Annotated in this window: 54 protein-coding genes (2 of these 54 only partly in view); 27 read left to right on the top strand and 27 right to left on the bottom strand. The window is 68.0% G+C overall.

Going from position 1 to position 56,616, the window contains the following annotated elements:
• The 5 genes from NGM06_RS17455 to NGM06_RS17440 all read left to right on the top strand — a co-directional run.
• On the top strand, positions 1–121 hold the 3' end of the coding sequence (locus tag NGM06_RS17455; protein ID WP_254268185.1) for an ABC transporter permease. It extends 914 nt beyond the left edge of the window; the window shows 121 of its 1,035 coding nt (coding positions 915–1,035); its start codon lies off the left edge, out of view; it ends in the stop codon at positions 119–121.
• A gap of 58 nt (positions 122–179) precedes the next feature.
• Complete coding sequence (locus tag NGM06_RS24235; protein WP_303658719.1) at positions 180–1,160, top strand: ABC transporter ATP-binding protein; 981 nt, start codon at positions 180–182, stop codon at positions 1,158–1,160.
• Between the two features lie 159 nt (positions 1,161–1,319).
• Entirely contained in the window at positions 1,320–3,131 is a 1,812-nt protein-coding gene (locus NGM06_RS17445) for an LEA/WHy family protein (protein WP_254268184.1), read from the top strand.
• 205 nt (positions 3,132–3,336) lie between these two features.
• Complete coding sequence (locus tag NGM06_RS24180) at positions 3,337–3,465, top strand: hypothetical protein (protein ID WP_256567945.1); 129 nt, start codon at positions 3,337–3,339, stop codon at positions 3,463–3,465.
• The gene (locus NGM06_RS17440; protein ID WP_254268183.1) at positions 3,458–3,937 is read left to right on the top strand and encodes a DUF7384 family protein; all 480 of its coding nucleotides are present in this window, start codon (positions 3,458–3,460) and stop codon (positions 3,935–3,937) included. The genes NGM06_RS24180 and NGM06_RS17440 overlap by 8 nt, the downstream gene beginning before the upstream one ends.
• Here NGM06_RS17440 and NGM06_RS17435 read toward each other — a convergent pair.
• The gene (locus NGM06_RS17435) at positions 3,934–4,179 is read right to left on the bottom strand and encodes a hypothetical protein (RefSeq protein ID WP_254268182.1); all 246 of its coding nucleotides are present in this window, start codon (positions 4,177–4,179) and stop codon (positions 3,934–3,936) included. The two genes, NGM06_RS17440 and NGM06_RS17435, sit on opposite strands and share 4 nt — an antisense overlap.
• 264 nt (positions 4,180–4,443) lie before the next feature.
• Here NGM06_RS17435 and NGM06_RS17430 point away from each other — a divergent pair, with 264 nt between their 5' ends.
• The 3 genes from NGM06_RS17430 (at position 4,444) to NGM06_RS17420 (ending at position 6,295) form a co-directional block, all read left to right on the top strand.
• Positions 4,444–4,725, top strand: coding sequence for a hypothetical protein (locus NGM06_RS17430; RefSeq protein ID WP_254268181.1), 282 nt, complete (start codon positions 4,444–4,446; stop codon positions 4,723–4,725).
• A 125-nt stretch (positions 4,726–4,850) separates the two neighbouring features.
• On the top strand, positions 4,851–5,195 hold the full coding sequence (locus NGM06_RS17425; RefSeq protein WP_254268180.1) for a hypothetical protein: 345 nt from the start codon (positions 4,851–4,853) through the stop codon (positions 5,193–5,195).
• A gap of 137 nt (positions 5,196–5,332) precedes the next feature.
• Positions 5,333–6,295 carry a DUF5787 family protein gene (locus tag NGM06_RS17420; protein ID WP_254268179.1) on the top strand — a complete coding sequence of 321 codons (963 nt, stop codon included), beginning with the start codon at positions 5,333–5,335 and terminating at the stop codon, positions 6,293–6,295.
• An 18-nt stretch (positions 6,296–6,313) separates the two neighbouring features.
• Here the strand turns inward: NGM06_RS17420 and NGM06_RS17415 are convergent, their stop codons facing one another.
• Complete coding sequence (locus NGM06_RS17415; RefSeq protein ID WP_254268178.1) at positions 6,314–8,242, bottom strand: aldehyde ferredoxin oxidoreductase family protein; 1,929 nt, start codon at positions 8,240–8,242, stop codon at positions 6,314–6,316.
• Between the two features lie 86 nt (positions 8,243–8,328).
• On the opposite strand from NGM06_RS17415, the gene NGM06_RS17410 reads away from it, so the two are divergent.
• Together NGM06_RS17410 and NGM06_RS17405 are read left to right on the top strand one after the other, a co-directional pair.
• A complete protein-coding gene (locus NGM06_RS17410) occupies positions 8,329–8,973 on the top strand; it encodes a universal stress protein (protein ID WP_254268177.1) in 645 nt (214 codons plus the stop codon).
• Positions 8,974–9,045: 72 nt separating this feature from the next.
• The gene (locus tag NGM06_RS17405; protein WP_254268176.1) at positions 9,046–9,708 is read left to right on the top strand and encodes a molybdenum cofactor guanylyltransferase; all 663 of its coding nucleotides are present in this window, start codon (positions 9,046–9,048) and stop codon (positions 9,706–9,708) included.
• Positions 9,709–10,061: 353 nt separating this feature from the next.
• Here the strand turns inward: NGM06_RS17405 and yqeC are convergent, their stop codons facing one another.
• A complete protein-coding gene (gene yqeC, locus NGM06_RS17400) occupies positions 10,062–10,802 on the bottom strand; it encodes a selenium cofactor biosynthesis protein YqeC (protein WP_254268175.1) in 741 nt (246 codons plus the stop codon).
• Positions 10,799–11,269: a DUF6653 family protein gene (locus tag NGM06_RS17395; RefSeq protein WP_254268174.1), complete on the bottom strand. Its 471-nt coding sequence runs from the start codon at positions 11,267–11,269 to the stop codon at positions 10,799–10,801. Before NGM06_RS17395 ends, yqeC begins: the two co-directional genes overlap by 4 nt.
• A 116-nt stretch (positions 11,270–11,385) precedes the next feature.
• On the opposite strand from NGM06_RS17395, the gene NGM06_RS17390 reads away from it, so the two are divergent.
• Positions 11,386–12,846, top strand: a complete 1,461-nt coding sequence (locus NGM06_RS17390) for an arylsulfotransferase family protein (RefSeq protein WP_254268173.1) — start codon at positions 11,386–11,388, stop codon at positions 12,844–12,846.
• Positions 12,847–12,864: 18 nt separating this feature from the next.
• Here NGM06_RS17390 and NGM06_RS17385 read toward each other — a convergent pair whose 3' ends face one another.
• From NGM06_RS17385 to NGM06_RS17375, 3 genes are all read right to left on the bottom strand, one after another.
• The gene (locus NGM06_RS17385; protein WP_254268172.1) at positions 12,865–13,740 is read right to left on the bottom strand and encodes an MBL fold metallo-hydrolase; all 876 of its coding nucleotides are present in this window, start codon (positions 13,738–13,740) and stop codon (positions 12,865–12,867) included.
• 263 nt (positions 13,741–14,003) lie between these two features.
• A complete protein-coding gene (locus tag NGM06_RS17380) occupies positions 14,004–15,398 on the bottom strand; it encodes an ATP-binding protein (protein WP_254268171.1) in 1,395 nt (464 codons plus the stop codon).
• A gap of 160 nt (positions 15,399–15,558) precedes the next feature.
• Positions 15,559–17,343 carry a flippase activity-associated protein Agl23 gene (locus tag NGM06_RS17375; RefSeq protein ID WP_254268170.1) on the bottom strand — a complete coding sequence of 595 codons (1,785 nt, stop codon included), beginning with the start codon at positions 17,341–17,343 and terminating at the stop codon, positions 15,559–15,561.
• 227 nt (positions 17,344–17,570) lie between these two features.
• Here NGM06_RS17375 and NGM06_RS17370 point away from each other — a divergent pair, with 227 nt between their 5' ends.
• From NGM06_RS17370 to NGM06_RS17360, 3 genes are all read left to right on the top strand, one after another.
• Complete coding sequence (locus NGM06_RS17370) at positions 17,571–18,713, top strand: thiolase family protein (protein WP_254268169.1); 1,143 nt, start codon at positions 17,571–17,573, stop codon at positions 18,711–18,713.
• Between the two features lie 185 nt (positions 18,714–18,898).
• Positions 18,899–19,747 (top strand): sugar phosphate isomerase/epimerase family protein, encoded by an 849-nt coding sequence (locus NGM06_RS17365; protein ID WP_254268168.1) that lies wholly within the window; start codon positions 18,899–18,901, stop codon positions 19,745–19,747.
• Between the two features lie 49 nt (positions 19,748–19,796).
• Positions 19,797–19,937 (top strand): YHS domain-containing protein, encoded by a 141-nt coding sequence (locus NGM06_RS17360; protein WP_254268167.1) that lies wholly within the window; start codon positions 19,797–19,799, stop codon positions 19,935–19,937.
• A 22-nt stretch (positions 19,938–19,959) separates the two neighbouring features.
• On the opposite strand, the gene NGM06_RS17355 is transcribed toward NGM06_RS17360, so the two are convergent.
• Positions 19,960–21,339 carry an alkaline phosphatase family protein gene (locus tag NGM06_RS17355; RefSeq protein WP_254268166.1) on the bottom strand — a complete coding sequence of 460 codons (1,380 nt, stop codon included), beginning with the start codon at positions 21,337–21,339 and terminating at the stop codon, positions 19,960–19,962.
• Positions 21,326–22,540 (bottom strand): inositol-3-phosphate synthase, encoded by a 1,215-nt coding sequence (locus tag NGM06_RS17350; protein WP_254268165.1) that lies wholly within the window; start codon positions 22,538–22,540, stop codon positions 21,326–21,328. Before NGM06_RS17350 ends, NGM06_RS17355 begins: the two co-directional genes overlap by 14 nt.
• Positions 22,541–22,940: 400 nt before the next feature.
• Here NGM06_RS17350 and NGM06_RS17345 point away from each other — a divergent pair, with 400 nt between their 5' ends.
• From NGM06_RS17345 to NGM06_RS17330, 4 genes are all read left to right on the top strand, one after another.
• A complete protein-coding gene (locus tag NGM06_RS17345) occupies positions 22,941–23,741 on the top strand; it encodes a TatD family hydrolase (RefSeq protein ID WP_254268164.1) in 801 nt (266 codons plus the stop codon).
• A 1-nt stretch (position 23,742) separates the two neighbouring features.
• Entirely contained in the window at positions 23,743–24,573 is an 831-nt protein-coding gene (locus NGM06_RS17340; RefSeq protein ID WP_254268163.1) for a sugar phosphate isomerase/epimerase family protein, read from the top strand.
• A gap of 1 nt (position 24,574) precedes the next feature.
• Positions 24,575–25,492, top strand: coding sequence for a UbiA family prenyltransferase (locus NGM06_RS17335; RefSeq protein WP_254268162.1), 918 nt, complete (start codon positions 24,575–24,577; stop codon positions 25,490–25,492).
• A gap of 254 nt (positions 25,493–25,746) precedes the next feature.
• Positions 25,747–27,657: a PQQ-dependent sugar dehydrogenase gene (locus tag NGM06_RS17330; protein ID WP_254268161.1), complete on the top strand. Its 1,911-nt coding sequence runs from the start codon at positions 25,747–25,749 to the stop codon at positions 27,655–27,657.
• A gap of 39 nt (positions 27,658–27,696) precedes the next feature.
• On the opposite strand, the gene NGM06_RS17325 is transcribed toward NGM06_RS17330, so the two are convergent.
• Together NGM06_RS17325 and NGM06_RS17320 are read right to left on the bottom strand one after the other, a co-directional pair.
• Positions 27,697–29,388, bottom strand: coding sequence for an aldehyde ferredoxin oxidoreductase family protein (locus NGM06_RS17325; protein ID WP_254268160.1), 1,692 nt, complete (start codon positions 29,386–29,388; stop codon positions 27,697–27,699).
• Between the two features lie 55 nt (positions 29,389–29,443).
• Complete coding sequence (locus NGM06_RS17320; protein WP_254268159.1) at positions 29,444–31,312, bottom strand: cation:proton antiporter domain-containing protein; 1,869 nt, start codon at positions 31,310–31,312, stop codon at positions 29,444–29,446.
• Between the two features lie 280 nt (positions 31,313–31,592).
• On the opposite strand from NGM06_RS17320, the gene NGM06_RS17315 reads away from it, so the two are divergent.
• A complete protein-coding gene (locus tag NGM06_RS17315; RefSeq protein ID WP_254268158.1) occupies positions 31,593–33,818 on the top strand; it encodes an N-6 DNA methylase in 2,226 nt (741 codons plus the stop codon).
• Between the two features lie 61 nt (positions 33,819–33,879).
• On the opposite strand, the gene NGM06_RS17310 is transcribed toward NGM06_RS17315, so the two are convergent.
• Together NGM06_RS17310 and NGM06_RS17305 are read right to left on the bottom strand one after the other, a co-directional pair.
• On the bottom strand, positions 33,880–35,865 hold the full coding sequence (locus NGM06_RS17310; RefSeq protein WP_254268157.1) for an AMP-dependent synthetase/ligase: 1,986 nt from the start codon (positions 35,863–35,865) through the stop codon (positions 33,880–33,882).
• A gap of 86 nt (positions 35,866–35,951) precedes the next feature.
• On the bottom strand, positions 35,952–37,172 hold the full coding sequence (locus tag NGM06_RS17305; RefSeq protein ID WP_254268156.1) for a Gfo/Idh/MocA family protein: 1,221 nt from the start codon (positions 37,170–37,172) through the stop codon (positions 35,952–35,954).
• A gap of 134 nt (positions 37,173–37,306) precedes the next feature.
• On the opposite strand from NGM06_RS17305, the gene NGM06_RS17300 reads away from it, so the two are divergent.
• Positions 37,307–37,561, top strand: a complete 255-nt coding sequence (locus tag NGM06_RS17300; protein WP_254268155.1) for a hypothetical protein — start codon at positions 37,307–37,309, stop codon at positions 37,559–37,561.
• Between the two features lie 29 nt (positions 37,562–37,590).
• On the opposite strand, the gene NGM06_RS17295 is transcribed toward NGM06_RS17300, so the two are convergent.
• Entirely contained in the window at positions 37,591–38,505 is a 915-nt protein-coding gene (locus NGM06_RS17295) for an MBL fold metallo-hydrolase (RefSeq protein WP_254268154.1), read from the bottom strand.
• A 170-nt stretch (positions 38,506–38,675) separates the two neighbouring features.
• On the opposite strand from NGM06_RS17295, the gene NGM06_RS17290 reads away from it, so the two are divergent.
• The 3 genes from NGM06_RS17290 (at position 38,676) to serS (ending at position 40,818) form a co-directional block, all read left to right on the top strand.
• Entirely contained in the window at positions 38,676–38,936 is a 261-nt protein-coding gene (locus tag NGM06_RS17290) for an AbrB/MazE/SpoVT family DNA-binding domain-containing protein (protein ID WP_254268153.1), read from the top strand.
• A gap of 1 nt (position 38,937) precedes the next feature.
• Positions 38,938–39,345 (top strand): hypothetical protein, encoded by a 408-nt coding sequence (locus tag NGM06_RS17285; RefSeq protein ID WP_254268152.1) that lies wholly within the window; start codon positions 38,938–38,940, stop codon positions 39,343–39,345.
• A 117-nt stretch (positions 39,346–39,462) separates the two neighbouring features.
• Positions 39,463–40,818: a serine--tRNA ligase gene (serS, locus tag NGM06_RS17280; RefSeq protein WP_254268151.1), complete on the top strand. Its 1,356-nt coding sequence runs from the start codon at positions 39,463–39,465 to the stop codon at positions 40,816–40,818.
• On the opposite strand, the gene NGM06_RS17275 is transcribed toward serS, so the two are convergent.
• The 3 genes from NGM06_RS17275 to NGM06_RS17265 all read right to left on the bottom strand — a co-directional run bounded on the left by NGM06_RS17275 (position 40,815) and on the right by NGM06_RS17265 (position 41,952).
• Positions 40,815–41,228: an EamA family transporter gene (locus NGM06_RS17275; protein WP_254268150.1), complete on the bottom strand. Its 414-nt coding sequence runs from the start codon at positions 41,226–41,228 to the stop codon at positions 40,815–40,817. The two genes, serS and NGM06_RS17275, sit on opposite strands and share 4 nt — an antisense overlap.
• A gap of 100 nt (positions 41,229–41,328) precedes the next feature.
• Positions 41,329–41,502 carry a hypothetical protein gene (locus NGM06_RS17270; RefSeq protein WP_254268149.1) on the bottom strand — a complete coding sequence of 58 codons (174 nt, stop codon included), beginning with the start codon at positions 41,500–41,502 and terminating at the stop codon, positions 41,329–41,331.
• 96 nt (positions 41,503–41,598) lie between these two features.
• Positions 41,599–41,952 (bottom strand): nuclear transport factor 2 family protein, encoded by a 354-nt coding sequence (locus NGM06_RS17265; RefSeq protein WP_254268148.1) that lies wholly within the window; start codon positions 41,950–41,952, stop codon positions 41,599–41,601.
• 79 nt (positions 41,953–42,031) lie between these two features.
• Between NGM06_RS17265 and NGM06_RS17260 the strand changes: the two genes are divergently transcribed.
• Complete coding sequence (locus NGM06_RS17260; RefSeq protein WP_254268147.1) at positions 42,032–43,114, top strand: DNA primase large subunit PriL; 1,083 nt, start codon at positions 42,032–42,034, stop codon at positions 43,112–43,114.
• Between the two features lie 210 nt (positions 43,115–43,324).
• Here NGM06_RS17260 and NGM06_RS17255 read toward each other — a convergent pair whose 3' ends face one another.
• Positions 43,325–43,528, bottom strand: a complete 204-nt coding sequence (locus NGM06_RS17255) for a DUF7472 family protein (RefSeq protein ID WP_163519774.1) — start codon at positions 43,526–43,528, stop codon at positions 43,325–43,327.
• Between the two features lie 444 nt (positions 43,529–43,972).
• On the opposite strand from NGM06_RS17255, the gene NGM06_RS17250 reads away from it, so the two are divergent.
• Positions 43,973–44,599 (top strand): SWIM zinc finger family protein, encoded by a 627-nt coding sequence (locus NGM06_RS17250; RefSeq protein ID WP_254268146.1) that lies wholly within the window; start codon positions 43,973–43,975, stop codon positions 44,597–44,599.
• 368 nt (positions 44,600–44,967) lie between these two features.
• On the opposite strand, the gene hjc is transcribed toward NGM06_RS17250, so the two are convergent.
• Positions 44,968–45,462: a Holliday junction resolvase Hjc gene (gene hjc, locus NGM06_RS17245; RefSeq protein ID WP_254268145.1), complete on the bottom strand. Its 495-nt coding sequence runs from the start codon at positions 45,460–45,462 to the stop codon at positions 44,968–44,970.
• Between the two features lie 129 nt (positions 45,463–45,591).
• Here hjc and NGM06_RS17240 point away from each other — a divergent pair, with 129 nt between their 5' ends.
• Positions 45,592–46,761 (top strand): FAD-dependent monooxygenase, encoded by a 1,170-nt coding sequence (locus tag NGM06_RS17240; protein WP_254268144.1) that lies wholly within the window; start codon positions 45,592–45,594, stop codon positions 46,759–46,761.
• Positions 46,762–46,768: 7 nt separating this feature from the next.
• On the opposite strand, the gene NGM06_RS17235 is transcribed toward NGM06_RS17240, so the two are convergent.
• From NGM06_RS17235 to NGM06_RS17200, 8 genes are all read right to left on the bottom strand, one after another.
• Entirely contained in the window at positions 46,769–47,155 is a 387-nt protein-coding gene (locus NGM06_RS17235) for a RidA family protein (RefSeq protein WP_254268143.1), read from the bottom strand.
• 25 nt (positions 47,156–47,180) lie between these two features.
• Positions 47,181–48,143 carry an alpha/beta fold hydrolase gene (locus NGM06_RS17230; RefSeq protein WP_254268142.1) on the bottom strand — a complete coding sequence of 321 codons (963 nt, stop codon included), beginning with the start codon at positions 48,141–48,143 and terminating at the stop codon, positions 47,181–47,183.
• Between the two features lie 41 nt (positions 48,144–48,184).
• Entirely contained in the window at positions 48,185–49,468 is a 1,284-nt protein-coding gene (locus tag NGM06_RS17225; protein ID WP_254268141.1) for an adenosylhomocysteinase, read from the bottom strand.
• Between the two features lie 246 nt (positions 49,469–49,714).
• Positions 49,715–50,728 carry a hypothetical protein gene (locus NGM06_RS17220; RefSeq protein ID WP_254268140.1) on the bottom strand — a complete coding sequence of 338 codons (1,014 nt, stop codon included), beginning with the start codon at positions 50,726–50,728 and terminating at the stop codon, positions 49,715–49,717.
• A 258-nt stretch (positions 50,729–50,986) separates the two neighbouring features.
• Positions 50,987–52,285 carry an amidohydrolase gene (locus NGM06_RS17215; RefSeq protein WP_254268139.1) on the bottom strand — a complete coding sequence of 433 codons (1,299 nt, stop codon included), beginning with the start codon at positions 52,283–52,285 and terminating at the stop codon, positions 50,987–50,989.
• A gap of 60 nt (positions 52,286–52,345) precedes the next feature.
• Positions 52,346–53,488, bottom strand: a complete 1,143-nt coding sequence (locus NGM06_RS17210) for a M48 family metalloprotease (RefSeq protein ID WP_254268138.1) — start codon at positions 53,486–53,488, stop codon at positions 52,346–52,348.
• A gap of 60 nt (positions 53,489–53,548) precedes the next feature.
• Complete coding sequence (locus NGM06_RS17205; RefSeq protein WP_254268137.1) at positions 53,549–54,820, bottom strand: threonine synthase; 1,272 nt, start codon at positions 54,818–54,820, stop codon at positions 53,549–53,551.
• A gap of 57 nt (positions 54,821–54,877) precedes the next feature.
• Positions 54,878–55,942, bottom strand: a complete 1,065-nt coding sequence (locus NGM06_RS17200) for a phosphotransferase family protein (protein WP_254268136.1) — start codon at positions 55,940–55,942, stop codon at positions 54,878–54,880.
• Positions 55,943–56,101: 159 nt separating this feature from the next.
• Between NGM06_RS17200 and hisG the strand changes: the two genes are divergently transcribed.
• Positions 56,102–56,616, top strand: the 5' portion of a protein-coding gene (hisG, locus tag NGM06_RS17195) for an ATP phosphoribosyltransferase (protein ID WP_254268135.1). It continues 376 nt past the right edge of the window; 515 of the gene's 891 nt are visible here — the first part of the coding sequence; it begins with the start codon at positions 56,102–56,104; its stop codon lies off the right edge, out of view.

Raw genomic sequence — 56,616 nt, 5'->3', positions numbered from 1 at the left:
CACCTACCTCTCGGCCGGACTCGACCGGTCGGGCGCGGTCGCTACTCTCCTGCTGGCGCTCTCTGCGGTCGTCTTCCTGCTCGTGCGAACGGTCGCCTACGACGACGGAGGGTGGCCGTGAGCGGAACGACCGAACGCCGCACGGCCGGGAGACTGGCGGTCGTCGGAGGTGGTCGGCCGTGAGCCTCGACGTGGACGTTTCGGCCGCGTTCACTGCGGAGGGCGCGGACCGCTTCGAGGTAAGCGCCGACCTCTCGGTCGCCGACGGCGAGACGCTGGTCGTCCTCGGGCCGAGCGGGTCGGGCAAGAGCCTCCTGCTCGAAACCGTCGCCGGGTTCCACGACCACGAGGGCCGAGTCGCGCTCGCGGACCGGGACCTCACCGACGCGCCGCCGGAGGAGCGCGGTCTCGGGTTCGTCTTTCAGGACTACGCGCTGTTCCCCCACATGACGGTCCGGCAGAACGTCGCGTTCGGCGAGCGGTACCACGAGACCCGCGACCCCGACGACCTGCTCGCGGAGTTCGGCGTGGCTGACCTCGCCGACCGCTACCCGCCGACGCTCTCGGGCGGGGAGGCCCAGCGAGTCGCGCTGGCGCGGGCCTTGGCGGTGCGTCCGGACGCCTTCCTGCTGGACGAACCGCTCTCGGCGCTCGACGTGCCGACCCGCCAGACGCTCCGGGAGGTGCTGGCCGACGTGCTGGCGGACGAAACCGCGATGTACGTCACGCACAACCGGACCACGGCGCGGGCCATCGCCGACCGCGTGGCGGTCATCCGCGACGGGGAAATCGTCCAGACCGGCACGCCCGAGGCGGTCTTCGAGCGACCAGAGTCGTCGTTCGTGGCGCGGTTCACGGGCGCGAACTGCCTCGAACTCGACGCCGGGACGCTGGCGGTTCCCGGGGGTGGCGGCGGCCTGCGGTTCGGCGACGCCGACGGAGCGACCCACCTCGCGGTCCGTCCCGAACACGTCGAACTCGACCCCGCGAGTCCGGACTTCACCGCGCCAGTCGAACGCGTCCTCCGGGAGGACGGCCGGTGTCGCCTCGCGCTCGACGTCGCGGGCCAGCGACTCGACGCCTACGCCGCGGCCCCGCCCGAGAGCGGGGCGGTCGGGGTCGCGCTCCCCCGCGACCGAGTCGCCCTGCTGTCGGAGTAATCTCCCGCGTGCTGTCAGGTAGCCGCGTCGGAGGGGTTCGTTGCCGGAGGAACATCTCCGAGCGTTGGCAATTCTGTCGTCCTCTCGGCGAGAAAATTACTTAGGGGATGGTTGGAAACCACATCCCATGGCACGCGAACAGCGACGCGGGGTGGTACAGTGAGTCTGGTCGGGGGAACGCTCGGAAAGATTGCGGCCGTCTTCGCGGTCGGACTGGTCGTCTCCGCCGCCGGAGTCGGCGCGGCCGTCTCGACGGGCGTGGTGAGTCCCGAACCGCCGACCGTCGAGTCGGTCGAGAACGAGTGGGGCGAGGTCTCGCAGGAGCGAACTGGCATCCGGACCGACATCGTCGTCAACAATCCCAACGGGGTCGGCATCCCCGGCGTGGCGGGCGTCTCCTACGACGTGGCGATGAACGACGTGACGGTGGCGTCGGGGTCGAGCGGCGGTCTCTCGCTGTCGCCCGGCCGCAACGAGGTGACGCTCCGGACCCACATCGACAACGAGAAGATACCGGCGTGGTGGGCCAGTCACATCAACAACGGCGAAAAGACGACCGTCTCGGTCGAACCGTCGGTGAAAGCCGCCTTCCTCTCGAAGAGTCTGCCGTCGCGCGACCGGACGTTCGAGACCGACATGCTCTCGTCGTTCGACAGCGACGCGAACCAGTCGGTGACGGTCGGTAACCGGACGCTGCTGACCGTCGAGGGAACCGACGCCTCGTGGGGTCACGCCACCGCGAACCGGACGCCGCTCCGGTTCTCTGGGACGGTCCACAACCCCAACGGCGCACCCGTCACGTTCTCGAAACTCGGTTACGAGGTGTCGATGAACGACGTGACGGTCGCGGAGGGGACCACGAACGGGAGCGTCGAAATCGCCGCCGACTCGACGGGCACCATCGACATCAACTCGTCGCTCGACAACCGGAAGTTGGACGAGTGGTGGGTCAGCCACATCAGAAACGACGAGACGACGACCCTCGACGTGTCGGTGTTCGCGATAGAGCAGACCGACGACGGGACTCGACGCGTCCCGCTTCCGTTCCTCAGCCAACGCGTGATTTTCGAGACGGACATCCTCGCTGGCGGGGAGACGAACACGCGGACGGTCGAGACCGGGGAGGGCTTCGGCTTCGAACCGCCGGTCGTGGAGTCTGTCGAGCGCGACTGGTCGGCGACCGACTCGGGGACTCGGTTCTCCAACACCGTCGTCGTGAACAACCCCAACGACGCGAACTCGGCGCTGGCCGACGTGGCGCTCGACGCGAAGTACCGGGTGTCGCTCAACGACGTGACGCTGTTCGAGGACCGCACGCAATCGACGCTCGCGCCCGGCCGAAACGAACTCCAGTTCGGCGGTGACGTGAGCGACCGGACCATCCAGCAGTGGTGGGTGAGCCACGTCGAGAACGGCGAGCGCACCGCCCTGCGGACGGAGGGTCACGCGCTCGCGGACCTCGGCTTCGCCAAGTTGCCGGTCGGACTCCCCGCGCAGAACCGGACCTTCGAGACGGACATGCTCGGCGGGTTCTCGGGCGGCGACGAGGCGGTCACGGTCAGCGGTCGGCGGGTCGCCACGCTCCACGACATGAGTTCCAAGTGGGGCGACCCCACGATGGAGCGGACGCCGATGGTGGTCTCCGGCGAGATAACCAACGAGCGCTCCCGACCGCTGACCGTCGTGAAGTTCGGCTACGAGGTGAAGGCGAACGACGTGGTGCTGGCCGACAACGAGACCCACGTCGGCACGACGGTGCCGGGCCAGACGACGCGTAGCATCGACACGAACGCGTATCTCGACAACGACCAGATACCGAAGTGGTGGGTCGGCCACCTCGAAGGCGGCGAGCGGTCCGAACTGTCGGTGTCGTACTACGCCGTGGTCGAGTACGGCGGCCAGCAGTTCACGGTCGAACTCGACTCGATGAGCTACACCGACACCATCGAGACGAACGCGTTCGGCGAGTAGGCGGAGTCGCCGGACGACGACGTTTCTCGCCACTCCGCGAGACACCACCGATACCGCGTTTTACCGCGAACGGGGGCTTTCCAAACGGTCTTCCCGTGCCTGCGGTCGCCCTCGGTCCCACGCTACTCCGAACAGACAACGACTCCCGAGACCGCATCGGGACGAGTCGAGAGGACTTTTCACCGCTGACACCCCATCACCGACCATGAACTGGGCCGACCTCTTCGAGCGCGCCGAGGCGTACGAGACCGACCCGGAGACGATACGGGACCGCCTCGACGCGCATCGGGAGCGAGCGAGCGACGGCGCGAATCGGGAGGGCGTAGATGGCTGAGACGCCCGAGACGAACCCGGCGCGAATCGTCGCGGACGCCGACGTGCTGGTCGCCGACCTGCTCGTCGGCGGCGCGGCGCGCGAGGCGATGGACGAGATTCGAGACCACTCGTGGGTCGAACTGGTCGCCAGCGACGCCCTGCTCGACGACGCCGAGTCCGTGATTCGGGACCTCGCGGACGAGGACCTCGCGGCGGCGTGGCGCGAGCGAATCGAGGACCTGCGAGTCGCGGTCGAACACCCGGAGGGCGACCACCCGGCGCTGGCGAGCGCGTACCGCGGGCGGGCCGCGCACCTCCTGAGTTACGACGAGCGACTCCGCGGCGCGGAGGCCAGCGCGACGTTCGGGTCGCGCCTGAACGTGAGCGTCAAGACGCCCGAGGGGTTCGCGGCGCTGTTCGACGCCGAGTCGCTGTACGGAGCGGTGGAGGACGGCGAGTATCCGGGACCGGACCGGGACCCGCGGGCCTAATTCTCCAGTACGTACAGGAGAACCCCGACGAACGCGCCGAACGCGACGGAGACGCCGACGACGAACACGAGCGCGGGGACGAACGCGTCGGCGAACGCGAGGCGGTCGAATTCGACGGCGTTCTGGTAGACGTGGGCCGCGAACGCGGTCCCGCCGTAGAGCGCGAGGAGGCTTCCGATAGCGAACGCGAACGAACCGAAGAGCGGGTCGAGTCCCCGTTTCGAGACCACCGTGTCGTCCATGCCGAATCGTGTCCGAGCGACGATTGTCGTTCTTTCGCTCTCGTGACACTCTCGGAGTTGGTTTCGGGGGTGGCGTCCACCTACCGGCCGGAGCCACGTTCTCGAACGCCTTCTGCGGTGCCCAGTTACTTCGGAATCGAGGAATCGGACCTCGTTGAAGACAGATATCTTACAGAACCAGATTCCAGTAACGCCGACTACAGAAATATTATTCAGATTACACTTTTGGGGTCGGGGTGCTTATCTACACGTGAGGAAAGACCGATGAAACTGAACACCCGAATCCGACGGGCCGGACCCGCGTCCCGGACTCGACGCGGGCGCATCGCCTCGGGAGTCACTCGCTTCGCACTCCCCGTCGCCACCCTGCTGGCGCTGGTCGCGTCGGCGCTGCTGACCGGAGTGACGTTCGCCACCGTCGCGGACCTCCTGCCGATGCCGGTCCCGCTGCTGCTCGGCGGTTGGGTCGCCGCCATCGGCCTGACGTTCGCGCTCCCGCTGGTCGTCGTCCGCGCGGTGGTCGCCCTGCTCGAACGGTTCCAGTAGGAACGAGAGACCACGGCATCGAGCGGTAGACTCACCGTACTGCGTCTTCTTTCGCCACCGACGTATCGCCGCGCGTCGAAAATCGTTAACTCGCTCGCGACCGCGATTCCGTGTGGGGTAGTACCATGTGTCACAGGCGAGGCGACTGGTCACGAACGTCCAGTAGAGTCAGCGAACCCGAGGACGAGCGCGAACGCGACGGAACCGCGTGGACCGTGCGCGCCAAGGAACGACTCGCCGCGTTCCTCGCGAGCGACGAGGGCGACACCGCCGACCGACCGGAGCGTCCGGCGGTCGAAACCGAAGGGCCAACGGTCGAAACCGAACGCCCGGCCGCAGACACCGAACCGGAGACGCCGACTCCGGAAGCGCCCGAGAGCGACGCGTCCGACGACGCGGTGACCGACAGCGAGGAGGAGGAAGCCGAGGAGAGCGAGCGCGAGGGAGAGCCGATTCCCGCGGACGACTAGCGACGGTTCTTTTTCGTGTCCAGAGTCGGCCCCGCAGGTGTCTCGGAAGGAAACTTGGGGCTATCGCAGACGAGTTTTAGAGGTCGCACTGGGTCACGATGGGGAGGCTTTTCGTTCCGGCACACCGAGTGGGAGTCGTGCGAGAGTACCCCTTCGAGTTGGCGCTGTGTGCCCACCTCGAAGCCCGCGAGGAGACCGTCGTCGCCCGCCAACTCGGCGGCGGCGTCCGCGAGCCAGCCAACCGCGTCCTCGACGTGGTCTGCGTCGAACCCGGGCCGGGGTTCGAGGACCGGGCGAATCTGACGCCGGAGACCGTCCCCCACGCGGCCATCGAGAGCGACGTGGGCGTCGGACGGGCGCGTGACCCCGTGAAGGCCATCGACGCGCCGCCCGAGCGCGCCCGCCGCATCGCGGAGCGAGCAGTCGAAATCGGGTTCTTCGAGCGCGCGGTCGGCGGTGGCGTCCGGCAGGTCGCGCGCTACCCCGACGACTGGTTCGGGCGACTGGTCGCCGTCGAAAACAAGCCGGACCTCGGCGACCCCGGCGACCTGCGACTCCAACTCCGGAAGGACGCCGCCCTCGCCCTCGTGGACGAGGTCGTCCTCGCCACCGAGAGCTACGTCACCGGCGCGCACCTCAATCGGATTCCCGAGGCGGTCGGCGTCTGGCGGTTCGACCCCGAGACGGGCGACCGCGAGGTGGTCCGGGAGGCCGACCCGCTCCCCGCCGAGGACTGGGGCGTCGAACTGCTCGACGAACGCCCGCTCCGGACGGACGTGGCGATGGTCTCGGCCGACGAGAAGGCCCGGCGGCGCAGGCGGACGGCCGAACGCGCCTACGGCAAGGGGTGGCGACCGGACGAGTTCCCGGCGTGCGCCGAAGTCGAAGCCGCCGAGCGCGAGGGGAGCGACGGCTTGCCCTACTGCCGCTGGAAGGAGCGAGTCGTCAACCCGGCGAACTGCGGCCCCGACTGCCCGGGCCACGACCCCGAGGACCCGCCCGAGGTGGACGCGGCGGCGGCGCGCGACGACCGGACGCCGTGGGTCGCGGAACCGGAGCAGAAGGCCCGGCGGCAGTCGGGACTCGACAGGTTCGGGTAGTCGTTTTCAGGTGAGCCATCACCCGACCGGCGTCTCGTCGTCCACCGCGTCCAGTAGGTCGAGTCGCGCCAGCAGGTCGCGGGTCGGTCGCCCGCGCTCGTCCCACCCGCGGCGGTCGTAGTACGCCGACAGCAGGTCCGCGAACGCCTCGCGGTCGAGGGCCTCGCCCGCCTGCGGGCCGCCCGCCAGCGGTTCGGTCAGCTTCTCGGGCAGTTCGTCGTCGGCCCGGTCGAACCCCTCGCGGACGTTGAACAGCCGCGTGAGCGTCCAGATTCGCTCGCCCGCGGTCCGGAGTCGCTCGGGCGAGTAGTCGAGTCCGACCGCCGAGAGCCACTCCGCGCCGAGGTCCTCGAAGGTCTCGCCCGCGAAGTCGTCCACGACGAGGCTCCAGAGCACCGACCGGGCGTCCTGTTCGGCCGCGACGGTCTCGGCCCGGCGCTCGCGACTCCACGACTCGGTGGCGAACACCTCCTCGACCACCGGCCGGGCGCGGCGGTGGCAGGCCCCGCGGTCGCTGGTGGCGTAGGCCAGCGCCATCGACGCGGACCCGCGGGGGTCGTAGGTCGGCAGTTCCATCGCCTTCACCGTCGGCACGAGGCCGCCGCCGCCGTAGCGCTCGGCCGCGGCGTCCACGCCCCGCGCCAGCAGGTCGCCCAGTTCCGTCTCGCGGCGGGCGATTTCCCCGAGCAGGTCGCGGGCCGCCGCCTCGTCGCCGAACGAGAGGTCTCGGTCGAGGACGCCCTCCTCGCTCGCCCGAATGGCCCACGCGACGGCGTTGCCCGCGCTGATGACGTCGACGCCGAGGCGGTCGCAGGTCGCCCCGAGCGCGGCCACCGCGTCGAAGTCGTCGATGGCGAGTCCCGACCCGAGCGAGATGGCGGTCGCGCCCCGGGGGACGGTCTCGCGGGTCTCGCCGTCGTCGCTCGCATTCACGTCCGTCCCCGCGCCGGTCTCGGTCGTCACGCGGAACCCGCCGGGAATCGCCCCCTCGCGCTCCCGTGCGACCGCGGCCCGCCGGACCGCCTCGATGCCGACCGCGTCCGCGCCGTCGAACGCGCCGTCCTGCCAGCCTCTGGTCGGGAGGACGCCGACCGCGTCGGCGAAGTCCACGGTCTCGACCGTCTCGCTCGCGGCCTGCCACCGGCCGGTGTCGTCGTCGGCGAACCGGGCCTCGTAGTCGTCTCGGAGGGCCGCGAGGCGCTCGGGCGGGTCGAGCGGGGCGCTCTCGGCCACGACCGCCTTCAGGTTCTTCGACCCCATCACGGCCCCGGCACCGCCCCGGCCCGCCTGATGGTCGCCGCCGTCGGAGGCGACGGTGGCGTACCGGACCTCGCGCTCGCCCGCGGGACCGACGCAGGCGACCGGGGCGTCGAAGGCCTCGCAGGTCGCGGCGGCGTCCGCGCCCCACAGGTCGCCCGCCGGTTCGAGCGTCGTCGCGGATTCGAGGGGCTGTGACGATTCGAGCGGCTGAGAGGACTCTGGCGTCGTCTCCGACTCGACTCCCGCGTCGGCCCGCCGAATTCGGAGGACGGTCGGGTCGTCGGCCGCGCCCTCGACGAGGAGCGCGACGTGACCGCGGCGCTCCTCGGTCGATTCGTCGTTCCGATTGTCTCGCTCGCCCGCGAGCGCACCGGCGAGCGCCGCGGGGAACGCCCCGCCAGCGTAGGAGTCGAGGAAGCCGCCCGTCAGCGGCGACTTGGTGACCGCGGCGTATCGCTGCTCGCCGGGCGTCAGCCCCGAGAGCGGGCCGAGCGCGAACAGCAGGACGTTCTCCGGTCCGAGCGGGTCGGTGCCGGCGTCGAGTTCGTCGTACAGATATCGGGCCGCCAGTCCCTTGCCGCCGAGGTAGCGCTCCAGCCACGTCTCCGGGACCGGTTCGCTCTCGACGCGTCCGGCGGTCAGGTCCACCCGGAGGAGTCGGCTCGGCGGTTCGTAACCCCCACCCATCTCGACAGGGTTACGCCCTGCTCCGTGGTAACAGTTCGGGTGAGAGACCGGGAGCGTTTTTCAGTCTCACCGTCGTAGCGTCGCGTATGTACGACCGCATTCTGGTCCCGACCGACGGGAGCGAGCAGTCGCCGGTCGCCACGCACGCGCTGAACGTGGCCGAACTCTGCGACGCGACGGTCCACGCCCTCTACGTCGTGGACGAGAAGGCGCTGGACTACCAGCCATCGGAGGCAGGCCGCGAGGAGACGCGGGCGGCCCGCGAGTCCGAGGGCGAGGCGGCCCTCGCCAGCATCGAGGCGGCCGCAGAGGACCGCGGCGTCGAGGTCGTCACCGCCATCGAGGAGGGGACCCCGGCCGAGACCATCGTGGAGTACGCCGACGAGCAGGACGCCGAGATGGTCGTGATGGGAACGCACGGGCGCTCTGGCGTGGACCGGTACGTCCTCGGGAGCGTCACCGAGCAGGTCGTCCGGACCAGCGAAGTGCCGGTTCTGACGGTCAATCTCGCGCGCCAGCGCCGGGCGGTCCGCGACGACGAGACCGCAATCGAGCGCGCGAGACAGGTCCTCGCCGACGAGGGCCACGAGGTCGCCGACGTGCCCGAGGAACCCTACCGCGAGAGCAACACGTGGCTCGTCCGGGCCGTCACCGCGGACGGCGACACGTTCAACGTCCACATCGACGCCGCCTCCGGCGAGTCGCGGGTCGCCCAGATTCGCAGCGAGTAGTCGCCGACGGCGTTCCGACGGAACCGGAGGGTCGCCGCGACCTATTTCACGCTGGCGGCCGAATCGCGCGGTATGCCCGCCGGAGTCGTCCTCGCGGGGGGTCGCTCGACGCGGTTCGGCGAGGGGGACAAGGCGGTCGCCGACCTCGCGGGGGTGCCCATGATTCGCCGGGTCGCCGACCGTCTCGCGCCCGTCGTGGACGTACTCGTCGTCAACTGCAGGGCAGACCAGCGCGGGGCCATCGCCGCGGCGCTGGACGGCTACGACCGCCCGGTCCGGTTCGCCATCGACCCCGACCCCGACGAGGGACCGATGGCCGGGATTCGGACCGGTCTGCGAGAGGTCGAGACCACCGACTCGCGGTACGCCTTCGTCGCGGCCTGCGACATGCCGTTTCTGGACCCGGACCTCGTGGCGTATCTCTTCGAGCGCGCTCGCGGACGCGACGCCGACGAGCGAGAGTCCCCGAGCGACCCGAGGCGGTCCCGCGACGCCGCGGTCCCGCGGCCCACCGACTGGTTCGAGACCATCCACGCCGTCTACCGGGCGAGACCGATGGCCGACGCCTGCGACGCCGCGCTGGCGGCGGGCGAGAGCAAGATAATCGAACCGCTGTTCGAGTTGGACTACGCGGTGGTGGAGGGCGAGGAGTTGGACCGGTTCGACGCCGACAGTTTCGAGAACGTCAACACCCGCGAGGAGTTCGAGGCCGCCGAGGAGCGTCTGCGGGAGTGAGCTATTTGAGTCCGAGGAGTGGGTGAGTAGAGAACCGAAGTCGCCGTTCGACGGACGCGACGTTACCGGTCGGTGGAGCGGTACTCGTGGCGTGAGAAACGCGTTTCTCGAACGTTTAACGTCCCTCTCGGCGCGCTGGCGCAACCTCGTGTTGCGCCGATGCGCGAGGGACGAACGACCGAGCGTAGCGAGGGCGTGAGGAGGTTGGGGAGGTGTGAGGCCGCCGCGGTGCCGTGCGGTTGCGGTGACTCCGTCGCTCAAGCCTGAAGCTAGCTCTGCTTCACGGACTCCACCAGTTCTGCTTCACGGACTCCACCAGTTCCGCGTCACTCACTCCACCAGTACCCCTGCACTTACTCCACCACGGCGACCACGGGGTCGTCGGCGACCATCCGGGTCAGCACGACCCGGGTCACGGCGTCGGGGGCGCGTTCGAGGACGCCCTCGGCGATTTGGCGGCCGGTTCGCTCCAGTTCCGGCGAATCGACCATGTTGACGACCGGAATTGCGGTCGCGCCCTCCGGAACGCCCTTCAGACCGCCGTCGTCGCTGGCGAGGACCGCCGCCACGTCCTCGGGTCGAACCTCGTCGCCGACTTCGCGGTCCGCGACGGCGGCCACGCGCTCGGGCCGGTGGACCCGGTCCTCGGTGAGCGACTCGCCGACGACGCGGGCGCTGGCGATGGGAATCACCGTGTCGGCCCCAGCGGGAATCCGGGGTTCGCGCTCGTTCGGGGCCTTCAGCCAGCGCGTCCGCGCGCCGTCGGCCTTCGCGAGGACCGGCCCGTCGTGGGCATCGGCGAGGTCACTCACGGTCTCGGGGTCGTAGCCGCGGTAACGGTCCTCGCGCTCGCGCTCGGGCACGAGACCGAGCGGGAAGCGGACGGGGGCGTCGGCCGCGCGGAGCGCCGCCACCGGGTCGCCGGTCACGACCACCTCCGCCACCGCCGCGTCGAAGATGGGGATGCGAACCGTCGCGGTGACGACGGCGCGGTCGAGTCGGTCGGCGAGCGCGTAGAGCGTCGTCTTCTTCCCGCCCGCGCCGACCACGCAGGTCAGGCCGCTTTCGGCGTCGAGCGCCTCCGGAAGGGTCACGCTCGCTCCCCCGCGGACTCTCGACACTCGTCGCGGCCGCTCTCGCGCTCGTAGAGTTTCGCCATTCGGTCCACGAACGCCAGTTTCAGCGCCATCGTCAGCGCCGTGAACAGGCCGGTCCGGCCGGGGCGTCGCCGGACCGCCGAGTAGAGCGCGTAGAGGAACACCGGCGCGTTGGCGACGTTCAGCAGGTTTGCCCGTCCCGCGTCCGCGCCCCGCACCCACAACCGCTCGCCCCTGACGCCCTTCGTCATCCAGCCCTCGTCGGCGTCGGGGTCGGGTTCCGGGAAGAGGACGGGGTTGACGGCGACGAACGCCACCGTCGCGGCGAGGAGCCGCCAGTTCCGAGCGTAGATGGCGTAGACCAGCAGCGGACCGGTCGGCACGCGGGACCACCCGCTGGCGGGGTTGGCGTGGCGGTCCCAGAAGTCGGCCTCGGCGAGGCGTCGGCGGAGAACGCTGAGCATGGCCCGGAGTACTCCGCGAAAACACAAAGTATTCACGTCGAAACGCAGATATTTCCGGGCGAGTAATCGCGCCCTAACCAGTAGCTAAAAACCGACCAACGTCGATACGAGAACTCATGCGAACGACCTCCCGGCGGCCGCTCGCCGTCGCGTTAGCCGTGTTGTGTAGCCTCTCGATGGTCGCACCGGTCGTCGCCACGCCGACCACCGACTCGCGCTCCGTCGCGTCGCAGGGGGCCCCCAGTCCCTGCGCGGGGACCATCGACTCCCCTGCGAACGGGACGACGGTCATCAGCGTTCAGGGGTTCCGGTTCGGGAAGAACGGCGGCAAACGCCCGGCGAAACTCGTCGGCGTCGGGCCGAGCGGCGAAATCGAGTGGGTCCACCAGAGCGCCCAGAAGTACGACGTGGCGTGGGGGTACGACGTGGACAAGATGGACAACGGGAACCTCTTCGTCACCGCCACCGTGAAGGGCCACCGGACGCTCGTCTACGAGTTCGACCCGCGAACGCAGGAGCGCGTCTGGTCGAAGACCTTCGACGTGGCCGACACCCACGACGCCGACCTCATCAACAACGGGACCGAGATACTGGTCGCCAACATGCGCAACTACAACGCGTCGGCCCAGCGGAACGACGACCGCCTCTTCGTCTACAACCGCACGACCGAGGAGATAACGTGGGAGTGGCGCTTCGACGACCACTACGACCCCGAGACCCTCGAAGAGAACTACACCGACGACTGGACCCACGTCAACGACGTGGACAAGATCGGTGACGGTCTCTACCTCGCCTCACCGCGGAACTTCGACCAGGCCATCGTGGTGAACCGCTCGACGAACGAAATCGTGATGAAACTCGGCGAGGACGGGAAGAAGAACATCCTGTCGGAACAGCACAACCCCGACTACTTGGAGAGCGAGAACGGGACGCCGACGCTGCTGGTCGGCGACAGCGAGAACGACCGCATCGTGGAGTACGCGAATCCCGACGGCGACCTGACGAACGGGGAGGGGTGGAACCGGACGTGGACGCTCACCGGGAACCTCTCGTGGCCCCGCGACGCCGACCGCCTGCCGAGCGGCAACACCCTCGTCACCGACTCGGCGAACCACCGGGTGCTGGAAGTGACCCCCGAGGGCGAAGTCGTCTGGGAGGCGTACGCCCCGTGGCTGGTCTACGACGCCGTCCGACTCCCCGCCGGGGAACACGGCGGTCCGACCATGACCGACCTGAACGCGACCGGGACCGTCGAGCTTCACGGCGACACCGACCGCCACGCGAACGCGACGGCACTGAGTCGGTGCCACGACGTGCTCCAGAATATCAGCGGACTGGCCGACGGACAGGGTCCGACTGGCCAACCGACGGACGGACAAACGACGGACGGGCAATCGACCGACGAACGGACCTCCGAGGGCGCGATGGACGACGAGAGAACCGACGCCGGAGAGGGCGACGACGCGAACGAGACCACCGACACCGAGTCGGCCGGGGTTCCCGGCTTCGGCCCCCTCGCGGCGCTCGCGGCGCTCGCGGTGCTGGTCGTCGGACTCGGAGTCGCTCGGCGCCGGTAGGCCGACCGCCGACCCTTCTCAGAGGTGGTACTGTTCGCCGTCGATAGCCAGCGGTTCCTCGAAGGCCTCCTCGACGGGGTAGTAGTGGGCGAGGTGGACGAGTCGGGTCTCGGCCGCGTCGAGTTCGTCGGCCAGCGCCAGCGCCCCCTCGCGGGTCATGTGCTTGGTGCCGAACGTCCGGGGGACGCCGTCCGGGCCGTGGTGGTCGCCGCCCATCGGGTGGTGTTCACAGAGGTGCGCGGGGACGATGGCGTCGGCCAGCAGCAGGTCGGCGTCGGCCAGCACCGCGCGACTCTCGTCGGGAACCGCGTAGTTGGTGTCGCCCGTCAGGGCGAGTTTCGCGCCGGTCTCGGGGTCCTCGACGACGACGCCGTAGCAGAGCATCGGCGGGTGTTCGACGGGGACCAGCGTCACCTCGAACCCGCAAGTCTCGAAGGGTTCGAGCGGCGTCCGGTCCCGGACCGTCACCCTGTCGAGGTAGTCGTACTTGCGCCGAATCGTATCGGCGACGCTCTCGTCGGTGACGGGGTCCACCTCGTTCGCGGCGTAGACCGGCAGGTCGTCGAACAGTCGGTAGGCGTTACCCAGTCCGTCGAGATGGTCGAAGTGGATGTGGGTGACGATGGCCTCGTCGGGCAGACCCACGTCGTGAGTCAGGAACTGGTGGCGGAAGTCGGGGCTGAGGTCTATCAGCAGGGCCTCGCCGGTGCATTCGTTGCGGACGTGGACCGAGAACCGCGAGCGCTCGACGCCGCTGCTCGCGTCGATGCCGCGCTCGCGCAGTCGGCGACGCGTGGCGTCGCCCGGCTCTCGGGCCTCCTCACAGGTGTCGCAGTCGCAGTCCGGCGTGGGGGTGCCGGTCGTGTCGCCGGTGCCGAGGAGGGTGACCTGCATTTGCCGGAGGTAGTCGCTTGGGGTACAAAGTTCTCCGGGATGGGGATCGGAGAACGAGGGTCCGATATCGGAAGCCGACACCGGTCGTCTGCGTCACCTCGCGCGAGTGGGCGCGGCCCGTACGTGGCCGCGCCGGAAGACAAATCGCGTCTTCCGAACCCTCGGTCGCTTCGCTCCCCGAGGACGCCAGTACACGCCGGGTCAGAACTGTCGTTGAGTTCCAAAACAGTCGGACATCACAGCGCTACGAAGGGAGGACCGCCTCAGTGGTCGTGGCTGTGCCCGCCGTCCGCGCTCGCACCGCCGGACCCGGAGATGTCGCCCCCGGCAACTAACGCGTCGTGGTCGCCCTCTATCATGTCGAGGTCCTTGAGGTTGTCCCGCTCCTCGAAGTCCTTGATGGCGTCCACGAAGTCCTCCTGCGTGAGCGCGGTCCGCTCCTCGGTCAGGGCGTCCAGCACCGCCTCGCGGAGGACCATCCTGAGGTCGCTGCCGGTCAGGCCCTCGGTCTCCTCGGCGAGTTCGTCGGGGTCGAAGTCCACGATGTCCATCGGCCGGGTGATGAGTCGCAGGATGTCCGAGCGCATCCCCACGTCGGGTTTGGGGAAGTTGACGATCTCGTCGAAGCGCCGCCACGCCGCGGCGTCGAGTTGGTCTGGGTGGTTGGTCGCGCCGATGAGGAGCACGTCGTCCTGAATCAGGCTGATGTTGTCGATGGACTTCAGCAAGGTGTTGACCGCGCGCTTGATGGCGGCGTGCTCGTCGCTCGCGCGGGTCTTGGCCACGAAGTCGAACTCGTCCATGAAGAGGATACAGGGCGAGAGGCGCTTGGCCACCTCGAACACCTTCTCGACGTTCTTGGCTGTCTCGCCGAGGTACTGGCTCGTTATCATCGAGAGTTTGACCTCGACGAACGGGAGGTCGAGGTCGTAGGCCAGCGCCCGCGCGGTCGAGGTCTTCCCGGTTCCGGGCGGTCCGACGAACAGGAGTTTCCCGATTTCGCGGAGGCCGATCTGCGCGAGGTACTCGCGGTGTTCGATTGCCTTCACTATCTTGTGAATCTCGGACTCCTGGTCCTCGGTCAGCACGAGGTCGTCCAGCGTGGTCTCTATCTCCTCGGGCGCTCGGATGTCCACGAGGTCGAGCATCTCCTCTTCCTCCTCGTCGGCGAAGTACTGCGAGAGGAGACCGTCAATCCACGCGCGGTCGGCCTGCACCGGCCGGTTGGCGTCGCGGGCCGCCTCGTAGTCCGCCCCGTCCACCTCGCCCTCGAAGGCGGAGGCCAGAACCGGATTGTGGAGGATGCGTTCTTCGCCCCGGTCGAGGAACCACTCCTCGGCCATGTCGGGTTGCGTGAGTTCGAGCGACCCGGAGAACTCGTCGCGGTCGCTGAACATCAGGCCCGAAATCGCGCTCCACGGGTTCTCGACTCCGGTCGCCCGACGTGCCGTCTCGATGGTGGGCCGAATCGGGCGCTCGATGCCGAGCGGGGAGTTGTCACTTCCGGGTCTGTCACGGTCGGTCGATTCTGGCGCGCCGTCGGGCCAGAAGACCTGCCGGTAGCGCGGGGGAAGGTCGTTCTCGTCTAGCTCTCGGTTGTCGTTGTAGAGGCTCGCGGTGAGCAGGAATTCGACGACGTCCAGTGCCGCGTCGCTCATTCCCCGGAGGTTTGACGCTAAAGGTGCTTAAGCGCGTCGAAGCCCCGTGACGGCGAGGTGGCTCCCCGGTCGCAAGTGTACCGCCTGAAATTCCGGAGTTGTAACGAGGGCGGTTACGCGCCGCCGAGACAGCAGTTACGCTCCGCCGGACGACGGACGGTCACTCCCGCGTCGCGTTCTCGTTCACGTAGATGACCGTGCTGCTGATGACGCATCCGCTGTCGTGGAGGTAGCGCTGGACCTCGTAGCGGCGGTAGCCGTCCATGTACTCGTCGATGTCCTCGGCGTTGTCGTACGTCTTCGAGCAGGAGTTGGCGTCGCCGAGCGCGATGACGACCGGCGGCTTGTCGTCGCCCTGCAGTAGTTCGGGCTGTCTCACGCTGTCGGTCTCCGCGCCGTACAGTTCCATGTACCACGCGAAGGGCAGACGGGCGAACCAGCCGTCGCCCGCCGGCGGCACCGCGTGGGACGACGGGTCGGGCGCGTAGAAGTTGTCGCCGTCGAAGTTCGGGTCGTCGCCGTAGTACATCACGTCGATACCATCGTTGGACCGGGCGACGTCACGCACCTCCTGAAGTACCGGTTTCATGTCGCTGGACGACTGGGCGTATTGGACGAGTTCGTTGTCGGGACTCTGGGAGTCGAGGTAGGACGTGTTGACCGCGGTCGCACCGACCTGCCCGACGACGAGCAGTAGAATCAGCGCGGCCGCCGTCGCCGAGAGCGCGTCGCCGTCCGAGACGCTCTCGAACCCGAGGCGGGCTATCAGCGCGAGACCGACCGCGGCCGGGACGACCAGCGGCACTATCATGTGAATCGTCTCCCACGGGAACGGGTTGTCCACGATGACCGGGTAACCGAGCACGCTGGCGAACCCCCAGTAGGCCGTGAACGACACCGCGTCGCTGGGTCGCTCGCCGACGTACCGGTCCACGACGAAGCCGAGGATAGCGAGCGCGAGCAGGACGATTGCGCCCGCTTCGAGGACCGACAGCAGGGGTTTGAGCGCCGAGAGGTACGACCCCTCGTTGCCACCGCCCCACTGGCCCACGAAGTCGTTCCACGACCCGAGCGTGGCGTGCTCGACGACGGCCGGGAGCAGTGTCGGGTTCGCGAGCGCCTCGTAGAGGCCCGGTACGTCGGTGCCGGGGAGTCGGTCGGTGCCGCGAGGGGCGTAGAAGAACACGACGATGGCACAGAACTCGAAGATTACCAGCGTGAAGTGGGGCCACCAGTTCAGCACGCCGACCGCAGTCTGGCGGACGCGCTCCCAGACGGCCGTGAGCAGGCCGCGGTCGCCCGCTCGCTCGGCGAACAGTCGGTGGTCCCAGAGCAGGACCGCCGCGCCCGCCCACGTGACGGGGTAGACCAGCGCGTTCTCCTTGGTGGTGAACGCCAGCGCGAAGGCGGCGACTCCGGCGTAGAGGTAGGCCGGTCGCCGGTGGTCGTACGCCCGGACGAAGAAGCCGAACGCGACCAGCATGAGTCCCGCCAGCAGCACGTCGTTGCGGTAGAACCGCGAGTAGTAGAGCAGGATGGGGTTGAACGCGAGCAGGAGCGCCATCGCGACCGTCTCGGAGTCGCGGAGGCGCTCGCGGAACAGCAGCGCCGACAGGGGGAGCAGACCGCCTATCAGCGCGACCACGAGTCGCATGGTGAAGTCCGACGCGCCGAACAGGCCGAACAGGTGGCCGTCCACGATGGTCAGGAACGGGCCGTGGACGATGGGTCGGTACTCGTAGACGCCGGTCTCCATGAAGCGATACGCCCAGTACGCGACCCGAGCCTCGTCCTGATGGGCGACTCGGGTGCCGAGATTCACGAAGCGCGCGAGCAGGGCGACCGCCGTAATCCCGACCACGACGAGTTGTGTCCGGGAGGCGTACCCGGTCAGCGTTTCGCGGACGTTCGCGGCCGAGGCGGAGGTTTCAGTTTTCGATGCCATGTGTCGGCGAGGGAGGGGAGCGGGTCGGTCTGCGGGCGACGCGAGCCGAGCGGGTCATTGAACAGTTATAGCTGCGGGTTCGGACAAATAGTTTCTGGACCGACGCGTCCGCGCGGCCTGTGCGAGCGGTATCGAGACTCGACGGGCGGACGAGCCGTCGGGAAACTCCCCACCACGCGGGCCGAGTTCTACTGTCTTTTAAGACAATCGAGACCGCATAGGGTAGTATGGGAGACGACACCACTCCAGTCATCGCCAAGGCGGTCCGAACGCCGCAGGGTAAAGAAGACGGCGTCTACGCGGACACCCGGAGCGAAGACCTCTCGGTGCCGCTCGTGGACACCATCCTCGACGAGACGGGACTCGACGGCGAACACATCGACGACCTGATGTGGGGCTGTGCCCAGCAGCGCGAGGAACAGGACAACAACGTGGCGCGGGTCATCGCGCTCCTCTCGGAGTTGGGCGAGAGCGTGCCCGCCACGACCATCAACCGCTGGTGCGCCTCCTCGATGCAGGCCATCATCAGCGCGAGCGACGCCATCCGCGCGGGCCAGCGCGAGGCCATCATCGCGGGCGGCGTCGAGAACATGAGTCGCGTGCCGATGAGCCAGAGCTACGGGAACGTCCACCCCCGACTCGGCGAGATGTACAACGTCGGCGAACTCTCGATGGGGATGACCGCCGAGAAGGTCGCCGAGGAGTACGGCATCACCCGCGAGATGCAAGACGAGTACGCGCTCCAGAGCCAGCAGCGCGCGGCCGAGGCCTCCGAGTCGGGCCGGTTCGACGACGAAATCGTCCCCATCGAGACCGAGGACGGTCTGGTGGAGACCGACGAGGGCATCCGCCCCGACACCGACTTGGAGACCCTCTCGGGACTCCCGACGGTGTTCAAGTCCGACGGGACGGTCACGCCGGGGAACGCCTCCCAGATTTCGGACGGCGCGTCCGCGACGCTCGTCACGAGCGAGGCGTTCGCCGAGGAACACGGTCTCGAAATCATGGCTCACGTCGGCGACAACAACGTGGCGGGCGTAGACCCCACCGTGATGGGCATCGGCCCGGTCCCGGCGACCCGCGGCCTGCTGGAGCGCACCGGCGAGTCCATCGAGGAGTTCGACCTCGTGGAACTCAACGAGGCGTTCGCCAGCCAGACGGTCTACTCCCGCGACGAACTCGGCGTGGACAACGAGAAGTTCAACGTCAACGGCGGCGCAATCGCGCTCGGCCACCCGCTCGGTGCCTCCGGCGCGCGCCTGCCCGTGACGCTGGTCCACGAGATGGAGAAGCGCGACGCCGACAAGGGACTCGCGACGCTCTGCGTCGGGTTCGGACAGGGCGCGGCCATCACGTTCGAGCGGAAGTAACGGGAACTGCGGTTCTTTTCATCAACGTTTTGCGAGCGAGGGAGCGAACCGCTGTGAGCGACCGAACGAAGCAAAACGTTGGCGTATCACGTTCGAGCGGAAGTAACGGGAACTGCGGTTCTTTTCGTCGTCGCAATCGCTCGCCCTGCAACAAGCGGTTTGAGCGATGCTGTCGTACCGACGCCATGGTCGAACTGGCCTTCTCCACGAACGCCTACACCCGCCACTCGCTCCCGGAGGCGGTGCGTCGAATCGCGGACCACGGCTACGCTGGCGTCGAGATACTCGGCGACGACCCCCACGCGTACTTCCCCTCGTTCGGCGACGAGGAGACCCGGTCGCTCCGCGAGGCGCTGGACGAGACCGGTCTCGACGTGTCGAACGTGAACGCCAACACCGCGATGGGGTACTACGACGACGCGCCGCCCTCGGCGTTCTTCGAACCGAGCGTCGTCAACGCCGACGACGAGTTACGCGAGTGGCGAGTCGAGTACACGAAGCGCGCCATCGACCTCGCCGAGGCGGTCGGCGCTCCGGCGGTCTGCGTGGCGACCGGCCGACCGTTGCCGGGGAACCCGCCCGAGCAGGCCCGCGAGTACCTCGACCAGTCGCTCGACGCGATACTCGACCACGCCGAGTCGAAGGGCGTGGAGGTCGGCATCGAGTTCGAACCGGAACTGCTGGTCGAGTGCACCGACGAGGTACTCGAACTTATCGAGGCGACCGGCCGCGACTCGCTGGGCGTCAACCTCGACGTGGGCCACGCCGCAGTCTACGGCGAGGACCTCGGAGAGACGATACGCCGGTCGGCGGGGCACATCACCGGCGTCCATCTGGAGGACATCGTCGGCGGACGCCGGGGGAAACACTACCACCGGATACCGGGCGAGGGGGACCTCGACTTCGGGACCGTCTTCGACGCCCTCGACGATATCGGCTACGACGGGTTCGCCACGCTGGAACTGTACACGTACCCGGACGAACCGGACCGGGCGGCCGAGGAGGCGTTCGACGCGTTGGCCCAGTACGTCTGAGCGACCCGCGGCCGAAGTCACTTTGCGTTCGCCCGCCCACGAATGGGACATGGCGGAGTGTTTCGTCTGCGGGGGACGGGTCCACGAGTACGAGGAGATAACGACCACTCGGTCGGGCGAGGCGTACTACTTCTGCTGTGACGAACACAGAGAGGAGTTCGAGCGCGCGCCCGGAGCGTTCCTGAGTTAGTCCGAAACGAGACGCTCTCGGACTACTCCAACAGCGACGACGCCTCGAACGCCGCGTCGAGTTCGTCCTCGATGCCGAGGAGGTCCGCGACGGTCGGCGCGACGGCGCGCGCGTCCACCGGTCCGTCGAGTCCGAGGTCCGGGGCCGCCGGACCGCCGAGACCGTAGAACGCCAGCGTCCCCTCGTCGACCCGGCCGTGGGACCCGCTCACCTTCGTCGCGTCGAGCGAGACCGGCCCCGAGTCGCCGAAGAACAGTTCGCACGGGTCGAACCCGGGTTTCGCGTGGATGTCCATCTCCGTCGCGTAGGCGGGGGCGTCCTCGTCGTCGTCCCACCAGTAGTACTGGAACCACGCGTCCGGGTCGGCGACGAGGACGAGGTCGCCAGCGTTCGGGTGGTCCACGTCTCGCTCGGCCTTCCCCCGGTCGTCGAGCACCTCGGCCACGCCGTCGAGGTCGGCGAGCGCGTCGCGGGCGTCCGACGGAGAGTCCGCGTAGACGTGCGCGACCTGATGGTCCACCATGGCGAACGCGTCCGACGCCGGGATATCGACTTCCTCACCGCCCTCGTCGTCGTCGTCCCGAACCGACAGCAGTCCGGCCTCCCGGAGCGCGCGGTTCGGGAAGACGGGCGTCTCGACCTCGTGGAATCCGTACTCGCTGAGGACGTTCACGACGGTCTCGTCCCACCGCGCGTCGTCCCGGAGGTCGGCGACGAACTCGCCGACGAGTTCGTCCACCGTCTCGACCGCCGACTCGACCTCGGGGGCGTCCGGACCGTGGCGCTGGGCGTCGTAGTCGAGGTGGGGGACGTACACCCACAGCAGGTCCGGATCGTAGCGTTCGACCGCCTCGCGGGCCGCGTTCAGAATCCACTCGCTGCTCTCGCGACTCGCGCCCGGACCCCAGTACCGGTGGAGGGGGAAGTGACCGTACTCGGCTTCGAGGTCGTCGTAGAAGCCGTCGGGGTTGGTCCAGCAGTTCATCTCGACGAGGTCGTTGTTCTCGTCCTCGATGGGCGAGGGCGTCACCGCCACGTCGGCGTCGGTCCCGACGAGGTGCTGGAAGAACAGCGCGCCGGTGGTGAGACCGGCGTCGCTCGCGGTCTCCCAGACCCGGTCCCGGTCGCCCCGGTCGCGCTCCCAGAAGGCCACTGTCTCCCGGTTGCGGTCGTACTCGCCGCTGGAGACGTCGCCGTGACTCGCGGGCGACCGGCCCTCGCCGAGCGTCGTCTGGACCGGCACCGTGACCGCGGGGAACGGCGGCCGGAGCGCGGCGGTCGAACCGCCGTCCAGCGCGTCGCCGATTCGCTCGGCGAGACCCGTCTCGACGTGGTCGGGGCGGAGACCGACCACGTCGAGGACGACGACTCGCCCGGCGTCGGCGTCCTCACTGCTCGCCACCGGCGCTCACCTCCGAGCGTCGCTCGCGGGCGTACTCGTCGAGCGTCTCGAACTGCCGGGAGAGGTCGTGTTCCTCGACGCCCAGCGGGGCCTTGAAGAACGACGCGAGGTGGGGTTGGAGTCCGCCCTCGCCCCGCCGGTCGGCGTACGCCACGAGTCGGACGAGGTCGAGGACGAGGGGCGCGGCCAACGCAGAATCGGAGCCTTCCCACGTGAACTGCATCGTCATCTCGGTGTCGAGGAAGCCCTCGAAGTGGACGTAGTCCCACGCCGTCTTCCAGTCGCCCAGCGACGGCGTGTAGTCGATTCGCACTCGGTTGTGCCCGATGTCCGGCAGGATGGAGTCCAAGATATCGCCCTTGCTCTCCAACTTGCCCGCCTCGTTGCGCTCGTCTTCGAGGACCGCGCCGTCGGTGTTCCCGAGGATGTTGTGGCCCTCCCACGACATCACCCGGAGGTTGCGCCCCGCGAACATCGGCGCGAGCGCCGACTTGACCAGCGTCTCGCCCGTCTTGGCGTCTCGGCCCATGTGAGGCACGTCGTTCTCGGCCGCGAGTTCCCGCAGTCCGCCGAGCGCGCTCCCGGAACTCGGCGTGAAGTTGACGTAGGGGTGACCGCCCTTCAGCGCGGCGTAGGCGTACAGCGAACTCGCGGGCAGGTCCGGGTCGTCGGCGGCCACGGCGTCCTCGAACGCCGACAGCGTGTCGTACCGCTCCGGGTCGGCAGTCGGTGGCTCCGTGGATGCGAGATTGACGACGACGACCCGGTCGAGGTCCTCGCTCGCCCGGAACGACTCGTAGTCGTCGCGGATGCGCGAGACGGTCTCGGCGAGCGACCGTTCGGCGTCGGCGGTGTCGTCGGCGATGTCCGCGATGGCCTCGCCCGCGTTGACCGCGGTGCCCGTCCTGATGCGGTCGTCGATGGCGCGGAGGTCGTCGGCGACCGTCTCGACGGTCTCGGGCGCGGGCGTTCCGTCCTCGGACAGCGCTCTCGCCGACTCGACGAGGCTCCCCTCGCGGACCTCGTGACCCGCGAAGGTCAGGTCGGCCACGTCGGGCAGGTCGAGGTCCGCCACCGGCCGCCGGGCGGTGACCAGTCCGGTCTCGTCGGTCGCGCCGCGGGCGACGGCGCGCGCACCGACCGCCGCCGTGGTCGCGACGTTGCCGCGCGCGCCGATTACCCAGACTCCAGTCCCCGTCATCGTGACCCTCGCAGTCCGGCACACCTCGCGCGCGGTGAACGACGCTCCGAGCGTGCTCTCGCAGACTCGGCGAGGCGTCTCACCGCGGACACTCCACGTCGGAGCCAGCGAATCGCAGTTCCGTCCATTACCGACGGGACTACGGCGTGGAGTCGGTTAGTTATCCAGTAGTTTCCCCGACGACGGTCCGATTCCCATCGCCTGACGACGACCGGCAGTCGAAGCGCGGCGCTAAAACGGCCACGTACTCGCGTTAAGTCCGTTGTTTTGGGTCGGATAACCAGCTATTTCGGCCGTTCGAGAGAGCTGTCGGGGGCGAGCGACCGGTTCGGGTCGGCGCTCGACCGCTCCTGCGGGAAACTGACGAATAACAAAGGGTCTACCCGTCCTTCTCGGGGGCATGCGAATTATCGACCCGCACATGCACATGGTGTCGCGCTCGACAGACGACTACCAGCGGGCGCGGCAGGCGGGAATCGAGTGTTGTATCGAACCGGCGTTCTGGAGCGGACAGGACAAGCGACACGCCGGAGCGTTCTTCGACTACTTCGAGCAGATAATCGAACACGAGACCGACCGGGCCGAACGAGTCGCCGGTATCGACCACTACGTGACCATCGGTCTCGAACCCAAGGAGGCGAACTACCCCGAGATGGCCGAGGAGGTACTCGAACGCATCCCGGAGTACCTCGACCGGGACGCCGTCGTCGGGGTCGGCGAAATCGGACTCGACCAAGACACCGAGGACGAGCGCGAGGCGTTCCGGCGACAGATTCGGATGGCCGAGGAGCGCGAACTCCCGGTCATCGTCCACACGCCCCACACCGACAAGCCCGAGGGGACCCGGACCATCGTGGACATGATTCAGGACGAGGACGTGACCGAGGAGCGCATCATCATCGACCACAACACCGAGAACACCATCGACACCAGTCTGGAGACCGACTGCTACGTCGGGTTCACGCTCTATCCCGGAAAGATAGCGGACGAGAAGGCCATCGACCTGCTGGAGGAGTACGGCACCGACAAGATGATACTCAACAGCGCCGCCGACTGGGACCCCTCGGACCCGCTGGCGGTGCCCAAGGCCCGGGACAAGATGCTCGACCGGGGGTGGGACCGCGAAGAGGTCCGGAAAGTCGTCTTCGACAACCCCTACGAGTTCTTCGACCAGTCGCCGAACTTCGACTACGAGCGGTAACATGGACTTCGGATTCTCAGCCAACGCGTTCCGCGACTACGGGCCGGTCGAGACGGTCGAGATACTCGCGGACGCGGGCTACGACGGCGTCGAGTTGCTGTTCGACCAGCCACACCTCTACCCGCCCGAGACCGACGAGGAGGACGTGGCCGAGATGCGGCGCGCGCTCGACGACAACGACCTCGAAATTAGCAACTGCAACGCGTTCATGCTGACCGCCATCGAGGGGTTCCACCACCCCTCGTACGTCGAGGCCGACGCCGAGTACCGCCAGAAGCGCATCGACTACACCCGCGAGGCGCTCCACCTCGCCGACGCGTTCGACGCCGAGTACATCTCCATCGAACCCGGCGGGCCGATTCCCGACGAGAAGTCCCGCGAGTGGGCGATGGAGACGTTCGTCCAGAGCCTGAACGAGGTGATTCCGTCCGCCGAGGAACTCGGGGTGGACCTGCTGGTCGAACCCGAACCCGACCTGCTGATAGAGACGACCGACCAGTTCCTCGAGTTCATCGACACGGTCGATTCGTCCGCCGTCGGGTGCAACTTCGACGCGGGCCACCTGTTCTGCGTCGGCGAGGACCCCGCGGCGGCGGTCGAGACGCTCGGCGAGTACGCCGACCACTACCACGTCGAGGACATCCCGGCCGACCGCTCGCACGAACACACCCAACTCGGGGCGGGCGCGATGGACATCGACGCGTTCCTCGAAGCCGTCGAGGCGTCGGGCTACGACGGGTTCGTCACCGTGGAACTCTACCCGTATCAGGAGACCGCCGAGGAGACGGCCCGCGACGCGATGTCGTTCTTGACGGAACACGGGTGGACGTGAGGTGGGCGACGCGCGGTCGCGGTTCGCCCGCTCGGTCGCGGGGTACGCCGAACTCGTCCGGGTTCCGAACCTCTTCACCGCGCCCCCGGACGTGCTATTGGGAGCCGCGCTCGCCGCCGCGACCGGACCCGGCGTCACCCCCGGCGGCGTCGCCGGACTCGCGCTCGCCTCGATGCTCCTGTACGCCGCCGGGACGACGCTGAACGACGCGTTCGACGCAGACGTGGACGCCGTCGAGCGCCCGGAGCGACCGATACCCTCCGGGCGAGTGGCCCGCCGGACGGGGTACGCGCTGGGCGGGGCGTTGCTGGTCTCTGGCGTCGCTGTGGCGGGCGACGCCGCCGGGGTCGTCGGCGGCGTCGTCGCCGCCTCGGTCGCCGGGGGAATCGTGCTGTACGACGGCGTTCTCAAGGGCGGGGTCGCGGGGTTCGCCGCGATGGGCGCGGTTCGGGGGCTGAACGTCCTGCTCGGGACGACGGCGGGCGAGTCGCCGACGCCGTCGCTCGCCGCCGCGGGCGTCGCTCTCGCGGTCACCGCCTACATCGCCGCCGTGACGTTCATGGCGTCGAGAGAGACCGAGTCCGGCGGACGGCGGACCGTGCTCGTGGCCGGTTCGGGGGCCGTCGTCGCCGCGGCGGTCCTCCTCGTCCGGTTAGCGGTCGCGCGTCCGAGTCCGCTCGACGGCGCGGCGTCGCTCGTCCTCGGCGTCGGATTCCTCGCTTGGACCGGCCGGGCGCTCGGCCGGGCGTACCGGAACCCGGTTCCGGAGACTATCGGTCCGGCGGTCGGAACGTGCGTGCTGGCGCTCGCGGTCCTCGACGCGGCGTTCGCGGCCACGGTGGACGCGGCGTGGTCGCTCGTAATTCTCCTATTTCTCGTCCCCGCGGTCGGACTCAAGCAGTGGTTCAGCGTAACGTAACGCCGTGGACGGACGGCACGTCGAGAGCGTACGTGTAGTGTGCCGAGAGAATGGCGGTGCGCGGGGAGTCCGAATCAGACCGTTATCCGACAATAGGTCCGACCTATCAGCCAGACAGCCGCAATTCCCGCGCTCTGACGCGGTCGTAATGGAGGTGTCGGAGTCGAAACGCGACCTTCGATACCGAAACAGTACGCGAAGGTCCAAAACGAAGTCGCGGGCTTATCTGGCGAGTCGCCGAGAGCCACGTTGCGATGAGTGACGAGAAAAGCGACACCACCGACGAACAGGCGGACGAGAACAAACAGACAGAAGCGAACGGAATGACTCCCTCGCGCCGCAACGTCCTCCAGGGCGTCGCCGCGGGAACTGCGGCCGGGTTCGTAGGATTAGCTGGCGCACAGCAGACGACGACCCAACAGGACGGAGAGCAACAGGGCTTCTTCCAAGAGGGGACACAGGTCGGCACCGAGATGGTGGCGAACGGCCAACTGACCGCACCGACGGACTACGCGGTCGCCGGAGGCCCGAACAACCGCGAGTTCGTCACCGACCAGACCGGACAGGTCTACGCCATCACGGAGGACGGTCTCAGCGACGAACCGTTCATGGACATCACAGACCGGATGGTCGAACTGGGCACGTTCTACGGCCTGTACGCCGACGCCCAGCAGAACTACGACGAGCGCGGCCTGCTCGGCATCGACTTCCACCCGAACTTCGCGGAGAACCGGAAGTTCTACCTCCACTACAGCGCGCCGCCGACCGACGAACTGCGAACTATTAACTGGGACCACATCGAGGTCGTCTCGGAGTTCCAGGCGACCGAGGACTTCGGGTCCGGCAATCCGGACTCCGAACGCCAGCTACTGCGGATTCCGTCGCCCCAGTACAACCACGATGCCGGACCGATGGCGTTCGGTCCCGACGGCTACCTCTACGTCCCGATGGGCGACGGCGGCGGTGCGAACGACAACATGTACGGCCACGTGCCCGACTGGTACGACCGCAACACCGGCGGCAACGGGCAGGACATCGTCCACAACCTGCTGGGCGACGTCCTCCGCATCGACGTGGACAGTCAGGGCGAGGACACTCCGTACGGTGTCCCCGAGGACAACCCGTTCGCGGGCGAGGCACCGGGCCGCGACGAGATATACGCCTACGGGTTCCGCAACCCGTTCGGCATCTCGTTCGACAGCGACGGCAACATGTTCGTGGCCGACGCGGGCCAGAACCTCTGGGAGGAGGCCGACGTGGTCGAGAAGGGCGGCAACTACGGCTGGAACGTCAAGGAGGGCACTCACTGCTTCAGCACGGAACAGCCCAGCGACCCGAGCGCCATCACGGACTGCCCGTCGAACGCGCCCGACCAACCGTTCGGCGGGGCGCCGCTTCAGGACCCCATCGTCGAGTTCCCGCACGAGTACCGCGGTGACTGGGTCGGTATCACGGTCATCGGCGGCCACCGTTACGAGCAGTCCACCATCTCCGGCTTGCAGGGCAAGTACGTCTACGGCATCTGGACCGAGGACCCGACGCGCGAGGAACCCGCGGGACGAGTCCTGACCGCCGAACCGCCCCAGAACTTCGGTCAGGGCGGCCAGACGCAGACGACGGCCAACCAGACCGAGGCGGGTAATCAGACGACCACGCAGGAGGGCGCGCTGCAAGACGAGACGACGACGGCCAACGAGACCACGACGGTGGAACCGGCCGAGACCGAGAACGTCGAGAAGGCCCCGGCCGAGGAGGGGACGCCGGGCGACGTGACGACGACGCCGGGCGGCGGCGAGGAGGACGTGCCGCCGCAGGGACCGCAGGTCGTCCCGCGCGACGAACTCTGGACGATGCGCGAACTCGTCTTCGACGGCGAGTTCAACTGGTTCGTCCGTCAGTTCGGCCGGGACGCAGACGGCGAGATTCTCGTTCTCGTCAGCAAGCGCGGTATCCCGGAGGGCGACACCGGCGCGGTGCTGCGACTCGTGCCGTCCGGACAGGGCGACCAGGCCGGCCAGCAGACCACGCAGGCAGGCGAGACGACGGAAGACGGGGGCGGGAACAGGACTATCGGGAAGGACCCCGCCGGAACCGAGACGCCCGGTGCCGAGGAGACGACCACGGTCGATACCGACGAGACCACGACCGCCGCGCAGGACAGGTAGCGACGCTCGGCGCGACGCGGCGAGCGCGGACGGTCAGAATCAGTCGTCCGCGCTCGCCGCGTCCGAACCGCCGGAAATCCGGCTCTCGGGGACGGTCCCGTCGTCGTTCCAGCCCCGGACTTCGTAGTACTCGTCGAGCGCCGACTCGAAGTTCGGCAGGTCGTAGGGCAGGGCGTCGTCGGCCCGGTCGAACCCGCGCCGGTTGTTGAAGTGGCGTTCGAGTTCCACGACGCGGGCACCGATTGCCTGCAGGTCGTCGTAGTCGGCGTCCAGCAGTTTCTCGAGGCGCTCCTCGGTCAGGAAGTCCCGCGAGAACTTGCAGACGACTCCGCTGTCGAGAATCGCGTTGTGGTTCTCCTTCTCGGCGACGAGCGGGGGCTTGCCGTCGAGTCCCTCGGGGTCCACGGCCTCGTCCTTCCCGACGAGCGGGTACTCCTTCGAGTAGAACTCGGCGTACATGTGGTCCGCGCCGCGGTTCGAGGTGGCGAACGCGAGTCCCTGCCCGTTGAGGTGGCGACCGTCGTGGGCCGCGAACTCCAACCCCTTCACGGTCCAGTCCTCGACGCCCAGTTCGTCGTGGGCGCGGGCGACGCCCTCCGCGAGCAGGTCGCCCACACCCTCGCGGTAGGCTATCTTCTCGACCAGTTCGTGGATCAGGTCGGAGTTCCCGAACTCGTCTTCGGCGGCGAGGTACGCCGACACCGCGTCGCCGCAGGAGATGGTGTCCATCCCGAGGTCGTCGCAGAGGTCGTTGGACTTCATCACCGACACCACGTCGTCCACGCCCGCGTTCGACCCGAACGACATCACCGTCTCGTACTCCGGACCCTCGGTTTCGAGACCCGTCTCCTCGTCTCTGGTCGGGAGTTTGCACGCGAACGCGCACTGCGAGCAGGTCCCCTTCTTGTACTTCTTGTCGCCGACGGCGTCGCCGCCGATGTCGGCCGCGCCCTCGAACTCCAGTTCCGAGAAGTAGCGAGTGGGGAGCGCGCCGACGTGGTTGGCGTACTCCGTGACGCTGGTGGTTCCGGCCGCCTTCATCGGGTTGTCGTCGTCGGTCGCGGCCTCGCGGTGAATGTCCATCGAAATCGCGTCGATATCGACGTCGGGCGCGGCGTCGCCGTCGAACGAGACGCACTTGACGCCCTTCGACCCGAGGACCGCGCCGAGACCGCCCCGGCCGAACGCCCGGTGTTCGGTGGTCACGATGGCCGCGAATCGGACCGCGTTCTCGCCCGCCGGACCGGCAACCGCGAGTTGGTCGTCGCCCAGACCGTGGCGCTCGGCCATGACGTCGCCGGTCTCCGAGACCGTCGCGCCGTCGAGTTCCGGCACTTCCTCGAACTCCACGCCGTCGTCCGTGACGTGAATCGCGAGCAACTCGTCGCTCCGGCCGGTAATCTCGACCACGGCGTTGCCCGCGCCGGTGAAGTTGCGCGAGAGGAACCCGCCCGCGTTCGAGGAGAGCAGGCCGCCGGTCAGCGGCGAGAGACCGGTGCAGTTCATCCGGCCGGTGAAACTCATCCGGGACATCTGGAGCGGACCGGTCGAGAAGAACAGGCTGTTCTCCGGGCCGAGCGGGTCGGCGTCGAACGGAATCCGGTCGTGGGCCAGTTTCGTGGCGACGCCCCGGCCGCCGACGAACGATTCGAGAACGTCGTCCACGTCCTCGGTCCGGGTCGTGCGGTCGCTCACGTCGATGGTGAGGAGCGGACCTTCGGCGTGTATCATAGCCACTAGTTGGGGAATGTGAATAATAAAACGGGGAGGTTCCGCGGATGCCGCGTTACGCGGGCGGGTGACAGCGGTCGATGGCCTCCCAGACCGCCTCCTTGCGGCCGAGGAAGGTGATGTGGTCGCCGTGCTGGAGGGTGAAGTCCTCCTCGGGGACCTCGCTCTCGCCGCCCCGGCCCACGAGCGCGATGAGGACGCCGTTCGGGAGTTCGTCGTCGAGTTCCGAGATGGTCTTACCCACGAGGTCGTCGGCGGTGACCTCTATCTCCTGAACGTCGCCCGACCGGCCGAGTTCGGTCATCCAGTTCGACAGCGCCGGGCGCTCGATGACGTTGTCGATGGCCCACGCGGTGGCCGACGAGGCGTCGATGGTCCGCACGCCGAGGTCCTCGAAGGCGTCCACGTTGTCGGGATTGTTGACCCGCGCGATGACGGTTTCGGCGTCGAACTTCGAGTTCGACAACTGGGCGACGAGCAGGTTCGCGTCGTCGTCGCCGGTCGCCGCCACGACGATCTTCGCGTTGTCTCCGCCCGCGCTCCGGAGGACTTCCGTGTCCGTCCCGTCGCCGTGATGGACGGTGAAGTCCTCGCCGCGGGCTAGCTCTACCATCTCCTGGTCTCTCTCGATGATGACCACGTTCTCGCCACGGTCTTCGAGGCGTTCGGCGAGCGAACGGCCCACCTTCCCGCCTCCGACGATTATTACACGCATAGGTATCACGTCCAAGTATTCCGCGATGTGTCGAGCGAATCCGCCCTCGAACACGACCGTCGCCAAGATGACGAGGAAGACGGTCCCGACGAGGACGTTCGCAGTCTGGTCGAGTCCCTGATTCTGGAGTTGGACCGCGAACAGGGTGGCGACCGACGCCGGAATGATGCCCCGGGGTCCGACGACGCTCATGAACACCCGCTCGTTGAGGGTGTATCGGTCGCCGGTCGTCGAGATGAGGACGCCGAGCGGTCGGACGAGCAGCGCCACGGCGAGGACGACCACGATTCCCTCCCACCCGAGCGCCAGCAGGTTCTCGAATTCGAGCAACGCCGCCAGCGCGATGAACACGAACGAGAGGACGAGCAGCGTGATGTCGCCCTTGAACGCCGCGATGTCCTCCTCGTAAGGGAGGTCGGCGTTGCCGAGGACGATGCCCGCTGTCGCGACCGCCGCGATTCCGGCTTCCGCGGCCAAGGTGTTCGCGCTCCCGAAGGCGACCAGTGCGCCCGCGAGAGTGATGAGCCGGGCGTTCTGCGGGGCGTTGGCCGGGGAGAGGTCCACGTGGCGCAGGAAGTAGATGACGATTCCCGCCACGACGAGACCCGCGAGGACGCCGATGCCGAGCCGCTGGGCGAAGTCGGCGACGACCTCGTTGACCGTCGGGTCTTCGAGGACGACCACCTCGAACGTGACGACCGCCAGAATCGCGGCGGTCACGTCGTTGACGACGCCCTCGGTTTCGAGCGCGATTTCGACGCGGTCGCGCGCGGGAACCACTTCGAGGATTGGCGTGATGACGGTCGGACCGGTGGCGACCAGCAGCGACCCGACGAGCATCGCCACGTCCCATCCGACGCCGAGCGCGAACCGGACGACCACTGCGGTCCCGACCAGCGCGATGATGGCACCGATGGTCACGAGTTTGAGGGTCGCCGACGGTGCCTCACGAAGCTTGTCGGTGGTGAGGTGGAACGCCCCCTCGAAGACGATGATGGCAACCGAGAGGCCCACGATGGCCGACAGCGCGCCGCCGAAGGCCTCCGGCGTGACTATTCGCAGTCCCTCCGGTCCGATGATGATGCCAGCGAAGATGAGAAACAGCACGCTGGGCACCTGAAATCGGTCGGCTAACACCTGTGCTCCGACGCCGAGACCGATTATCGCGGCCACGATAGGGACGAGATTTGCGCCACTTCCGGCTGCCACTTTTGTAGAACCTCCGTGTCCGAGTGAAATGGGGTAATGAGGTTTAAAACGGTCGGAAGAGGTCAGGAGCCGGTGATTGCGTGTGTTTATGTACGAGGAACCGACCGGACGCCTCGTAGATAGTTCTTCCGTCTGGCGATTCTCGTCGGAGATGGGTACGGCGACTCGGCGCGCCGAGCGGGGAGTCCGTCGGTCGAGGGACGCTGTCCGACCCGCAAACCGGCGAGACGAAACAGTAGTTAGTTAACGAGACCTCCTCCCGTAGTAACCACGGGAAACGATGAGTGACCGAGGAATCTTGGAGCGGTGGGGGCGCGAGAGCGCGTCCTACGACGCGTTCACGAGCGTCGCCCTCGACCTGCTGGAGACCGACGAGCGGGTTCGGGCGGCCCGAGCGGAGTGGGAGGAGTTCGTCACGACGAGCCACGGCGACGTGTTCGAGGACGTGGACGTAGCGAATCCGAGAGACGAACTGTTCGTAGACGCGCTCTACTACGACTTCGTCGTGGACCAGTTCGTCGAGTTCGCCGAGCGCGAGTTCGGGTTCACCCTCGTCAATCCGGAACCCAGCGCGAACAGCGACGCGCTGTCGGTCAGCTTTCGGGAGTTGCACCGCCGCGTCGCGGAAGCCGACGGCGTGACCGCCGCGCCGAGCGACGCGCTCACGAGAGAGGACCTCCGGAACGCCGACACCGACTTCCTGCGCACGCTCTACGAGGGCGTCGTCTCCCGCGAAATTCGGCTCGCGCTGGGCGAGTACTACACTCCGCGCGGCGTCGCCGAACTCGCGGTGGACGCTATCGACGCGGACGACTTCGAGACCGCGACGTTCCTCGACCCCGGATGCGGGTCGGGCGTGTTCCCCGCCGTCTGCATCGACCGGAAGATCGCGGCGATGCGCGGTGACCGCGCTCCGGCGGAAATCGTCGAGAGCGTCACCGACTCCGTCGTCGGCATCGACCTGAACCCCGTCGCCGTCAAGAGCACGAAGCTGAACTACCTGCTCTCGCTGCTGCCCGTCCTCGAAGACGCCGACGTGGACGCGGTCGAACTCCCGGTGTTCCTGACCGACGCGCTCGGACTGAGCCACGACGGCGACCTCTCGTTCGCGGGCGAGACCTTCGAACCGACCGCCGACTACCTCGTCGGCAACCCGCCGTGGATTCCGTGGGGCCGACTCTCCGAGGACGTGAAGGACCGCTGGCGCGCGACCGACGCCGACCTCGACCTGCTCCCCCACGACGGGGCCGACTCGCGGTTGGGCTACGCCAACGACGACGTGTCGATTCCCTACGTCTGGGTCTGCATCCATCGGTACCTGACCGAGGGAGGGGGCGCGAGCTTCGTCATGAAGCGCGACATCATGACGGGACCGGCGGGTAAACTCCTCCGGACGCTGACCGTGGGCGACCGACCGCTCGCGCTCGAACGCGTCCACGACTTCAATCGACTCCGACCATTCGGCGAGCAGGTCGGCGCGAACGCGGCGATATACGCGTTCCGGGCCGACGCCGACCACTCGTTTCCCATCGACGCCACCTCGTGGACGGCGGGCGACGGGCGGGCGGACTTCGCCACCGTCGAGGCGATTCGGGAGACGCTGACCGCCGCGCGGACCGGCGTCGTTCCGGTAGACGACGAGGACACCACTTCGGCGTGGATACGCGAGGACGCCGAACGCGGTGCGCTCGGCGAATGCGCCCACGACGTCCGTCACGGCGTCAAGGACGACGCCCAAGACGTGTTCTCCATCAGCCGCGAGGAACTGGCCGAGATGGAGTCGGCGTTCGTCTACCCCTACATCAAGTCGAAGCACGTCGTCAAGTACGGCCTGTTCGGTCACGAACTCCGACTGGTCCCGATGCGGAAGGCCAACGAGGACAACGAGGGGGAGTTGAAGAGCCAGTACCCGAAGACCTACGACTACCTGCAGAGTCACCGAGAGGCGCTGGAGGACCGGGCCTCCTCGTGGCTCCAGAAGGGACCGTTCTACAACGTCTTCGGACTGGGCGACTACACGTGGAGCGAGTACAAGGTTGTGTGGTGTAGGCTCGGGTTCAAGCCCCACTTCGCGGTCGTCTCGACCGTCGAGGACGACGACCTCGGCGAGAAACTGGTCGTCCCGGGCGACCACTACATGTTCGTCGCGGCCGGGAGCGAACGGGAGGCCCACTTCCTCTGTGCCCTGCTCAACTCGGCGATATACCAGCGGTCGCTGAAGAACGTCGCCTCGGAGGGCAAGGCCAGCCTCTCGAAGACCGTCGTCTCGAAGCTCGAACTGCCCAAGTACCGCGAGACCGAGGCGAGTCGGCGACTGGCCGACCTCTCGATGCGCGCCCACGAAATCGTCCCCGAGTACACCGACACGTCCAAGCGCGCCTACAACGAGCGGACGATACCGGAACTGGCGACCGTGCAGGCCGAAATCGACCGCACCGTCGAGGAGATGCTGACCGACGGGACGCTGTTCTCGGACTCCGGTCAGAGTACGCTCTCGACCTTCTGAGAAGGAGGAAACCGAGTCGTCCCGACACGCAAATCGACCGCAACCGCCACAGCGACCGCCCTCAGACTTCCTCGTACTCGCGCTCGTAAATCTCGTCTATCTCGTCGGCGAACCGCTTCAGGATGTTCCGGCGCTTCTTCTTCATCGTCGGGGTCAGCAGGCCGTTGTCCTCGGTGAACTCCTCGCCGACCACGCGGAACTGCTTTATCTGCTCGTAGGACTCGAACTGTCGGTTGACGCGCTCGACCTCCTCGTCCATCCACGCCCGCACGCGGTCGTCCCGGGTGAGTTCCCGGTCGTCGTCGGGCAGGTCGATGCCCTCGCTCTCGGCGCGCTTGCGGACGCCCTCGAAGTTCGGGACCACGAGCGCGGAGACGAACTTGTGGCCGTCGCCGATGACGACCGCCTGTTCGACCATGTCGCTGGCCGCGAAGGCGTCCTCGATGGGTCCCGGCGCGACGTTCTTACCGGTCGAGAGGACCAGCAGTTCCTTGGCGCGCTCGCGGAACTCGATGTAATCGTCGTCGCGGAGTTCCACGATGTCGCCCGTGCGGAACCACCGTTCGCCGGAGTCGTCCTCCGTGAACGCCTGTTCCGTCGCGTCCGGCAACTCCCAGTAGCCCTCGGTGACGTTCGGTCCCTTCACGAGGAGTTCGCCGACCTCGCCGTCGGTACCGCCGAAGGTCTCCTCGGACACCACAGAGTTATCGACTCGCACCTCGGCGTCCACCACCGGCGGGCCGATGGTGCCGACTTTCGGCGCTTCGGGCGGGTTGACCGCGACGACGGGCGAGGTCTCGGTCAGGCCGTAGCCTTCGAGAATCGGCAGGCCCATCCCGTGATAGAGCGCGCAGAGGTCGGCCGAGAGGCTCCCGCCGCCGCTGATGAGGAAATCGACGTTGCCGCCGAGCGCGTTCCGGACCTTCCGGAAGACGAGGACGTCGGCGACGGCACGCTTGGCCCGGAGGACCGGTCCCGGGTTCTCGGTCTCGAAGTACTCCCGGCCCACCTCGGAGGCCCACTCGAACAGGCGCTCGCCGACCGCCGAGGACTCGGCCTTCGCGCGGACGGCGTCGTACATGCGCTCGTACACCCGCGGGACGCTGGTTCCGGTCGTGGGTTCGACCGCCTGAAAGTCCTCCTGTATGGTCTCGGGACTCTCGGCGTAGGCCACGGTCGCACCGGCGGCGAACATCAGGAAGTGGCCTGCGAGTCGTTCGAGGACGTGGGCCAGCGGGAGGAACGAGACGGTCCGGGCGTTCTCGTCGATGACGGGAACGTCGGTCTTGTCCGGCCGGGGACCGAACCGCTTGTAGCACTGGTTGACGTTCGACCGGAAGTTGCGGTGGGTCAGTTTCACGCCCTTCGGCTTGCCCGTGGTTCCGGAGGTGTAGATGAGCGTGGCGAGGTCCTCGGGGTCGCGAGCGTCCACCCACGACTCGTAGCTCTCGCGGTCGAAGGCCTCGCTCCCGCGCTCGTACAGGTCGCCGAGCGTCAGCACCTCGAAGTCGGCGTCGGCGGCCGCGGTCTCGCCCTCCGCCCCGAGTTCGTCCATCACGACCGCGAACTCGAGGTCGAGCGCGTCCTGTACCTGTACGACTCGCTCCAGCAGTTCGGCGCTCTCGACGACCACGCCGTCTGCGTCGGGGTCGCCGAGCAGGTACTCCACCTGTCGGGGCGAGGACCCGCGGTAGACGGTCGTCACGACCGCACCCGCGGCCAGCAGGCCGAAGTCGGCCTGCGCCCACTCCATGCGCGTGTCGGCGAAGATGCCGACGCGGTCGTCGGTCTCGACGCCCAACTCGCGGAATCCGGCCGCCAGGGACCTGACGACCTCGCGCATCTCGGCGTACGACAGCGACCGGAACTCGCCGTCGGCCGCCGCGGGGACCGCCGACTCCGCGAGCGACCGGTCGTACACGCCGCCCTTGTACTGCTGCGCCGGACGGTTCTCGTGCCGGGCCGCGCTCTCCTCGAACAGTCGCGCCATCGTGGACTGGCCGACCACTTCGTCGTCGTACTCCCGTTCGGCGTCACGCCACTCCATACCATCCAGTCAGAAGCGCGCGACATTAAGGTACTCCCGAACTTCCGGAGCGTTCAATCGCGTTTATCCGGAACCGCGAGACCGAACTACTCCGTCTCCTCGACGACTTCCTCGCGGGCGACTTCCCGGCCCAGTTCCGCCGACCGGTAGATGCCGTCGGTGACGACCATCGACTCCAGCGCGAGGTCGTCGGTCGGGAGGGGGTCGGCCCGACCGCGGAGCGACTCGACCCAGTGGTAGAGCGGGTCCGCCCAGATGCCCGACTCGTAGGCCGCTCGGCCGCGCTCGCCCGCGAGGAACTGCCGGCGGAACAGGTACTCTTCGAGGTCGGCACTGGCGCGCATCTCCACGTCCGCGACCGTCGAGAAGTACTCGAAGGGGTCGAGGCGAACGCCGCCCTCGGTGCCGACCACGGCGCTCGACTCGTCCTCCATGTATCGCGACCAACTGGCCCGGACCGAGAGGACCGACCCGTCCTCGAAGGTGACGAACGCCGCGCTCACGTCTTCCACGTCGTAGCCGCTCTCCTCGATTCGTCTGGCGTACTCGGACGACTCCCCGCTTCCGCCCTCGGCGTCGAATCGCTCGGGCACGGTCTGGAACGTCTCGCCGCGCACGCGCTCGACGGCGGGCGGTTCCCCGTCGGACGACCCCATCAGGTAGAGGAGTTGGCCGACGGTGTAGCTCCCGAGGTCGAGGACGACGCCGCCGCCCGCCGTCTCTTCCCGGACGAAGGGAGGGGAGCCGTATCCGTCGACGTAGGGCGTCCCGCGGCGGCGCGCGCCCAGCGGGACCTCCTCCGGGTCGCCGTCGCCGCCGAACGCGAACCCCGGCGACCGGGCCGCGATGCCGTGGTAGATTCGGCCGAGTTCGCCAGCGTCCGCGAGCGTCTTCGCGGCCTGCGTCTCGGCGGTGTAGAGCAACTGGTTCTGGACCGCGAGGCGCTGGCCGGTCCGGTCGGCCGCCTCGCTCATCCGCCGGGCGTCGGCGTGGCTTCCGGCCATCGGCTTCTCGCAGAAGACGTGCGCGCCCGCTTCGAGCGCGTCCACCGCGATGTCGGCGTGGAGCGTGGCGTGGACGCAGACGTTCGCGGCGTCGAGGTCGGCCGCGCCGAGCATCGACTCGTGGTCGGGGTAGCTCTCTGCACCGCACTGCTCGGCGAGCGCCTGCGCCTTCGGTTCGTCCACGTCGGCGACGGCGACGACTTCCGCGCCCGGAATCGAGTCGTAGCGCGCCGCGTGGTTCCGGCCGCGGTTGCCCGCGCCGACGATGCCGATTCGGACCGGTTCGGTGAGTTGCGCTCCCATCAGAATCAGACAGTCGGACGATAGGGGGACGTAAACCGCTGATGGCTGTCCCGGCCGAGACGCCGCGTTCGGCCACGCGCTGGCCGTTTCCGACCGGCAGAACGGTCTTCTATCGCCGTCGGCTAGGAGGAGACGTGGACGCTCCAATCGACCTCGAAACCGAACCCGAGGAGCACAAGTACCTGGTCGCCGCGAAGTGCGAGAACACCCACGGTGACGTGACGAAGGAGTACGGGTTCGTCGACGCCGACTCGCCGGAGGACGCCTCGGCTATCGCCGCGCGAATCTGGAGGAACTACGACAAAACGCCGGTGGACGATATCTACGTCGCGGACTTCACCGACTCGTTCGACCTGTCGAAAATCGACGCGGGAGACGGGGAGGAGTAGACCGGCCTCGTCGGTAGCGTCGTACTCGATTACTCTCCGCGATTATCCAGATACCCCACCACGCCGCGAGTGTTGAGTCGCGCCTCCTCGCTGGCCTTGCGCTCGCCCCACACGTCGGTCATCTCGGCGCGTTCGGCGAAGTAGTCCTCGACCGCTTCGGGGTCGCCCAGTTTCTCGTACTTCGCCTCGACCGTCTCGACCCACTCGCGGAGGACCGCGGCGTACTCGTCCACGACGCTGTCCTCGTACTTTCGCGGGCCGAAGTGCGGGTAGAGCAGCGCCTCGGGGTCGAGGTCCCGGACGGTTTCGAGGTCAGCGAGGCACTGTTCGAGGTCGAAGTTCGAGGGCGGCGAAGTCTCGCGAATCTCCTCGACCGAGGGGACCCAGATGCCCGCCGCGTCGGCGGTGAACACCGAGTCGTCGTCCCGGTCGTGGAAGACGACCTGATGGGGCGCGTGGCCCGGCGCGTGGTAGACGTCGAGGTGGTGGTCGCCGAGGTTGATGGTGTCGCCGCCGTTGAGTTCGACGATGCGGTCCTTGGGCACGGGTTTCGGTTCGACGTAGAACTCCCACTGGTCGCCGACCGCCGCCTTCGTGCCCTTCACGAGGCGTTCGGGGTCCGCGAGGTGGGGCGCACCGATTTCGTGGACCATCACCTCGGCGTTCGGGCACGCGTCTGCGAGGAACCCCGCGCCGCCCGCGTGGTCGAGGTGGACGTGCGTCGGCGCGATGACCGCCACGTCCTCGCGGGCGATGTCCAACTCGTCCAGCGCGTCCAGAATCAGTTCGTGGTGGGTGCCGATTCCCGTGTCCACGATGGCGGGCCGGGCGGCGTCGTAGACGTAGACCGCGCCGTACTCGTCGGTGTCGTACATCCCGGTGTCGAGGTAGTAGAGGTCCGAACAGTCGCCGACGGTGACTTCCCGGAGGTCGCCCTGCGTCATGGTCGTTGGGTGGTCGCGGCGCGGTAAAAGGTGTTCGGCGTCGGAAATTTAGTCGGGAAGTGTCTCGTTGCCGATTCGGCCACGCGTCCGTAGCGGTTCGTGTTCGGTCGTGCCGAGGTCACTTACCGACCACCCGCAGAACTAAGGTATTACGGGCAGTATTACCACACATGAGCAAGTCCACTCGCGTCACCGAGAAGGGACAGGCGACGATTCCGAAGGAGTTGCGCGAGAAGTACGACCTCGAACCCGGCGACGAGGTCGTCTGGATGGACACCGAGGAGGGAATCGTCGTGAAAAAGCGGACGCGCACCGCCGGTCGTGGGCTGTTGCTCCCCGACGACGCTTCGACCGAGGAGCGAGAGGCGGTCGCCGAAGAACTCGGCCAGCGCGTCCGCGAGCGCCGCGACCGCAACTACGAGGAGACCTGAGATGCCGACCTACACGGCCGACGCGGTGGCGCTGTTGGTCTACCTCGTCGATGCGCTTCCACAGCAGGCCGACCGGGTATTCGCGGAAGCGGAGGCCGGGGAGACGGTCATCCAAGCGCCCGGCACGGCGCTGTCTGAGGTTCTCTACTCGGTATCGCGGGATAAGGACGTACGGGGCGTCACACTCACCGCCACTCCAGAGGAGGTCCGACAAGCACTCGTCGGAAACGGACCGGTCGCCGTCGCCCCCGTCGGTGAGGCGGAACTCGCCGAGTACGCGCAGGTAATCGGGGAATTCAGCATCCACGACGCGCTCGTCGTCGCCAGCCATCGCACTCACGCGACGGACGCTATCGTCACCTCGGACGGCGTCATCGGCGATGCCGATATCGAAACCGTCTGGGAGTGAAGCGACGAGGCGGGTCGCCGCCGTTCAGGTCTCTCGGTAAAGGGTTCGCGTCCCCTGCCAACCGCTGCCCCACGAACGATACGGTTTTTTGCCGGGAGCGGGATTTGGAGAGTAGGAATGCTAGACCGGAACTACATTCGGGACAACCCCGAGGAGGTCCGCGAGGGACTCCGCGTTCGCGGGGCCGACGTGGACCTCGACGCGATACTGGAGAAAGACGAGGAGTGGCGCGACCTGAAGGCCCGCGGCGACGACCTGCGCCACGAGCGCAATCAGGTCAGCGACGAAATCGGCGAACTGAAACAGGCCGGGAAGCACGACGAGGCCGACGAGGCCATCGAGCGGAGCCAAGAACTCAAGGCCGAAATCGAGGAGGTCGAGGAGCGCGCCGCCGAACTGGAGGAGGAACTGGAGGAGGCGCTCCTGCGCGTCCCGCAGGTCCCCCACGAGAGCGTCCCCGAGGGCGACGACGAGGACGACAACGTCGAAACCCGCCGCGAAGGCTTCGACGACCTGCGTGACCTGCCCGAGGAGGTGACCCCTCACTACGACCTCGGCGAGGAGTTGGACATCATCGACGAGGCGCGGGCCGCCAAGACGACCGGCAGCGGCTACTACTTCCTCAAAGGCGAGGGGAGCCAACTCGAACACGCCCTGATGCAGTTCATGATGGACGTCCACCGCGAACAGGGGTATCAGGACGTCTTCCCGCCCATCCCGGTGAACAGCGAGTCGATGACCGGGACGGGCCAACTCCCGAAGTTCGACGAGGACGCCTACAAAATCGAGGGCGAGGACCTCTGGCTCTGTCCGACCGCGGAGGTTCCGGTCACGAACATGTACGCCGACGACATCCTCCTGAAGGACGACCTCCCGCTGAAGCATCAGGCCTACACGCCCAACTTCCGGCGCGAGGCGGGCGAACACGGCACCGAGACCCGCGGTATCGTCCGCGTTCACCAGTTCAACAAGGTCGAGATGGTCAACTTCGTCGAACCCGACGAGAGCTACGACCGACTCCACGAACTGCTGGACGAGGCCGAGGAGGTCCTGCGACGCCTCGGCCTGCCGTACCGAGTCCTCGAACTCTGCACGGGCGACCTCGGCTTCAAGGCCGCCAAGCAGATCGACCTCGAAGTCTGGGCACCCGGCGACGACATGGAGGACGGCCCGGAGCGGGGCGGCCGGTGGCTGGAGGTCTCGACGGCGTCGAACTTCGAGGCCTTCCAGGCGCGGCGCGCCGGTCTGCGCTACCGGCCCGAACGCCACGAATCGACCGAGTACCTCCACACGCTCAACGCCTCGGGTCTCGCCCTGCCGCGCGTGATGGTCGCCATCCTCGAATACTACCAGAACGACGACGGCACCGTGACGGTGCCCGAGGCGCTGCGGCCCTACATGGGTGACAAGGAGGTCATCGAAGGCCACGAACCGGTCGGCGAGAGCGCGCTCGGCGCGGGCGAGAAGGACTAACTCGTCGTCAGGTACACGCCGACGGCCGCCAGCGCGATTCCGGCGGCCTTCCTCGCGGTCAGCGGGTCGTTCAGAACCACGACGCCGAGCAGCGAACTGCCCACGAGGAACATCCCGAAGATAGGGACGACGGTGCTGACCGGTCCGGTTCCCAGCGCCTGATAGTACGCGATGATGCCGACGCTCAGGAAGACTCCCGCCGCGTACATGTAGACCGCGTTCTCTCCCGCGAGGTACGGGACGACCGACTCGTTCCGGTAGACGATGACGACGGCCGCCGACACCGCGAGCATGCTGTTGGCCACCAGCGCGACGACCGTACTGGGTATCTGGTTGGTCGCCAGACTCGCCAGCGGCGTGAAGACGGAGTAGCCGACGAGCGCGACGACCGCCCATCCGACGTAGTTCATGGCAGCCATTGGGAACTGCCACACGTATCCGTTGGGGTTCCGGAGCGTCTCGCGACCGGTGATACGCTAGCTAACGACCCCTGCGCGCCAGCGACCGCGGTTACTCTTCGAGCGGTACCACGTCGGTACTGCCGCACTCCGAACACGTCTCGGTGTCGGCGAAGAACCGCTCGCCGCAGTTCCGACACTCGTGGCTCGCTTCCTCGTCGGCCGCGGCTTCCGACGCCTGCTTGAACTCCTCGACTTTGTTGCCGAGGTCTCTGAAGAGACCCATCGTGTGTATACGTGGGAGAACAGCGCCATAAGTCTTGGTAGCGGAGCGAACTAAGAGCGGGACGGAGGACCGTCCCGAGTGAAATAGAATCGCCGGTTACTGCGTGTAGGTCCGGATGCGGGAGATTCGGGGCGTCCGGCCCTCGTCTGCGGTTTCGACCTCGAAGGCGTCCACGAACGCGAACATCGGAGCGCCGTCGGCGTCGCGCAGGCGGCCCCGGACCGCGGCGTCCCCGCCCTCCGCCTCGACGTACACCGCTTCGACCTCGTGAGTAGTCCCTTTGTTCGGTCGGTCGTCGCGCATGAACCCCACCAGCGTCTCGCGGCCCTCGATGGTCCGGTCGGGTCGCTCGTGGACCACGCCGGGCGCGAGCAGGTCGGCGAATCGGTCGTAGTCGCCCGCGTCGATGGCGTCGTAGTAGGCGCGTGCCGTTTCGGTCGCCTCGGTCATGTGACCACCGACGGCGGTCGGACGTATCAACCCCATCGGATTCGTCGCGTTTATCGGGGTCGGCCGAAATGGGGGGAGTATGGACCCGCTTCACGCCCGGTACCCGTTTCTCGCGGCGGCCCGGGAGAGCGTGCGGGAGGCCGACATCGGTCTCGTCGCCATCGTGACGGGCGACGAGCGCCATCCCGCGGTCGAACGCGGTGCCGAGCGGGTGCGCCGTGCGCTCATCGACGGGACGGTCAGACCCGACGCCGAGGAGGGGCGGCGATGGAACCCGCGGGCGGAACTGCTCTCGTACCCCGTGGCCCGCGTGCTGGTGTCGCTCGTGGACGCGCCGGGCGCGGTCGAGAAGTACGCCAGCGCGGAGGCCGACACGGCCTACGAGCGGTTCACCGACGACTTCCGGAACCCCGACGACGGCCTGAAGAGTACGGCCGACAAGGCGATTTCGCTCGACGCGCTCCTCGCGGAGTTCGACCTCTCGGGCGACGTGGCGGAGACGGCCGACGGCGACGGCTACCGAATCGCGGTCGGCAAGTACCTCACGCTGTCGTCGAACCTCGGCGGCGAGTCGTGGACGCTCGCCACCCGGCAGTTGGCCGACGGGACGGTCAAAATCACGGAGACGGAACTCCACGAACTCCTCCGGGAGGCGGTCCGCCAGCGCGTCGCTGCGGGCCTCCCGACCGCCGTCCCCGACGAGATTCGGGAGGGACTGACCGACGAGGTGGCCCGACTGGAGGACACCTTCTCGGAGGTCGATATCTCGCCCGACATCGACGTCCTCGCGCCCGAGTGCTTCCCGCCGTGCGTCGCGTCGCTGATGGAGCGAGCGCAGGCGGGCGAGAGCCTCTCGGACCACGCGGAGTTCGCGCTGGTCTCGTTCCTGACGAGCGCCAACGCCGACACCGACGAACTGCTCGCGCTCTGCGGCGTGGACAGCGACACGGCGGCGACGGCGGTCCGCTACCGGGCCGACCGCGTCGGCGACGAGTCGGGCGCGCAGTACGCCCCGCCGTCCTGCGAGACGATGCAGGCCTACGACGAGTGCCCCGTCGCCGACGAGGAGGACCCGACCGCGGACGCCCGGTGCGACTCGATTTCGCACCCGCTGAGCTACTACGAGGACGCGCTGGCCGAGGCAGGGACTGTCGGCGACTGAGCGGAATTCTGAACCGCTCTCCTCGTGATAGCCGTCCGGTTACCTCGCAGAGCGATACCAGAACAGCGGCGCGCTGGCGCGGTGCTGTGAGAGTGAGGGCCGATTGGCTACGAGCAGTCCGCGCGCACCGCTCGTAGCGTATCAGAGAGACCCGCCGGAGACGAGACGACCGGCCGACCGGTCGGGGAGACGCGTCCGAGAGCGCGGCAGTTAGTACTGCTGTGCCATCCAGTAGCCGACGCCGGTCATCAGCAGTACGAAGACGACGATGACGCCGACGACCGCCAACGCACCCGTTTGCGTGAGACTGCCGTCCCCGTACGTCGTGCCGACCCACATCAGCGACCCGACGAACAGGCCGACGGACACCACGCCGACGAGTATCTCGCGGCGCGTCTCTTGGTCGATTTCCATGCCGAGGGCTTCCGAGGGTACCGGCAAAAGGGCTTCGGAACGGCCCCCAGTCTGGTAGGTTTCGCCCCGGGAGCGGCGCGGCAATCCAGATCTGCGCGAGGACAGAAACGGGGGTGGACTCACACCGAAACTGAATTTCGACTCGTAACAGAGGTGGTCGAAGCGGAGACTCGACGCCACTTTTTTCGCTATACTATATCTCGAACTTATCTGTTATCGGCCGATTATCACCGTCGAGACGCGCTTCTAGCTATTCCGACAGATGCAAGACTTAGGAGTGTCCAGCCCCTATCTATTCGTACGCGGAACCGACCGCAGGCGCGACGATTGGGGGTGGAGACGCCGATACCGTAGACTGCCGGTCACCGCAACACACAGGGGAAGCCTATGGCAAACACAACAGCTTCCGAACGAACGCGCGCATCGCTCCCTCCGGCGAGTCGCGTGACCGACATCCGGTCACAGCGCGCTCGCATGGAGCGGATGGCAGTCACGCCGCTCGGCGGCGGCGTCTACGAGGTCGAGAGTCAGAGCGGGAACACGTACTCCGTGGACCTGCCCGGCGGACGGTGTACCTGCCCGGACCACAACTTCCGGGGCGTCCGGTGCAAGCACCTCCGGCGAGTCGCCATGGAGGTCAACGAGAGCCTCGTCGCACCGCCCGGCCAGAGGGCCGTGGCGTGCGCTAACTGCGGCGAAGAAACCTTCGTGGACGAGACCAGCGACGGACCGCACTTCTGCGAGGAGTGCGGACTTGAACCCGGCGAGACCGTGGTGGACCGCGAGACGGGCGACCTGCTCGTCGTGGTCCGGACGACCGCCCGCCGGGCCGACGAGGTCCAAATCACCGACCGCGAGTGCACGGTCGCGGACTACCCCAACAACGAGGCGTACCGCACCGACGACGTGGTGGTCGAGGCGATGTACCCGGTACCAGCGGGACTCGGCTCCGACGGCCTGAAACCCCACCACCTGCGTCGGTACTCGTTCCCCCGGGGCCGACTCGCCCGCCGAGGAGAAGTCACGGACGACGACCAGTCTGAACTCGCCGACTTCGAGACGGACGAGTGACCGACTCCGTATTTTAGTACAAAGAGCGGCGGGTCCGGCCCTCTGTGGGTCCTGTCCCGTCGCGGCCCGCCGCCGGTGAGTCGAGACGCTCGAAGTCGCCGAATGTCAGACCGCGTAGTCCGGTCGCTGTGCGCCGGTGACGTAGTCCGCTTACGACGCGGCGAACCGGGACAGCTATTCGGTCAGCCGCGAGTCACCGTCACCGACATCGTCAAAATAGTCGCAAGTATTAATATATTTTTCTATATTTCTATTCTGCGAAGAGAAGTCGGAGTAGAGAATCGAGTCGAAGTGAGAGTCGAGAGGGCGGACGGAAGATAGGGAGTGAGAAGACAGGAAGCGGAAGGGAGAAAGAGACGCACAGCCCCTTATTCGAGCATCGACGCCGCCTCGTCGGGCGACAGCACGCCCTGTTCGACTGCGTGCAGCACGTCCCTGATGTCGTGACCGTCGTCGTCTTCGTCGTCCGCGTCGGTCGCTCTGAGCGCGTCCATCGGTTCGCCGTCTTCGAGAGCGGTCTCCTTCTTCACGCGGTAGTTGCCGCCGTCGGTCTGGTAGACGTCCGCCGGGTGGAAGAAGTACCAGTCCTCGCGGTCGAACCGCACGCCGATTTTGGGTTTCGCGCCGAAGTTCTGGCTGAAGTAGACGAGGGCTTCGACCTCCTCGCCGGTGAGGTAGATGGGGTCGCCCGAACTCGATTTGGCTTCGACGGCGTAGAAGACCTCGCCGTCGCCCGCAAGCACGTCCGGGAGTTCGCGCTCGGTGGCGCTCCCGCTGGCGGGCGCGCGCATGACCGCGAACCCGGCCTCGTCGAGTCGGTTGACGAGTTCGCGCTCGCGGCGGTCGCCCTTAGCGTTCGACATCGCGGCCACCCCACGAGTCCGGTTCCGGTAGACCCCGTACGTCGGTCATATTCGGAAGTCGTCCCTTCCCCGTGTTAAGTCCCCCGCAAGCGCGGCGGAAGTGGAATCACCGAGCGACGCGTCAGTATAATGTCACCGGCCGCCGAACGACCGAACGTGACGGTAGCCATCGTCGGCGGCGGTATCGGCGGCCTCTGCGCCGGAATCGCGCTCCGCCAGCGCGGCTTCGACCCGACGATATACGAAGCGACCGACGAACTCCGGCCCGTCGGAAGCGGAATCGTCCTCCGGGCGAACGCGATGCAGGTGCTCGACCGCCTCGGCGTCGCCGACGAGGTTGCCGACCGCGGCGTCGAAATCGGGAGCGTCCGGATGTTCGACGCCCGCGGGCGGACACTGATGGACCTCGACCTCGGGTACGAGCGCGAGCGCTTCGGGCACGGCTACGTCTACGTCCACCGGGCGGCCCTCCAGCGCGCGCTGGTCGAGCGCCTCTCCGACGGCCCGCTCCGACTCGGGAAGGAGTGCACGGGCGTGACCCAGAGCGACGACGAGGTGACGCTCTCGTTCGCCGACGGCACGGAAGCGAGCGCGCCCGCCGTGGTCGGCGCGGACGGAATCGGTTCGACCGTCCGAGGGGAACTGTTCCCGGACGCATCGCCGCGACCGACCGGCGTCGTCTGCTATCGCGGCGTCGCGGAGACGACGCTCCCGGCGTCGTTCCGGGAGACCGGGTGGCAAGTGTGGGGGCAGGGAACTCGCGTCGGCGGGGCGGCCGTCGACGACGACCGCGTCTACTGGTTCGCCACGTTCGGTGACCCGCTCGGCGACCCGGAACGCCCCGAGCAACTGCTGGCGGCGCTCGCCGACCGGTATCGCTCGTACCCCGACCCCGTGCCCGCGGTCGTCGCGGCCACCGACCCCGACGACCTCGTCGTCACCGAGTTGGCCGACGTTCCGCCGCTCGCAACGTGGCGGGACCGGCGGGTCGCACTGCTGGGCGACGCGGCCCACGCGCCGCTGCCGTATCTCGGACAGGGCGCGGGACAGGCGCTCGAGGACGCGCTCGCGCTCGCCCGGGCGTTCGACGCCCGCGGGAACCCGCGGGCCGCGTTCCGAGCCTACGAGGCCGCGCGCAAGGAGAAATCCGACCGAGTCGTCGCCGAGTCCCGACGACACGCGAGGGCGGCCCAGCTCGAACACCGCTGGGCCTGCTGGCTCCGCAACCGGCTGTTCGGCCTAGTTCCAGAGCGAGCGACGCGGCGACAGCGCGCGGCCATCGCCACGCTGTCGGTGTGACTCACGCCTACGGCACGCGTGCTACCGCCTCGATTTCGACGAGCATCTCGGGGTCGATGAGGCGCTCGACCTGCACCATGCTGGTGGCGGGCCGGACGTCGCCGAACACCTCGGCGTGCGCCCGGCCGACGACCTCCCACTGCTCGATGTCGGTGACGAAGAGTCGGGTTCGCACCACGTCCTCGATAGCCGCGTCCGCTGCGTCAAGTGCAGACTCGACGTTCTCGAGCGCCTGCTTCGTCTGTTCGTATGGGTCGCCCTCGCCGACGAGAGTGCCGTCCTCGTCGGTCGCAGTCGTCCCCGAGACGTGGACCTCCTCGCCGGTCCGAACCGCCCGCGAGTAGCCGACCGTCGATTCCCACTCGGTGCCCGAGGAGACGTTCCGTCGGTCCATGCGCGACCCGACGGGCGACGGCCCCTTAGGAGATGCTATCGGGCCGCACCTCGCCGGTGAGGAACTCCACGGCCGCCTCCTCGGCGGCGTCGCCGGGTTCGAGCCACGGCATGTGGCCGTGGTCGTTCAGGGTCACGAAGTCGGCGTTCGCCATCGCCCCGGCCACCGGGCGACCGACCGACGGCGACCAGAAGTAGTCCTCGGTCCCCCAGACGAACCGCGTCGGCGTCTCGATTCCGCGGACCTCCTCGTGCAGGTCGAACTGTGGTCCCATCCCCCGCACCGTCCCGAGGGTCTCCATCAGCGAGCGCAGACTCTCGCGCTGGCCGGGCAGGTCCTCGGCGACGAGTCCGGGTTCGAAGTAGGCGTCGGGGAGCGCGGAGTCGTCCTCGACGTTTATCCGACGGTAGGCGTCCCGAGCGTCCGCGACCGACTCGGCCTCGATGTAGTCGAACAGCCAGTCCCCGACCAGCGGGAGGTCGAGTAGCCGGAACAGGGGCGGAATCGACCGCGAGAGTCCGGCGGGCGCGCCGACGAGACAGAGGCGGCGCACGCGCTCGGGGCGGTCCACGGTCAGCGCGAGTGACTGGAAGCCGCCGAGCGAGTTGCCCATCACCGCCGTCTCCTCGATTCCGAGCGCGTCGAGCAGGTCGGCGACGTACTCGACGCCGAACTCGCGAAACCCGGTCTCGCGGTAGTCCACCGCGGTCGAGAGACCGCGTCCCGGTCGGTCGGGGGCGTAGACGGTGAAGCGGTCGGTCAGGGCGTCGAACATCGGCACCCACGTGGCCCCGTTGGTGCTGAGGCCGTGGAGGAGGAGCAGGGGCGGCCCGTCGCCTGCGGTCAGGTAGTGGACCTTCCGGGCGGGGTCGGGGAGGTCTGCGTACCGGGATTCGGCGTCCACGTCGTAGTAATCGCAGACGCGGGCGAGAGCTTCGACGTAGGGCTTCGCCTCGGCGCTCGGGTCGGCGGCGTGGTCGAGGGGCATGCGATAGATTTCGGCCGGTCGAGAGAAAAGGCTGGTCCCGTCTACGTCCCGTGCTGCCAGCTACCCATGTACTCCTCTTGCTCGGGCGTCAGGTCGTCGTACTCGACGCCCTCGGCGTCCAGTTTGATTTCGGCGATTTCCCGGTCCAGTTCGTCCGGAACCTCGTGGACTCCCGCGTCGTACTGGTCGCCGTTCTCGACCAGTTCCCGGACCGACGCGGCCTGCACGCCGAAGCTCTGGTCCATGACCTCGACCGGGTGGCCCAGCGCGATGGGGCTGGCGAGGTTCACGAGGCGGCCCTCCGCCAGCACGTTGAGGCGGCGGCCGTCCTCCATCTCGTACTCGCGGACGCCGTCGCGGGCCTCGCGCTGGTTCACGGCGAGGTCCGAGAGGTCGTCGAGGTTGACCTCCACGTCGAAGTGGCCCGCGTTGGCGAGCAGGACGCCGTCGTCCATCTTCTCGAAGTGCTCGCTCGTAATCACGTCGCGGTTGCCCGTCGTCGTGAGGAACACGTCGCCGATTTTGGCCGCCTCGGTCATCGGCATCACGTCGTAGCCCTCCATGTGGGCTTCGAGCGCGCGCCGGGGTTCGACCTCGGTCACGATGACGTTGGCGTTCTGCCCGGAGGCCTTCTTGGCGACGCCGCGGCCGCAGTCGCCGTAGCCCGCGACGACGACGTTCTTGCCCGCCCACGAGAGGTTCGTGGTCATGGCGATGTTCGCCAGCGAGGACTCGCCGGTGCCGTGGACGTTGTCGAACAGGCGCTTCATCGGCGTGTCGTTCACGGCGAAGACCGGATACTTCAGCGCGCCGTCCTCGTCCATCGCGCGGAGGCGGTGGACGCCCGTGGTGGTCTCCTCGCACCCGCCGACGATGGAGTCGATGAGTTCGGGGTAGTCTTCGTGGATGGCCGCGACGAGGTCCATCCCGTCGTCCACGGTGATGGTCGGCTCGTGGGAGATGACCGCCTCGATGGCCTCGTAGTACTCCTCGTCGTCCACCTCGCGCTTGGCGTAGGAGGTGATGTTGGGGTGTTCGTCGAGCGCGGCGCTCACGTCGTCGTGGGTCGAGAGGGGGTTACAGCCGGTGATAGCCACGTCTGCGCCGCCCTCCGCGAGAGTCTCGACCAGTACGGCGGTCTTGGCTTCGACGTGCATCGCCATTCCGATTCGGTGGCCCTCGAAGGGCTGGTTCGCCTCGAAGTCGGCCTGCATCGCGGTCAGAATCGGCATGTGTTCTCGCGCCCAGTCCATCTTGCGATGGCCGTCGGTGCGAGCAGATTCGAGGTCGTCCACCTGCTCGCTAATGGATGGATAGTCTGCCATACCCGAGCAAAGGGGAACCGCGCCCAAAACGCTACCGAAGGCTGACGCCGCGGTCGGAGCCAGTCGGTCGTTTCTCGGCGCGTCTCATCGACGTCGCGGCCGCGGCGCGATTGCTGGGCACGCGGACGACCTGCCGGTAGCGGAACCTGTGAGCGTCTACTCACCGAGCGACGTGCCGAAGAAATAGAGCGGATGGACAGCTAGAATCGGAAACCGAACAGGACGGCTTCAGCGGAACGAAGCTTCTTATCGACCGTTGCCTCTGGCCTTCCCGTTACCGTTGTCGCTACCGCCGTTGCCCTTCTTGTCGTTACCGTCGTTCTTGTCGTTGCCGCCGTTCTCGTCGCTACCGGCGTTCTCGTGCGGGCCCTGCGAACCGCCCTCGTCGGTCCCGTTCTCCGCGGTGGTGTTGTCAGACTGACCGGCGTGGTCGGGCTTGCCCGCGTCGTCGGGCTTACCCACGTCGTCGGGCTTCTTGTCGGCGGCGTTGCCCGGGTTGTTCTCGGTCACGTACTCCGACACGGCCTGTCCGATGGGACCGCCGTCGTCGCCCGCGTTCAGCATCTCGTGGACGAACGACGACACGAGGTTACCGAAGGACTTCTCGCCCTCGCTCGCGGTGAGCGTGGCCGTTGCCGTCCCGGTCGCGTTGTCCTTCGCCGCCGTAATCTCCACGGTCACGTTCTCCTCGGGTGCCGGGAGCGAGACGGTGCCGCTCGCGTCGGTGGTGTAGTCGCCAGCGCCCGCGTACGTAGTGTTATCGTCGGTAACGCCGACGGTGACGGACGCGTTCTCGACTGCGGTACCGTTGTGCGTCACCGACACCGTCGCGCCGTCGTCCGTTTGCGCGACGCTCACGCCGAGCGAACCCTCCAGCGGTTCGTCAGCGGTGTCGGCGACCAGCGTCGCGGACGTCGCGCCGGTCGCGTCGTTCTTCTCCGCGGTGACCTCGACGGTCACGTTCTCCTCGGGTGCCGACAGTTCGACGGTCCCGCTCTCGTCGGTCACGTACTCGCCGGCGCCCGCGTACGTAACGTTGTCGTCAGCGACGCTGACGTTCACGGACGCGTTCGTCACTGCCGAACCGTTGTGCGTCACCGTCACCGTCGAACTGTAGTCGTCGGCCTGCGCCACCGTGACCGAGAGCGAATCGTTCGCTGTCACTTCGGCCGCTGCACTTCCCATGCCCGCGGTCGCCACGCCCGACAGGAGCAGGACTCCCGCGAGGACGACCGACAGGGTTCGTTTTTTCGAGGTCATTCCACTCGGTGATAGAGGAAATGAGAGATTAAACCCCGTCTGCCGTCCATTTGGTTTTCGTGGTTCAATTCGCCAGAATTAAAGACTCATATTCAGTTAGACGGTTCAAAAGCTGTTTTAACCGTTCAACGAAAATCTTCAACGTCGCGTTTCCTCGCCCGAATCGGAGGTCGAAGTCTGATTGTCTGACGAGGTACACTACCGGGCGAGAATCGGAAAACTGCAACTGGAGCGTGGCGACGGAGTCGGGCTACGTCGTCACTCCGCGCGTTCGACTGCGGCCGCGGCGCGCTCTTCGGCGCGCTGGCGGACCGCCTCGGCGTCGAGGGTCAGCACCTCGCCGTCGCGCATCAGCACCGCGCCGTCGCAGACGGTGTGGCGCACGTCGGACCCGCGGGCCGCGTAGACGAGGTGGCTCACGAGGTCGTGGTGGGGCGTCAGGTGGGCGGCGTCGAGGTCCACGACGGCGATGTCGGCGTTCGCGCCCTCCTCGATGCGACCGCTGTCGAAGCCGAGCGCCGACGCGCTCCCCTCCGTCGCCATCCGGACGACGCTTTCGGCGGGGACCGCACTGGCGTCGTTCGCCGCGAGTTTGCCGACCATGGCGGCGTCGCGCATCTCGTCGAACACGTCGAGGTCGTTGTTCGACGCCGCGCCGTCGGTACCGAGGCCGACCGTCACGCCCGCGTCGAGGAGGTCCTGCACCGGGGCCATCCCGCTGGCGAGTTTCATGTTCGACGCCGGGCAGTGGATCACGCTCGTCCCGGTCTCCGCGAGCAGGTCGATTTCGGCCGCGTCGAGGTGGACGCCGTGGGCCACGAAGTCCGACTCGTCGGTCATGTCGAGGTCGCGGGCGTATTCGAGGGGACGCTGGCCTTCTCCCTCGACGATGGGTTCGACCTCGTCGGTGGTCTCGTTGGCGTGGTAGTGGAGCGGGATGTCGTCCTCACGGGCCTCCGGGACGTACTCCCGGAGGTACTCCTCGCCGACGGTCGTCAGGCTGTGAGGCATGAACGCGGTCTCGACCCGGCCGTCGGCCGCGCCGTCGAACTCCCGGGCGGTGGCGAGGCTCTGTTCGCAGTCCTCGCGCGCGCCGTCCTCGTCCTTGCCGAGGGTGACGACGCCGTAGCCGAGGCGGGCGCGCAGACCGGCGTCCTCGACGGCATCCACGACCTCCTCCTCGTGGAAGTACATGTCCGCGAACGCCGTGGTCCCCGACCGAATCATCTCCAGCAGGCCGAGTTCGGTCCCGGCCCGCACGTCCTCGGGAGTCAGTTCGCCCTCGACCGGCCAGATGTCCTCCCGAAGCCACGCGTCGAGTTCCTTGTCGTCGGCGTACCCCCGCAGGAGCGTCATGGCGACGTGGGTGTGGGCGTTGACCAGCCCCGGCATCACCAGTCCGTCCTCGGCGTCCAACGTCTCGTCGCCCTCGGGCACGTCCTCGGGGTCGCCGACCGCGACGATGTCGCCGGACTCGGAATCGACCAGTACGTCGGCGCGCTCGACGGTCGCGTCGGGGCGGAGGACCCGCCCGCCCGCGATTCGCAGTCTCGTCATGGAGGGGCGTTCTCGCGCGCGGTGTGTCAATCCATCGGGTTCGGTCGCCCCCGCCGCGACTCACTCGTCCGGTCGGCCCCAGAGTCGGTCGAGTCGCTGGCCGAGCGAGGGCCGCATCAGGACGAGGCTACGGAGTCGCCCCGACTCGTAGGAGACCTGATACTCGTCGGCGAGGGTTTCGAGGGTCTCGACGTACGTCTCGGCCCCCACGCGCTCGACTGCGTAGTCGTCGGCGGCGAAGACGAGACGCCTGCCGAACCACGGGAGCGCGACGGCGAGGACGAGGATTGCGAGGGCGAGCGGGCCGACCCCGAGGTCCGTCGCGCGCTGGAGTTCGCCGGTCGCGAGCGCGATTATCGGACCGAAGACCACCAAGACGACGGCGAACTTGGCCTCCCGGTAGTAGCGCTTCGCTCGCCCGGCCTTGCTGGCCACCACGGCCGCGGCCGCGTCGTCGTCGAGGTCGGCGAGCAGGTCGTCGGTGACGAGCAGGTGGCGGCGGCCGGGGAAACCCGCGAAGACGACGGTGGCGACGCTGTTCGGGTCGAGTTCGAGAACGCCGACGCGATGGGGGGAGACGCCCGCGGTCTCGCAGAGTCGCGCGATTCGGTCGCGCTCCTCGTCGGTCGGTTCGCGGCGGTCGTTCAGCAACCCGAGGATGCGCGGTTGGAGGGCCGAGAGGACGACTGCGACGAGAGTGAGAAAGCCCAGTACCGGAAGCACCGCACTGACCGCCTCTGCGGGAAGCAGGTTCAGCGTCCCCACGGCGACGACGACCAGCGCGAACCCAAGGCCGAGGAATTTGGCCACGCTCCCGGCGGCGCTCGCGGCCGACACGTCCAAGCCGCGAATCTCGCGGACGGACGGGAACGCGCCGAGGTAGCCTGCGACGACTGCGGCCGTGATTCCGAGGAGCGTCGGCACCCACGTCAGCACGGCCCCGACCGCGGAGTCGGCCAGCGCGGGACTCAGCGCGCGGAGCGCGGACTCGGTCAGGTCGAGCGCGTCCGCGATGACGAGCGCGAACAGCGCGACCAGTCCGGTCAGCGACAGTCCGACCGCGAGCGCCGTCCTGATTCGGCGCATGGCGGTCTTGGGCGGTTCCTTCGCCGCGCGCCGCGCGTAGAGCCGAATCGACGCGAACGAGACGAGCGCGACGGCCGCGACCGCGAGAATCGGGGCAGTGAAGGCGGAGAGCGCCATATATTCGACTGTTCAACCGAGGAACAAATTCGTTTCTACTCGGCCGAGTCGCGGCGACCGTCAGTCGAGCGGGAACGGGACCGCCTCGGCGATGGCCTCCAGCGACGGTTCGACCGTCGGAGACTCCCCGAGCGCGCTCGCGGTCTTCTCGGGCCACGCGACCCCCGCACCGGTTCCGACCGCGACCACCGCGTCGTCCGGGCCGACCACGCCGTCCGCGAAGGCCTGCGAGACCACGGCGGGCGCGAGCGCGGAGGCGGGTTCGAGGAAGACGCCGTCGCGGCCCATCGCCCGGACGGCCGACTCGACCGCCTCGCGGTCGGCCGCGTAGGCCGCGCCGCCGGAGGCCCGGACCGCCGCCAGCGCGTGGTCGCCCGAGGTAGCGCCCATGGTGGACGTACTGAGGGGTTCGGGTCCGTCGTCGCGCCCGACCGACTCGGCGTCGGTCTCGTACGCCGCCGCGAGGGGGTGTCGCTCCGCGCTCTCGGCGCTGACCATCCGGGGCGTCTCGGCGACGACGCCCCGGGCCGCGAGTTCACGGAACCCCTTCCAGATACCGTAGAAGCCGTCGCCCGCGCCGACCGGGACGACCACGGCGTCGGGGACCTCACCCAACTGTTCGACCAGTTCGTAGGCGATGGTCTTGTAGCCCTCGTAGACGTAGGGCTGGCCGGTGTAGCGCCCGGCGAGGTTGTAGGCGACGAACCACCCGCGGTCGGCCAGTTCACCGAGGAGTCGCTTGCGCTGGCCGTAGTCCGAGAGCCGAATCGACTCGGCACCGTAGGCCCGAATCTGGCGGTGGTGGGGCGGTTCGCTGGACGGCGAGAGGAACGCGAGCGTGCGTTCGACTCCCGCCCGCGAGGCGTAGGCCGCCACCGCGCTCGCGTGGTTGCCCGTCGAGGCGGCGGCGATTCGGGAGGTATCATCGGCGACCGCGTGGGGGACGACGACCGACGCGAGGCGGTCCTTCCACGACCACGTCGGGTTGGTCGTCTCGTTCTTCAGGTAGAGTTCCGGACCCACCGCGTCGAAGTCGGCGGCCGCCGCCTCGGCAGTGTGAGGTGCGTCGGCGAGCGGGGTCCAGCCCTCGCCCATCGAGGACGGGGGTGCGTCCGTCGAGACCGCAGGGTCGTCTGCGGCGGCGAGTTCGAGTCCCTCGGTCGGGAGCCAGTCGGCGTACCGCCAGAGGTCCGTCCGCTCGGAGTCCGGGAGCGCGTCGGGCAGGTCCTCGTGAGCGACTTCGAGGCGGCCGCCGCACTCCGGACATCCCGCGGGCCGGTCGTCTGGGTCGGTGGTCGCGCCGCACGACAGGCACTCGAAGGCGTAGGTCATGGTCGTCGTGTTGGCCCGGTAGACGGTTAGTGATTCGGGAACCGGCCCGACGGGCCGTCAGCGGTCGAGGAGGTCCCGCGCGTCGGTCTCGATTCGCTCCATCGCGTCGGGTTCGGTACCGTCGGGCAGGTCCAGATGGCGGAAGTCGTTCATGATTCGGACCATCGCCAGCGCCTCGTAGAGCGGTTCGGGGGTCGAGACTGCCTCGGCGCGGTCCGGGTCCGTCGCCCGGTACCCCGACAGCATCGCCTCGCGGACGAGGGCGCGGCGGTCCGACGCGTCGGGGAGGCCCGCGAGGAAGGCCCCGCCGTAGAGGGAGACGGCGAACTCGAAGTCGAAGGCGGCCGGGACGGCGAGCGTGTACCCCCAGTCGAGCATCGCGGTAATCTCGCCGGTCTGCGGGTCGAGACGGAGGTTGTGGAGTCCGTGGTCGTTGCGGCCCAAGACGGGGTCGAACGGGCCGTCCAACTCGTCGATGCCCGCCTCGACCCAGCGTTCCAGTCCGGGCGTCAGGTCCGCGAACCGGGAGTCGGCGTGGCGGTCGAGTTCGCGGGAGGCGTAGTCGCGCAGATACGTCGGCCACTCCTCGACGGGGTCGCCGACCGTCAGATTTGCCGGGTCGCCTTCGGGCGCTTCGTCGGTCAGGGACGGGCCGTCGTGCCGGACGTGTCCGAAGCGTTCGACCGCTGGCACCGAGTGGAGTTGCGCCAAGTACGTACCGGTCTCTCGGGCGAGTCGCCGGAGCGCGTCGTCACCGAGTCGGGCCACGCGCTCGTAGGCCACCTCCTCGCCGGGAAGTGTGCGCATGAGGTAGTACGGCGTCGGGCGCTCCTCGTGGTCGTCGGTGACGGCCAACACCTCCGGAACGGGAATCGACGTGTGGGCGGTGAGGACCGCCTGCAGTCGGGCCTCGGTCGGGATACCCCACGTTCGCTCGTCGGGCGAGGCCTTGAGGTACAACTCCCGCGTCGCTTCGTCGTCAGAGACCACGAGTCGGTAGACCGAACAGAATCCGCGCTCGGTCGGGGCGGCTTCGTCGAGTTCCAACGTCGGCTCGGCCGACCGGAGTATCTCTCGGAGCGTCGCGTCCGAAATCTCGCGCGCCTCCGGAATATCGTCCATGCTCCGGCTACCGCCTCGCCCGTCAGAATCGTTTCGGTTGTTTGGTACATGGTGGCGCATTCTCGCTGTCGAGCCCCCTCGGGTGACGACGAGTAACGGCGAATCTCGCGGGATGACGAAAGGTAGTTCCGCCGCGAACGCGAACAGGCGGACCGACACATGAGAATCGCCGTCCCGAACAAGGGCCGACTCCACGACCCTGCGATGGAACTGCTCGAAAGCGCCGGCCTTCACGCCGTGGACGGTGCCGACCGGAAACTGTACGCCGACACGGTGGACCCCGAGGTCACGCTGCTGTTCGCTCGCGCCGCCGACATACCGGAGTACGTCAGCGACGGCGCGGCGGACGCGGGTATCACCGGACTCGACCAGGCGCGAGAGGCCGACACCGGAAACATCGAGTCGCTGCTGGACCTCGGGTTCGGTCAGTGCCGACTCGTCCTCGCGGCCCCCGAGGACGGCGACATCCGGAGCGTCGCCGACGTGGCGGGCAAGACCGTGGCCACCGAGTTCCCCAACATCGCGAGACAGTACTTCGAGGAGCGAGACGTGGAGGTGGACGTGGTGGAAGTCAGCGGCGCGACGGAACTCACGCCCCACGTCGAGATGGCCGACGCCATCATCGACATCACCAGTACCGGAACCACCCTGAAGGTCAACCGCCTCGCCATCGT

The sequence above is a fragment of the Halorussus aquaticus genome (assembly GCF_024218795.1).
GTDB classification, from domain to species: domain Archaea; phylum Halobacteriota; class Halobacteria; order Halobacteriales; family Haladaptataceae; genus Halorussus; species Halorussus aquaticus.
The sequence above is the reverse complement of the archived record's forward strand: the minus strand, read 5'-3'. Positions and strand labels throughout refer to the sequence as shown.

Coding starts and splice junctions, on each gene's coding strand:
- NGM06_RS17210 (WP_254268138.1), bottom strand. CDS start 53,488: ATGGCGCTCTCCGCCTTCACTGCCCCGATTCTCGCGGTCGCGGCCGTC.
- NGM06_RS17390 (WP_254268173.1), top strand. CDS start 11,386: ATGCGAACGACCTCCCGGCGGCCGCTCGCCGTCGCGTTAGCCGTGTTG.
- NGM06_RS17285 (WP_254268152.1), top strand. CDS start 38,938: ATGCCGACCTACACGGCCGACGCGGTGGCGCTGTTGGTCTACCTCGTC.
- NGM06_RS17230 (WP_254268142.1), bottom strand. CDS start 48,143: ATGCCCCTCGACCACGCCGCCGACCCGAGCGCCGAGGCGAAGCCCTAC.
- NGM06_RS17330 (WP_254268161.1), top strand. CDS start 25,747: ATGAGTGACGAGAAAAGCGACACCACCGACGAACAGGCGGACGAGAAC.
- NGM06_RS17425 (WP_254268180.1), top strand. CDS start 4,851: ATGTGTCACAGGCGAGGCGACTGGTCACGAACGTCCAGTAGAGTCAGC.
- NGM06_RS17410 (WP_254268177.1), top strand. CDS start 8,329: ATGTACGACCGCATTCTGGTCCCGACCGACGGGAGCGAGCAGTCGCCG.
- NGM06_RS17260 (WP_254268147.1), top strand. CDS start 42,032: ATGGACCCGCTTCACGCCCGGTACCCGTTTCTCGCGGCGGCCCGGGAG.
- NGM06_RS17345 (WP_254268164.1), top strand. CDS start 22,941: ATGCGAATTATCGACCCGCACATGCACATGGTGTCGCGCTCGACAGAC.
- NGM06_RS17305 (WP_254268156.1), bottom strand. CDS start 37,172: ATGGGAGCGCAACTCACCGAACCGGTCCGAATCGGCATCGTCGGCGCG.
- NGM06_RS17365 (WP_254268168.1), top strand. CDS start 18,899: ATGGTCGAACTGGCCTTCTCCACGAACGCCTACACCCGCCACTCGCTC.
- NGM06_RS17405 (WP_254268176.1), top strand. CDS start 9,046: ATGCCCGCCGGAGTCGTCCTCGCGGGGGGTCGCTCGACGCGGTTCGGC.
- NGM06_RS17370 (WP_254268169.1), top strand. CDS start 17,571: ATGGGAGACGACACCACTCCAGTCATCGCCAAGGCGGTCCGAACGCCG.
- NGM06_RS17295 (WP_254268154.1), bottom strand. CDS start 38,505: ATGACGCAGGGCGACCTCCGGGAAGTCACCGTCGGCGACTGTTCGGAC.
- NGM06_RS17220 (WP_254268140.1), bottom strand. CDS start 50,728: ATGACCTCGAAAAAACGAACCCTGTCGGTCGTCCTCGCGGGAGTCCTG.
- NGM06_RS17240 (WP_254268144.1), top strand. CDS start 45,592: ATGTCACCGGCCGCCGAACGACCGAACGTGACGGTAGCCATCGTCGGC.
- NGM06_RS24180 (WP_256567945.1), top strand. CDS start 3,337: ATGAACTGGGCCGACCTCTTCGAGCGCGCCGAGGCGTACGAGACCGAC.
- NGM06_RS17255 (WP_163519774.1), bottom strand. CDS start 43,528: ATGGAAATCGACCAAGAGACGCGCCGCGAGATACTCGTCGGCGTGGTG.
- NGM06_RS17380 (WP_254268171.1), bottom strand. CDS start 15,398: ATGAGCGACGCGGCACTGGACGTCGTCGAATTCCTGCTCACCGCGAGC.
- NGM06_RS17265 (WP_254268148.1), bottom strand. CDS start 41,952: ATGACCGAGGCGACCGAAACGGCACGCGCCTACTACGACGCCATCGAC.
- NGM06_RS17270 (WP_254268149.1), bottom strand. CDS start 41,502: ATGGGTCTCTTCAGAGACCTCGGCAACAAAGTCGAGGAGTTCAAGCAG.
- serS (WP_254268151.1), top strand. CDS start 39,463: ATGCTAGACCGGAACTACATTCGGGACAACCCCGAGGAGGTCCGCGAG.
- NGM06_RS17325 (WP_254268160.1), bottom strand. CDS start 29,388: ATGATACACGCCGAAGGTCCGCTCCTCACCATCGACGTGAGCGACCGC.
- NGM06_RS17435 (WP_254268182.1), bottom strand. CDS start 4,179: ATGGACGACACGGTGGTCTCGAAACGGGGACTCGACCCGCTCTTCGGT.
- NGM06_RS17315 (WP_254268158.1), top strand. CDS start 31,593: ATGAGTGACCGAGGAATCTTGGAGCGGTGGGGGCGCGAGAGCGCGTCC.
- NGM06_RS17225 (WP_254268141.1), bottom strand. CDS start 49,468: ATGGCAGACTATCCATCCATTAGCGAGCAGGTGGACGACCTCGAATCT.
- NGM06_RS17200 (WP_254268136.1), bottom strand. CDS start 55,942: ATGGACGATATTCCGGAGGCGCGCGAGATTTCGGACGCGACGCTCCGA.
- NGM06_RS17395 (WP_254268174.1), bottom strand. CDS start 11,269: ATGCTCAGCGTTCTCCGCCGACGCCTCGCCGAGGCCGACTTCTGGGAC.
- NGM06_RS17415 (WP_254268178.1), bottom strand. CDS start 8,242: ATGGGTGGGGGTTACGAACCGCCGAGCCGACTCCTCCGGGTGGACCTG.
- NGM06_RS17440 (WP_254268183.1), top strand. CDS start 3,458: ATGGCTGAGACGCCCGAGACGAACCCGGCGCGAATCGTCGCGGACGCC.
- NGM06_RS17340 (WP_254268163.1), top strand. CDS start 23,743: ATGGACTTCGGATTCTCAGCCAACGCGTTCCGCGACTACGGGCCGGTC.
- NGM06_RS17215 (WP_254268139.1), bottom strand. CDS start 52,285: ATGACGAGACTGCGAATCGCGGGCGGGCGGGTCCTCCGCCCCGACGCG.
- NGM06_RS17385 (WP_254268172.1), bottom strand. CDS start 13,740: ATGCAGGTCACCCTCCTCGGCACCGGCGACACGACCGGCACCCCCACG.
- NGM06_RS17205 (WP_254268137.1), bottom strand. CDS start 54,820: ATGACCTACGCCTTCGAGTGCCTGTCGTGCGGCGCGACCACCGACCCA.
- NGM06_RS17310 (WP_254268157.1), bottom strand. CDS start 35,865: ATGGAGTGGCGTGACGCCGAACGGGAGTACGACGACGAAGTGGTCGGC.
- NGM06_RS17350 (WP_254268165.1), bottom strand. CDS start 22,540: ATGACGGGGACTGGAGTCTGGGTAATCGGCGCGCGCGGCAACGTCGCG.
- NGM06_RS17275 (WP_254268150.1), bottom strand. CDS start 41,228: ATGAACTACGTCGGATGGGCGGTCGTCGCGCTCGTCGGCTACTCCGTC.
- NGM06_RS17375 (WP_254268170.1), bottom strand. CDS start 17,343: ATGGCATCGAAAACTGAAACCTCCGCCTCGGCCGCGAACGTCCGCGAA.
- hjc (WP_254268145.1), bottom strand. CDS start 45,462: ATGTCGAACGCTAAGGGCGACCGCCGCGAGCGCGAACTCGTCAACCGA.
- NGM06_RS17360 (WP_254268167.1), top strand. CDS start 19,797: ATGGCGGAGTGTTTCGTCTGCGGGGGACGGGTCCACGAGTACGAGGAG.
- NGM06_RS17290 (WP_254268153.1), top strand. CDS start 38,676: ATGAGCAAGTCCACTCGCGTCACCGAGAAGGGACAGGCGACGATTCCG.
- NGM06_RS17430 (WP_254268181.1), top strand. CDS start 4,444: ATGAAACTGAACACCCGAATCCGACGGGCCGGACCCGCGTCCCGGACT.
- NGM06_RS17235 (WP_254268143.1), bottom strand. CDS start 47,155: ATGGACCGACGGAACGTCTCCTCGGGCACCGAGTGGGAATCGACGGTC.